The sequence below is a fragment of the Caenimonas sp. SL110 genome, from assembly GCF_001044395.1.
Classification (GTDB): Bacteria; Pseudomonadota; Gammaproteobacteria; order Burkholderiales; family Burkholderiaceae_C; genus Ramlibacter.
The window spans coordinates 112,783-170,453 of sequence record NZ_JANU01000013.1 but is presented as its reverse complement, the minus strand read 5'-3'; the positions used below and the strand labels follow the sequence as shown (position 1 = coordinate 170,453).

At 61.3% G+C, this 57,671-nt stretch carries 46 protein-coding genes, 2 tRNA genes, 3 rRNA genes and 2 pseudogenes (2 of these 53 only partly in view); 22 read left to right on the top strand and 31 right to left on the bottom strand.

Annotation, left to right across the window (positions count from 1 at the left end; genetic code table 11):
- The 7 genes from AQ12_RS09075 to AQ12_RS09045 all read right to left on the bottom strand — a co-directional run.
- Positions 1–796: the 5' portion of an acetyl-CoA C-acyltransferase gene (locus AQ12_RS09075; protein WP_048439555.1), read on the bottom strand. Its footprint begins 386 nt before the window's first position; the window shows 796 of its 1,182 coding nt (coding positions 1–796); the start codon lies at positions 794–796; the stop codon falls past the left edge of the window.
- A gap of 39 nt (positions 797–835) precedes the next feature.
- Positions 836–1,324: a hypothetical protein gene (locus AQ12_RS09070; protein ID WP_048439554.1), complete on the bottom strand. Its 489-nt coding sequence runs from the start codon at positions 1,322–1,324 to the stop codon at positions 836–838.
- Complete coding sequence (gene aceK, locus AQ12_RS09065) at positions 1,321–3,150, bottom strand: bifunctional isocitrate dehydrogenase kinase/phosphatase (RefSeq protein ID WP_048439553.1); 1,830 nt, start codon at positions 3,148–3,150, stop codon at positions 1,321–1,323. The genes AQ12_RS09070 and aceK overlap by 4 nt, the downstream gene beginning before the upstream one ends.
- A 16-nt stretch (positions 3,151–3,166) precedes the next feature.
- Entirely contained in the window at positions 3,167–3,826 is a 660-nt protein-coding gene (gene can, locus AQ12_RS09060) for a carbonate dehydratase (protein ID WP_048439552.1), read from the bottom strand.
- 25 nt (positions 3,827–3,851) lie between these two features.
- Positions 3,852–5,030, bottom strand: coding sequence for an isovaleryl-CoA dehydrogenase (locus AQ12_RS09055; RefSeq protein WP_048439551.1), 1,179 nt, complete (start codon positions 5,028–5,030; stop codon positions 3,852–3,854).
- Positions 5,031–5,056: 26 nt separating this feature from the next.
- Positions 5,057–5,518, bottom strand: coding sequence for a PaaI family thioesterase (locus AQ12_RS09050; RefSeq protein WP_048439550.1), 462 nt, complete (start codon positions 5,516–5,518; stop codon positions 5,057–5,059).
- 111 nt (positions 5,519–5,629) lie between these two features.
- Positions 5,630–6,037 carry a MerR family DNA-binding transcriptional regulator gene (locus AQ12_RS09045; protein ID WP_048439549.1) on the bottom strand — a complete coding sequence of 136 codons (408 nt, stop codon included), beginning with the start codon at positions 6,035–6,037 and terminating at the stop codon, positions 5,630–5,632.
- A 101-nt stretch (positions 6,038–6,138) separates the two neighbouring features.
- Here AQ12_RS09045 and AQ12_RS09040 point away from each other — a divergent pair, with 101 nt between their 5' ends.
- Positions 6,139–7,218, top strand: a complete 1,080-nt coding sequence (locus tag AQ12_RS09040) for an MBL fold metallo-hydrolase (RefSeq protein WP_048439548.1) — start codon at positions 6,139–6,141, stop codon at positions 7,216–7,218.
- A gap of 3 nt (positions 7,219–7,221) precedes the next feature.
- Here AQ12_RS09040 and AQ12_RS22055 read toward each other — a convergent pair whose 3' ends face one another.
- The 6 genes from AQ12_RS22055 to glyQ all read right to left on the bottom strand — a co-directional run bounded on the left by AQ12_RS22055 (position 7,222) and on the right by glyQ (position 15,723).
- On the bottom strand, positions 7,222–10,263 hold the full coding sequence (locus AQ12_RS22055) for a PAS domain-containing protein (protein WP_161799001.1): 3,042 nt from the start codon (positions 10,261–10,263) through the stop codon (positions 7,222–7,224).
- Between the two features lie 79 nt (positions 10,264–10,342).
- On the bottom strand, positions 10,343–11,323 hold the full coding sequence (locus tag AQ12_RS09030; RefSeq protein WP_048439547.1) for a M48 family metallopeptidase: 981 nt from the start codon (positions 11,321–11,323) through the stop codon (positions 10,343–10,345).
- Positions 11,324–11,364: 41 nt separating this feature from the next.
- A complete protein-coding gene (locus AQ12_RS09025; protein WP_048439546.1) occupies positions 11,365–12,102 on the bottom strand; it encodes a 1-acyl-sn-glycerol-3-phosphate acyltransferase in 738 nt (245 codons plus the stop codon).
- A 10-nt stretch (positions 12,103–12,112) separates the two neighbouring features.
- Positions 12,113–12,679, bottom strand: a complete 567-nt coding sequence (gmhB, locus tag AQ12_RS09020) for a D-glycero-beta-D-manno-heptose 1,7-bisphosphate 7-phosphatase (RefSeq protein WP_048439545.1) — start codon at positions 12,677–12,679, stop codon at positions 12,113–12,115.
- An 11-nt stretch (positions 12,680–12,690) separates the two neighbouring features.
- Positions 12,691–14,796 carry a glycine--tRNA ligase subunit beta gene (gene glyS, locus AQ12_RS09015; protein ID WP_048439544.1) on the bottom strand — a complete coding sequence of 702 codons (2,106 nt, stop codon included), beginning with the start codon at positions 14,794–14,796 and terminating at the stop codon, positions 12,691–12,693.
- A 3-nt stretch (positions 14,797–14,799) separates the two neighbouring features.
- Positions 14,800–15,723 (bottom strand): glycine--tRNA ligase subunit alpha, encoded by a 924-nt coding sequence (gene glyQ / locus AQ12_RS09010; RefSeq protein ID WP_048439543.1) that lies wholly within the window; start codon positions 15,721–15,723, stop codon positions 14,800–14,802.
- A gap of 118 nt (positions 15,724–15,841) precedes the next feature.
- On the opposite strand from glyQ, the pseudogene AQ12_RS09005 reads away from it, so the two are divergent.
- A pseudogene (locus tag AQ12_RS09005) lies at positions 15,842–16,753 on the top strand (bile acid:sodium symporter family protein); the annotation flags it as partial.
- The gene (locus AQ12_RS09000; protein WP_048439541.1) at positions 16,746–18,497 is read left to right on the top strand and encodes an amidohydrolase family protein; all 1,752 of its coding nucleotides are present in this window, start codon (positions 16,746–16,748) and stop codon (positions 18,495–18,497) included. The pseudogene AQ12_RS09005 and the gene AQ12_RS09000, both read left to right, overlap by 8 nt.
- Here AQ12_RS09000 and lnt read toward each other — a convergent pair.
- The 4 genes from lnt to AQ12_RS08980 form a co-directional block, all read right to left on the bottom strand.
- Positions 18,458–20,050, bottom strand: coding sequence for an apolipoprotein N-acyltransferase (lnt, locus tag AQ12_RS08995; RefSeq protein ID WP_082151491.1), 1,593 nt, complete (start codon positions 20,048–20,050; stop codon positions 18,458–18,460). The two genes, AQ12_RS09000 and lnt, sit on opposite strands and share 40 nt — an antisense overlap.
- Positions 20,005–20,883 (bottom strand): HlyC/CorC family transporter, encoded by an 879-nt coding sequence (locus AQ12_RS08990; protein ID WP_048439539.1) that lies wholly within the window; start codon positions 20,881–20,883, stop codon positions 20,005–20,007. The genes lnt and AQ12_RS08990 overlap by 46 nt, the downstream gene beginning before the upstream one ends.
- Positions 20,884–20,971: 88 nt before the next feature.
- Positions 20,972–21,631 carry a GNAT family N-acetyltransferase gene (locus AQ12_RS08985; RefSeq protein WP_048439538.1) on the bottom strand — a complete coding sequence of 220 codons (660 nt, stop codon included), beginning with the start codon at positions 21,629–21,631 and terminating at the stop codon, positions 20,972–20,974.
- A 94-nt stretch (positions 21,632–21,725) separates the two neighbouring features.
- Positions 21,726–22,208: an Lrp/AsnC family transcriptional regulator gene (locus AQ12_RS08980; protein WP_048439537.1), complete on the bottom strand. Its 483-nt coding sequence runs from the start codon at positions 22,206–22,208 to the stop codon at positions 21,726–21,728.
- Positions 22,209–22,317: 109 nt separating this feature from the next.
- On the opposite strand from AQ12_RS08980, the gene hppD reads away from it, so the two are divergent.
- The 4 genes from hppD to AQ12_RS08960 all read left to right on the top strand — a co-directional run bounded on the left by hppD (position 22,318) and on the right by AQ12_RS08960 (position 25,697).
- On the top strand, positions 22,318–23,442 hold the full coding sequence (hppD, locus tag AQ12_RS08975) for a 4-hydroxyphenylpyruvate dioxygenase (protein ID WP_048439536.1): 1,125 nt from the start codon (positions 22,318–22,320) through the stop codon (positions 23,440–23,442).
- Entirely contained in the window at positions 23,439–24,293 is an 855-nt protein-coding gene (gene phhA / locus AQ12_RS08970; protein WP_048439535.1) for a phenylalanine 4-monooxygenase, read from the top strand. The genes hppD and phhA overlap by 4 nt, the downstream gene beginning before the upstream one ends.
- A 138-nt stretch (positions 24,294–24,431) precedes the next feature.
- Positions 24,432–25,019, top strand: a complete 588-nt coding sequence (locus AQ12_RS08965; protein ID WP_048439534.1) for a hypothetical protein — start codon at positions 24,432–24,434, stop codon at positions 25,017–25,019.
- 15 nt (positions 25,020–25,034) lie between these two features.
- Entirely contained in the window at positions 25,035–25,697 is a 663-nt protein-coding gene (locus tag AQ12_RS08960) for a class I SAM-dependent methyltransferase (RefSeq protein ID WP_048439533.1), read from the top strand.
- Here AQ12_RS08960 and AQ12_RS08955 read toward each other — a convergent pair.
- The 8 genes and pseudogenes from AQ12_RS08955 to AQ12_RS08925 form a co-directional block, all read right to left on the bottom strand.
- Positions 25,666–28,671 (bottom strand): AAA family ATPase, encoded by a 3,006-nt coding sequence (locus AQ12_RS08955; protein WP_053076634.1) that lies wholly within the window; start codon positions 28,669–28,671, stop codon positions 25,666–25,668. The genes AQ12_RS08960 and AQ12_RS08955 overlap by 32 nt on opposite strands.
- 141 nt (positions 28,672–28,812) lie before the next feature.
- Positions 28,813–28,890: pseudogene (locus AQ12_RS23525) on the bottom strand (4-Cys prefix domain-containing protein); the annotation flags it as partial.
- A 25-nt stretch (positions 28,891–28,915) separates the two neighbouring features.
- Complete coding sequence (locus AQ12_RS08950; protein ID WP_048439532.1) at positions 28,916–29,983, bottom strand: M4 family metallopeptidase; 1,068 nt, start codon at positions 29,981–29,983, stop codon at positions 28,916–28,918.
- A gap of 4 nt (positions 29,984–29,987) precedes the next feature.
- Positions 29,988–30,647 (bottom strand): Crp/Fnr family transcriptional regulator, encoded by a 660-nt coding sequence (locus tag AQ12_RS08945; RefSeq protein WP_053076633.1) that lies wholly within the window; start codon positions 30,645–30,647, stop codon positions 29,988–29,990.
- Positions 30,648–30,710: 63 nt separating this feature from the next.
- Positions 30,711–31,364: a helix-turn-helix transcriptional regulator gene (locus tag AQ12_RS08940; protein WP_048439531.1), complete on the bottom strand. Its 654-nt coding sequence runs from the start codon at positions 31,362–31,364 to the stop codon at positions 30,711–30,713.
- 95 nt (positions 31,365–31,459) lie between these two features.
- Positions 31,460–32,281 carry an esterase/lipase family protein gene (locus AQ12_RS08935; RefSeq protein ID WP_369799006.1) on the bottom strand — a complete coding sequence of 274 codons (822 nt, stop codon included), beginning with the start codon at positions 32,279–32,281 and terminating at the stop codon, positions 31,460–31,462.
- 101 nt (positions 32,282–32,382) lie between these two features.
- Positions 32,383–34,002 carry a GMC family oxidoreductase gene (locus tag AQ12_RS08930; protein ID WP_048439529.1) on the bottom strand — a complete coding sequence of 540 codons (1,620 nt, stop codon included), beginning with the start codon at positions 34,000–34,002 and terminating at the stop codon, positions 32,383–32,385.
- A gap of 10 nt (positions 34,003–34,012) precedes the next feature.
- Positions 34,013–34,519, bottom strand: a complete 507-nt coding sequence (locus tag AQ12_RS08925) for a hypothetical protein (RefSeq protein WP_048439528.1) — start codon at positions 34,517–34,519, stop codon at positions 34,013–34,015.
- Between the two features lie 68 nt (positions 34,520–34,587).
- Between AQ12_RS08925 and AQ12_RS08920 the strand changes: the two genes are divergently transcribed.
- The 4 genes from AQ12_RS08920 to AQ12_RS08905 are packed head-to-tail and all read left to right on the top strand — an operon-like array spanning position 34,588 to position 39,627.
- Positions 34,588–35,334, top strand: a complete 747-nt coding sequence (locus AQ12_RS08920; RefSeq protein WP_048439527.1) for a hypothetical protein — start codon at positions 34,588–34,590, stop codon at positions 35,332–35,334.
- A 51-nt stretch (positions 35,335–35,385) separates the two neighbouring features.
- On the top strand, positions 35,386–37,071 hold the full coding sequence (locus AQ12_RS08915; protein ID WP_048439526.1) for an AMP-binding protein: 1,686 nt from the start codon (positions 35,386–35,388) through the stop codon (positions 37,069–37,071).
- Between the two features lie 34 nt (positions 37,072–37,105).
- On the top strand, positions 37,106–38,029 hold the full coding sequence (locus tag AQ12_RS08910; protein WP_048439525.1) for an MBL fold metallo-hydrolase: 924 nt from the start codon (positions 37,106–37,108) through the stop codon (positions 38,027–38,029).
- 20 nt (positions 38,030–38,049) lie between these two features.
- On the top strand, positions 38,050–39,627 hold the full coding sequence (locus AQ12_RS08905; protein ID WP_048439524.1) for a thioredoxin family protein: 1,578 nt from the start codon (positions 38,050–38,052) through the stop codon (positions 39,625–39,627).
- Between the two features lie 106 nt (positions 39,628–39,733).
- Here AQ12_RS08905 and rrf read toward each other — a convergent pair.
- The 5 genes from rrf to AQ12_RS08880 all read right to left on the bottom strand — a co-directional run bounded on the left by rrf (position 39,734) and on the right by AQ12_RS08880 (position 44,967).
- A 5S ribosomal RNA gene (gene rrf / locus AQ12_RS08900) occupies positions 39,734–39,846 on the bottom strand.
- Positions 39,847–39,963: 117 nt separating this feature from the next.
- Positions 39,964–42,843: ribosomal RNA gene (locus AQ12_RS08895) — 23S ribosomal RNA — on the bottom strand.
- Between the two features lie 315 nt (positions 42,844–43,158).
- Positions 43,159–43,234, bottom strand: a tRNA-Ala gene (locus tag AQ12_RS08890).
- Between the two features lie 21 nt (positions 43,235–43,255).
- Positions 43,256–43,332 (bottom strand) — tRNA-Ile (locus AQ12_RS08885).
- 100 nt (positions 43,333–43,432) lie between these two features.
- Positions 43,433–44,967, bottom strand: a 16S ribosomal RNA gene (locus tag AQ12_RS08880).
- Together the 16S, 23S and 5S rRNA genes with 2 tRNA genes alongside form the textbook arrangement of a ribosomal RNA operon.
- A gap of 617 nt (positions 44,968–45,584) precedes the next feature.
- On the opposite strand from AQ12_RS08880, the gene AQ12_RS08875 reads away from it, so the two are divergent.
- Positions 45,585–47,459, top strand: coding sequence for an ATP-binding cassette domain-containing protein (locus AQ12_RS08875; protein ID WP_048439523.1), 1,875 nt, complete (start codon positions 45,585–45,587; stop codon positions 47,457–47,459).
- A gap of 85 nt (positions 47,460–47,544) precedes the next feature.
- Complete coding sequence (locus tag AQ12_RS08870; protein ID WP_048439522.1) at positions 47,545–49,257, top strand: phospholipase D family protein; 1,713 nt, start codon at positions 47,545–47,547, stop codon at positions 49,255–49,257.
- A 13-nt stretch (positions 49,258–49,270) separates the two neighbouring features.
- Here the strand turns inward: AQ12_RS08870 and AQ12_RS08865 are convergent, their stop codons facing one another.
- Complete coding sequence (locus tag AQ12_RS08865; RefSeq protein WP_048439521.1) at positions 49,271–50,716, bottom strand: PLP-dependent aminotransferase family protein; 1,446 nt, start codon at positions 50,714–50,716, stop codon at positions 49,271–49,273.
- A gap of 103 nt (positions 50,717–50,819) precedes the next feature.
- On the opposite strand from AQ12_RS08865, the gene AQ12_RS08860 reads away from it, so the two are divergent.
- The 9 genes from AQ12_RS08860 to AQ12_RS08820 form a co-directional block, all read left to right on the top strand.
- Positions 50,820–51,749, top strand: a complete 930-nt coding sequence (locus tag AQ12_RS08860) for a DMT family transporter (RefSeq protein WP_048439769.1) — start codon at positions 50,820–50,822, stop codon at positions 51,747–51,749.
- Positions 51,746–52,936: a PLP-dependent aminotransferase family protein gene (locus AQ12_RS08855; protein ID WP_048439520.1), complete on the top strand. Its 1,191-nt coding sequence runs from the start codon at positions 51,746–51,748 to the stop codon at positions 52,934–52,936. The genes AQ12_RS08860 and AQ12_RS08855 overlap by 4 nt, the downstream gene beginning before the upstream one ends.
- A 5-nt stretch (positions 52,937–52,941) precedes the next feature.
- Positions 52,942–53,562, top strand: a complete 621-nt coding sequence (locus AQ12_RS08850; RefSeq protein ID WP_048439519.1) for a glutathione S-transferase family protein — start codon at positions 52,942–52,944, stop codon at positions 53,560–53,562.
- 12 nt (positions 53,563–53,574) lie between these two features.
- Positions 53,575–54,441 carry a PhzF family phenazine biosynthesis protein gene (locus AQ12_RS08845; protein ID WP_048439518.1) on the top strand — a complete coding sequence of 289 codons (867 nt, stop codon included), beginning with the start codon at positions 53,575–53,577 and terminating at the stop codon, positions 54,439–54,441.
- A complete protein-coding gene (locus tag AQ12_RS08840; RefSeq protein ID WP_048439517.1) occupies positions 54,438–55,118 on the top strand; it encodes a VOC family protein in 681 nt (226 codons plus the stop codon). Before AQ12_RS08845 ends, AQ12_RS08840 begins: the two co-directional genes overlap by 4 nt.
- Before the next feature lie 5 nt (positions 55,119–55,123).
- Positions 55,124–56,092, top strand: coding sequence for a threonine dehydratase (locus AQ12_RS08835; RefSeq protein ID WP_048439516.1), 969 nt, complete (start codon positions 55,124–55,126; stop codon positions 56,090–56,092).
- 54 nt (positions 56,093–56,146) lie between these two features.
- Entirely contained in the window at positions 56,147–56,818 is a 672-nt protein-coding gene (locus AQ12_RS08830; protein ID WP_048439515.1) for a histidine phosphatase family protein, read from the top strand.
- Between the two features lie 9 nt (positions 56,819–56,827).
- On the top strand, positions 56,828–57,199 hold the full coding sequence (locus AQ12_RS08825; RefSeq protein ID WP_048439514.1) for a co-chaperone YbbN: 372 nt from the start codon (positions 56,828–56,830) through the stop codon (positions 57,197–57,199).
- Between the two features lie 142 nt (positions 57,200–57,341).
- Positions 57,342–57,671, top strand: partial view of a KGG domain-containing protein gene (locus tag AQ12_RS08820; protein WP_369799004.1) — the 5' portion only. 3 nt of this gene lie beyond the right edge of the window; the window shows 330 of its 333 coding nt (coding positions 1–330); it begins with the start codon at positions 57,342–57,344; its stop codon lies off the right edge, out of view.

Sequence of the window (57,671 nt, the reverse complement as noted above, 5' to 3'; positions counted from 1 at the left end):
TCGCGGTCGATTCCTTCATCATCACCAGCGCAGCAGCGCCGTCATTGATGCTGGAGCTCGATGCGGCGGTAATCGTGCCGTCTTTCTTGAACGCGGGCTTGAGCGTGGCGATCTTGTCGAGCTTGACCTTGCCGGGGCCTTCGTCGATGGACACGATGACCTCGCCGCTTCTCGTCTTCACGCTGACAGGCGTGATCTCGGTGGCGAATGCACCCGACTCGGTCGCAGCCTTTGCGCGCTGCACGCTCGCAATCGCGAAGGCATCCTGCGCCTCGCGCGTGAAGTTGTACTTGGCAGCGCAGTCCTCGCCAAACGTACCCATGGCACGGCCCGGCTCATAAGCATCTTCGAGTCCGTCCAGCATCATGTGGTCATAGATGCGGTCGTGGCCGATGCGGATGCCGCTGCGGCCCTTGAGCAGCAGGTGCGGTGCATTGGTCATGCTCTCCATGCCGCCCGCCACGATGACTTCATGCGTGCCGGCCAGCAGCATGTCGTGCGCGAACATGGCGGCCTTCATGCCCGAGCCGCACATCTTCGACAGCGTGACCGCGCCTGCGCTCTTGGGCAGCCCGCCCTTGAACGCCGCCTGGCGCGCGGGCGCCTGGCCCTGGCCCGCCATCAGGCAGTTGCCGAACAGCACTTCGCCCACGGCGTCGCCGGAGACGCCTGCGCGCTCGACAGCGGCGCGGATCGCAGCGCCCCCCAGGTCATGCGCGGCCAGGGACGAGAAGTCGCCCTGGAAACCGCCCATGGGCGTGCGGGCAGCACCGGTGATAACGATGGAATCAGACATTGGATAGCTCCTTTCAGATGGGATGAGATGAAATGAAGGTCAGGCCAGCGCAATCACGCCGCCACGTTCCTCGTCGGCAATGCGCCGCAGGTAGGTCTGGAACTCGGGGTCTTCGCCGCGCAGCAACAACGGCAATGCATTGTGAAAATCTTCGCGGTGGCACCACTCGCGCATGTAGTCATCCCAGCTGTTCCAGCGGCGCGATTCGGTCTCGGTCATTCGCGGCTTGTAGGCCACCAGATAAGCCCGCTCGAACAGCGACATCAGCATGTCGAAAATCACCAGCATGCGCTCGTTCTGCTCGCTCGTCGGGCTTTGAAGCGGCTCGTTGGTGCGCAGGTGCAGGTCGGGGTTGGCGAGCACGACTTTCAGGAAATCGTTGTACGCATCCGAGAGCAGCTGATAGGCCTCTTCCTCTTCGTTGTCGCGTTCCTTGCGTTGCTCCAGCGCGAAGAAAATAATCGCGAACGGCAAGGCCACCACGGTGACGACAAAGCTCGCCAGCTCCCATGCATCACGGGCGTTCATGCTGCAGCCTCTTCGGCCTGCGCAGCGGGGGGCACATGCATGCGCTTGAACCGCTTGTCATGGTCATAGGGGAACACATCGTGCACGTAACCGGCCTGTATGCGTTCCTTGTACTTTTGCCAGAACGCGGCGTCGAGCAGGTCAGCGTGGTGCTTCATGAAGACTTCGCGCACCGCCGGATTGCCCAGCAGGAAAGGGCCGAAGGTTTCAGGAAAGACGTCCTTGGGACCAACGTTGTAGAAGACCTCGCCCGACATTTCTTCTTCTTCGTTGCGCGCCTGCGGCACCTTGCGAAAATTCACGTCGGTGATGTATTCGATCTCGTCGTAGTCGTAGAACACCACCTTGCCGTTGCGAGTGACGCCGAAGTTCTTCCACAGCATGTCACCCGGAAAGATGTTGGCGGCCACCAGGTCCTTGATCGCATTGCCGTATTCGATGACGGCGCGCTCGATCTGGTCCTGCGCCTGCGCGGTGCCGCGCGCATCGAAGGCTTCCTGCAGATAGATGTTGAGCGGAATCATCCGGCGCTCGATGTAGAGATGCTTGATGACCACCTCTTCGCGGCCATCGCCATCACGGTCGCTGATTTCCAGCTGGCTGGGCGCGAACTTGCGGATCTCTTCGATCAGCTCTTCTTCGAACCGGTCGCGCGCGAAAGCAACCTCGCTGTACTCCAGCGTGTCGGCCATGCGGCCCACGCGGTCGTGCTGTTTCACCAGCAGGTACTTACCCTTGATCTGCTCGCGCGTCGTGTCTTTCTGCGGCGGGTAGTAGTCCTTGATCAGCTTGAAGACATACGGAAAGGACGGCAGGTCGAACACCAGCATGACCATGCCCTTGATGCCGGGTGCGATACGAAACTTGTCGCTGGAATGCTTCAGGTGATAGAGAAAGTCGCGATAGAACAGCGTCTTGCCCTGCTTGGCCAGGCCGAGCGCGTTGTAGATCTCATTGCGCGGCTTGCGCGGCATGAGCGAGCGCAGAAACTGCACATACGCCGACGGAATCTCCATGTCGACCATGAAATAAGCTCGCGCGAACGAGAACAGGGCCTGCAACTCATCTTCGCCGAACAGGCATGCGTCGATCACCAGCACCCCCTCCTTGCTGTGCAGGATGGGCAGCGCAAACGGAACTTCGTTGAAGCCGTTGATGATCTTGCCGACGACGTAAGCGCCCTTGTTGCGAAAGAACAGCGACGCCAATACCTGGATCTGGAAATTGGCGCGCAAGGTGACGCCGTGCAGCCGCGCACTCATCGCCTCCAGCACGTAGTTCGAGTCGCGTGCGAGGTCTTCGAACGGCCGCTGGAGGCGGAAGTTGTCGACGATGCGCGTGATGGTCTCGCCCAGCGTCTCGCGCGTGGGGTAGTACGCGCGATAGGTCGGCAAGGCCGCTGGTTCATCGTTCTCGATGTATTCGGTGCTCACGGCCGGCCGCACAAAGATGAAGTCGTTGTGAAAGTGCGTGCGATGCAGGATCTTGGTCGTGACCGAATTGAAAAAGGTCTCTGCCAGCTCGGGCTGGTGATGGTCCACCAGCAAGCCGATGTAGTGCAGCTTGACCTGTTGCCACACATCCATCGGCTGCTCGCCGGCCTTGAATTCCTTTTCGAGCCGCGTCGTTGCCTCTTTCACGCGCAGGTCATAGAACTCGATGCGCTCTCGCTGCGCGCGCTGCTGGCCGTGCCAGTCGGCGGTTTCAAAACGATGCTTGGCGCGCGCCGACTCGGTGCGGAACAGACGGTAGTGCCGGTTGAAGCCATCCATCATCGCCTTGGCGATGTCATAGGCAAGCGGCGAATCCAGGCGCTGGGGGAACATGCGGGCCAGACGTTTGCTACTGGGTGCGAGCCGCGATGACACCCTCGACCGCAGCGCGATACAGCGGCTCGATCGAGTCGGTGCTGGTCACCGACATGTGCAGGTCCTGCAGCAGTCCGTCGTGCACGCCGAAGGCCCAGCCGTGGATCGTCACCTTCTGGCCTTTGGCCCAGGCGTCGACCATCACGGTGCTCACGCACACATTCACCACCTGCTCGATCACGTTGAGGTCCACCAGCGCATCGGCGCGCTTGTTCTCGGGCAGCGATTCGAGCAGGCCGCGATGGCGATCCCGCACGTCCTGGATGTGGCGAATCCAGTTATCGGCCAGGCCGATGCGCCCACCCGCCAGCGCGGTGAGAACACCGCCGCAGCCGTAGTGCCCGACCACCATGATGTGCTCGACCTTGAGCATATCCACCGCGAACTGTATGGCCGACAGCGCATTCAGGTCGGAGTGAACCACGATGTTCGCGACGTTGCGGTGAACAAAAACCTCGCCGGGCTCCAGTCCCGTGATCTGGTTGGCCGGCACGCGGGAGTCGCTGCAGCCGATCCACATAAACTTGGGTGTCTGCTGCTTGATAAGGCTGGTGAAAAAGCCCGGCCGCGTGCGCTCCATTTCGGCAGCCCAGACGCGGTTGTGGGTGAACAGGTCCTGGATCGATGTAGTCATGTCGCTATTTTGGCCTCATCGGCAATCACATCGTTTCGGCAAACAGTTCGCGGCCGATCAGCATGCGGCGAATCTCGCTGGTGCCTGCGCCGATCTCGTACAGCTTGGCGTCGCGCCACAGGCGGCCAAGCGGGTACTCGTTGATGTAGCCATTGCCGCCGAAGATCTGTATGCCCTCACCGGCCATCCAGGTCGCCTTCTCGGCGCACCACAAGATGACCGAGGCGCAGTCCTTGCGCACCTGCCGCACATGTTCGGAGCCCAGCATGTCGAGGTTCTTGCCCACCGTGTAGCAAAAGGCGCGACCGGCTTGCAGCACGGTGTACATGTCCGCGACCTTGCCCTGGATCAGCTGGAATTCACCGATGCTCTGGCCGAACTGCTTTCGGTCGTGGGTGTAGGGCACCACGTTGTCCATCACTGCCTGCATGATGCCGATGGGGCCGGCAGCCAGCACCGCGCGTTCGTAGTCGAGCCCCGACATCAGCACCTTCGCGCCACCATTGAGTGTGCCCAGCACGTTGGACAGCGGCACTTCGACATTGTTGAACACCATCTCACCGGTGTGGCTGCCGCGCATGCCCAGCTTGTCGAGCTTTTGCGCGGTGGAGAAACCCTTCATGCCCTTTTCGACGATGAAGGCAGTGACACCACGCGCGCCGAGCTCCGGCTCAGTCTTGGCATAGACAACCATGGTGTCGGCGTCGGGGCCGTTGGTGATCCACATCTTGGTGCCGTCGAGCACGTAGTAACCACCCTTGTCCTGGGCTTTGAGCTTCATCGAGATGACATCGCTGCCCGCACCCGGCTCGCTCATCGCCAGGGCGCCGACGTGCTCGCCGGAAATCAGCTTGGGCAGGAATTTTTTGCGCTGCTCGTCGGTGCCGTTGCGCTTGAGCTGGTTCACGCACAGGTTGCTGTGCGCGCCATAAGACAGGCCCACCGATGCAGACGCGCGCGAGATTTCTTCCATCGCGATCATGTGGGCGAGGTAGCCCATGTTCGCACCGCCGAATTCCTCGGGCACCGTGATGCCCAGCACGCCCAGGTCACCCATCTTGCGCCAGAGGTCCATCGGGAACTGGTCGCTGCGATCGATCTCTGCGGCGCGCGGCGCGATCTCGGCATCGCAAAACGCGCGCACAGCCTCACGCAATGCATCGATGTCTTCGCCCAGCTGGAAGTTCAGGCCCGGAAGGTTCATGTCGTGTCTCCTTTGATGGTGGCTTGTCAGTGCTGGATGCCTTCGCGCCCGACAACAGCCATGAGTGTGCACCCCATGGTGGCGATCAGCTTTTCGCGGCCGTCCTCGATCGCCCAGGCCCGGCCTTCGGCCACTGTCACGGTACGGCCCGGCTTGATGACCTGGCCTTCCATGCGAAAGCGCTCGCCTTTTGCAGGAGCGAGCAGGTTGATCTTGTATTCGATGGTGAGCACCGCCGCGTCGACCGGCATCAAGGTGAAGGCGCAATAGCCGCACGCCGAATCGAGCGCGGTGGCAACCATGCCGGCATGCAGGAAGCCATGCTGCTGGGTGAGCGGCAGCGCCCACGGCATCTCGATCCAGACCAGGCCGGGCTCAACCCTGGCCAGCGTCGCTCCAATCGTCTTCATCGCGGCCTGGCGCTCGAAACTCGCGCGCACGCGTGCTTCGAAATCGGCGTCCTTGGGATCGAATCGCAGCTCGGCCATAGCGGCTCCTTGGAGTGGCGTACAGGTTGGCGTCTGGTTGACGTTTACGTAAACGTCAATTATGCATGGACGATCGATTGGGAGCGATTGCGGGCGATTGGCCGCGATGGCTCAGGCTGCCAGCCGGGCCTTTTCGGATCGGGCCAGCAAGGCGCGCGCTTCCTTTTCGTGGACCTTCACTTCTTCCAGGTTGGCCTGCAGGTCGGCCATCTGCTCTTCGAGCTGCTTGCGATGCAGCGCAAGCACGGCGAGAAATTTCTTAAGCTGCGGCCCGGTGTCGCGCGGGCTGTCGTACATGTCGATGATCTCTCGCGCCTCCGAGAGCGACAGGCCCAGGCGCTTCGCGCGCAGCGTGAGCTTCAGGCGCGTCCGGTCGCGCGAACTATAGATTCGGTTTCGACCGCCGGGCCCCGATCGTTCGGGCTGCAGCAGGCCCATGTCTTCGTAGAAACGCATGGCCCGCGTGGTGAGGTCGAATTCCTTCGCCAGGTCGCTGATCGTGTAAGTCGTGGTGGCCATCAATTCAAACCGTGTATGCAAGGGGACAGCAGGGCCATCGCCCCGTCCCTACAATGCGATTACATATGACGTTTACGTCAACGTCAATCTTCCAGGACCCCATGAATTCCCTTGAAGCGCTGCTCGACTATCCCTTTGGTGAAGCCTTGCCCGCAGGCGGCGGATCGCTTGTTGTCTGCGAGGGCGAAGGCAGCGGTCTCGCCCCGGCCGTCAAGTGGATCCGCATGGCCTTGCCGTTCCAGCTGAACCATATCAACCTGTGGCTGCTGCGCGATGAGATCGACGGCCGGCAAGGCTGGAGCGTTGTCGATTGCTGCATCAGCCGCGACGAGTCCAGGGCGCAATGGGAGCAGATCTTCGACACCCAGCTCGACGGCCTGCCGATCCTGCGCGTGATCGTGACCCACATGCACCCCGACCACATCGGGCTCGCATCATGGCTGTGCAGCCGCTGGGACGCGCCGCTGTGGATCAGCGCCACAGACTTCAACGCAGCGCGGCTCGCCTCCATCAGCACGACCGGATTCGGTGGGGACCATACCGCTGATTTCTTCGCGGCGCATGGCCTTGTCGATGAAGACTCGATTGCGAAGATTCGCGCGCGTGCAAGCTACTACCCGACCATGGTGCCGGGTGTGCCGCAGTCTTTCCATCGCATGCAGGACGGCGACACGGTGCGCATCGGCGGGCGCGGCTGGCGCTGCATCAGCGGATACGGCCATGCGCCCGAACACATCGCGCTTTACTGCGACGAGCTGCATGTGCTGATCTCCGGCGACATGATGCTGCCGCGCATCTCGACCAACGTCAGCGTGTATGACGTCGAGCCGGAATCCGACCCGCTGCGGGCTTTCCTCGCCTCGATCGACCGGTTCGAGGATCTGCCGGCCGACACGCTCACCCTGCCGTCCCACGGCAAGCCGTTTCGCGGGCTGCACGAGCGCATCAAGCAGCTGCACGACCACCATCGCGACCGCCTGGCCGAGGTGATGGATGCTTGCGCGCAGTCCCCGCACTGCGCAGCCGACATCCTGCCGATCATGTTCAAGCGCGAGCTTGATTTGCACCAGACCACTTTTGCGATGGGCGAGGCGCTGGCCCACCTGCACCTGCTCTGGTATCAGGGCCAATTGCAGCGGCACAGGGACGGTGCCGGCGTGTGGCGATTCGCGACCGCCTGAGCGTCACGAAATCCGGTCGATGTCGGTCGCCAGCCACGCGGGCGGCGCCACCTGCGACAACGTGAAATAAAAGACCGTGGATTGCCCGGGGCTGGACTCGGCCCACACCTTGCCATGGTGGCGCAGCACGATGCGGCGCACGGTGGCCAGGCCGATGCCGGTTCCGGGAAACTCCGCCTCGGAGTGCAGCCGCTGAAACGCAACGAAGAGCTTGGTGGCGTACGACATATCGAAGCCGACACCGTTGTCCCGAACGTAGAAAGGCCCGCCGGACTTGAGGCGACCCAACTCGATGCGGGCGTGTTGCTGGTGAGTCGTGAACTTCCAGGCGTTGCCCAGCAGGTTCTGCAGCAGCACACGAAGCATTGGCGCATCGCCCTGTGCGACGAGTCCTTGCTCGATCGCGACATCGACCTGCCGATCGGGCTGCTGCGCTTTCAGGTCGTCCATGATCTCCTGCGCTATCGCGCCCAGGTCCACCATCGTCCATTCGAAACTCGCCCTCGCCACCTTCGAAAGCGATAGCAAGGCGTCGATGAGTTGCTCCATCTTGCCAACGCCTGCCTGGATACGCGCCAGGTAGTGCAGCGATCGTTCGTCGGCCTGGCCTTCGATCTTCGCGGCCAGCGCCTTGCTGAAACCCGAGATCGCGCCCAGCGGCGCGCGCAGGTCGTGCGAGACCGAATACGAGAACGCCTCCAGCTCCTGGTTGGAACTGCGCAGCGCAAGCTCGATCGCCTTGAGCCCGGTGATGTCGGTTTCGATGCCGACCCAGAACGCGACCTCGCCATCGGCATCCAGCACCGGGCTGGCCTTGTACGACATCGTGTGGAAGGTGCCGTCGCTCGCTCGAATGCGCCGCTCGCCGGTGAAGATGTCCAGGGTCCTTGCGCTGTGGCGCCATTTCTCCGAGACAGCGTCCACGTCGTCCGGGTGGATCGTCGATCGGTCATTGCCGCCGATCCAGTCTTGCGGCGTGCCCCCCACCAGCTCACACCAGGCGCGGTTGACGAAGGTGAGGTGAGTGCCCGCTGCGTCGGTGTTCCAGACCACTTCGGGCGCCTGCTCCGCGAGTGTTCGAAACAGCTGCTCCTGCCGCGCGAGTTCGGCGGTGCGCTGGGTGATGCGGGCTTCCAGGCTGGCATTGAGTTCCGTCAGCTCGGCCTGCGCGAGCTTGCGCACGGTGATGTCCTGCACGAGGCCGCCAATCCATGCCACGCGGCCATCGGGTCCAGCACGCGTCGCCGCGACGTCGTGAAGCCAGATCACCTGCCCGTCGGACCGGATGAGGCGGTAGTCCACCTCCAGCGAGCCGGCTGTGTCGATGGCGCGCTGCCTTGCCGCTGCATGCACGGCCTTGTCATGCGGGTGAATCAGGCTGTCGAAGTTCGCGACCGTGACTTCGAAACTGTCCCGGCGCAGGCCCAGCAGGTCGAACACCTGGTCAGACCACCACAGGCGCCCTTCCACCAGGTCGAGCTCCCAGTTGCCAATGCGCCCGGCCTGCTGCGCTTCATTGAGCTTGCGCTGGGTGGCGACAAGTTGCCGCAGCTGCCCGGCTTGTGCATCCTGCAACTGCTGCAGCTGCGTGATGTCCGAGAAAACCACGATCCCTCCGGCGATGGCGCCGCCGGCGAAAGGCTGCCAGCTGCACATCAGCATGCGGCCCTCGGGCACGTTCGCATTTCGCACATACATCCGTGCGCCGCCGCCTGCCTGCCCTGCGGCGGCGCGCGCGACCGGATGCTTGTGCGGCAGGTATGGCGTCGTGCGATCGGGGTAATAGCACCCGAACTGGGCCGGCCATCGAGACAGCGTCAGCGGCGGCGCCGAGAGATCGAAGAGCTGCAGGGCGGCGCGGTTATGAAGCAGCAACCGCCCTTGCGGACTGACCGCAATCAGCGCGTCCTGCATACCGTTGAGCACCTGGTCGAGCAGCTCATAGGCGCTGCGGCTGCGCTCCAGTTCACTTTCCAGGTCGAGCTGCCTGCGCTGAAGCGAGTCGGCCATCAGGTTGAAGGCCGCGCCCATGCGTTCGAATTCACCACGCACACCCGGGCCTCGCAGGGGTACCCGCGCGTCGAGATCGCCCTTTTCGAGCCGCCTGACTGCGCCCATGACCTGCTGGGCCGGCGCAACGATGGCGCGACCGCCCAGGAACCACGTGCCCACCAGCGCGGCAAGCATGGCCAGGCCCAGAACGAGAAATACATGGAGCATGTTGGCGTTGCCGTCGGCCAGGATGACCGACCTGGGCATCGCGACACGGACCATCAGGCCCTCCTCGCCGACCCGGCGGCTGGGCGCGTAGGCGAAGACATGGTCCACCCCTTGCGAGTCGCGCGCCTCGCCGGAATCGGCCGTCATGCCTTGCGCTGCCGCCTTCAACTGCTCGTCAGCGATGGTGCGTGCCGCATCGGGGTAAGCGGGAGCCGGATGTTCGATGAGCACGGTACCGCGCCGGTCGGCCACGACCACGCGCGCACCTTCAGGGATCTGCGCCCGGGTCAGCAGGGAGGCCGCATAGGCCAGGTCGAGTGTGGCGAAGGCGACGACCGTGACCACGCCGTCGCGCACGACGGGAAGCGCCATTGGCAGGGCGCGGCGACCTGACACGCGTCCGTTGATCGGCGCGCCCAGCACGAACGTGCGCTTGTCGATCGCGGCATTGAGGTAGTCGCGGCCCGCGGCGCTGGTGTACCCCTTCGCGCCGAGTCCGTGGCAAAGCACGGTCCCATCCGCCTGCGCGAATCCAAAGTTGGAATACATCGGATAGCGCCGCAGCAGGTCTTCAAGGTACGCCTGGCAGCGCTCGCGTGATCCGTTTCGCAGCTCTTCGATGCCCGCGATCGCGGTGAGCAATTGTTCAGCGGTGTCGATGGCGCGGCTCTGGTTGGACGCGAGCAAGGATGCGGAAAAGCGCAGTTGCGACTGCGCCAGCGCAATGGTCGAGTTTGTCTCACGGGCTGTCACCCAGAACGCAAGCACCGCCATCGGGAGCACTGCGACCGCCGTCAGGGTCAGCAGCCTCTGGCGCAAGCTCATCCCGCCCAGCATCGTGCCTCCATCACATCCCTCCCCAGCGCCGCTCTCCGCGTGCGCAGGGCCAGTGTAAGCGCAGGCTTCACCAGGGCGGCAGTGCCTCGTCCTTGAGCTGACCACGCAGCTGCGCGTAATCGGGCACCACGGTGCGCACCGTGTCCCAAAAGCGCGGGCTGTGGTCCATCACCCGCAGGTGACTCAGCTCGTGCGCGACGACGTAGTCGATCACGGGCAACCGGAAATGGATCAACCGCCAGTTCAGGCGGATCAGGCCGTCGGAGTGCGCTGTGCCCCAGCGCGTGCCAGCGTTGCTGAGCACCAGCTTTCTCCATTGCACGCCCAGCAGCGGCGCGAAGTGGTCGAGCCGTTCGGTAAAAAGTGATTTGGCCTGCCGCATGAGCCAGGCCTGCACCGAATCGCGAACCTGTTCATGGGTTGCGCTGTGGGGCAGGCCCACATGCAGGGTGAGGCGCGGCATGCCGGGCAACGCCTGTGCATCGGTATTGAGCACCGCACCCACTTCCTTGAATGCGTGGCGCGGATCGAGCACCACGATGACGTCCTCGCCCAGGTAGGGAAAGGTCGCGCCGTCTCTCCATTCGATGCGCGCGGATTCGATTCGGCGATGGCGCTCGTGCGCAGCATCGAGCTTCTTCAGTATCCAGTCGGTCTTGGTCTTGACGGCCGCGTCGATCTCACCGAGCGGCACCCACCTGGGCGCGGTCACGGTGAGCCCCTCGGGACCGACGCTGAAACCGATGCTGCGGCGTTTGCCACGGCGAAGCTCGAACGCAACGACCGAGTCACGCAGCAGCGCCTCGCGGTTGGCGCGGGGATGGCGAAACGATGCGGGCTGGAGCAGCTCGTCGAGCCGTGCCTCTGGCGTTGCACCGGCAGAAGATGAAGCTGGCGTTGCGGACTTGCGCTTGCGGGGCCCGGCGTCCGCTGGAGCTTCGGGAGCCGCAGGGGCCGCAGAAGCTGGATCGGCCGCCCGCTGATCAGGCGCAGCGGGCTCAGGCCGGGTGTCGAAGAGATCGAGGGTGAGCTGCAGCAACCGGTGCATGGGGCCAGAGTTTAGCGGCTGGCCCCTGGGCCGGGCGCGCATTATTTGTAAGCCTCGGGGTCCAGGCGGCGCATCTCGGCTTCGATCCAGGCCTCCACCTCGCGCAGCAGCTCGTCGGGCTCGCGGCCCTGGCTGGGGATGGGCTTGCCAATGGATACATCGACGATGCCGGGGCGCTTGATAAACGCCTTGCGCGGCCACACCTTGGCAGACGTGACGGCGATCGGAATCACCGGCGCGCCGGTCTCCACTGCCAGCCGCGTGCCGCCGTGCTTGTACACACCCTTTTGGCCCCGCGCAATACGCGTGCCTTCGGGAAACATGATGACCCAGACGCCTTCGGCCAACAGCCGCTTGCCCTGATCCACCACCCTGGAAAAAGCCTGCGCCTTCAGGCTGCGGTCGATGTGGATCATGTCCATGCGACCCATCGCCCAGCCGAAGAACGGCACGTAGATCAGCTCGCGCTTGAAGACGAACGCCAGCGGATGCGGCATCAGCGTCGGGATCAGAAAGGTTTCGAGCGTTGACTGGTGCTTGACCAGCAAGATGGCCGGGCTCTTCTCGCCGATGGGCAGGTTCTCGTAGCCCGTGACGCGAACTTCGATGCCCAGGATCGCGCGGCCTATCGGGCCGACCGCCCATGTCAGCCAGCGCTGCGCCTTCCACCACATCTGCGTGCCGGTGCTCCAGATGGATGACGTCACCATCCAGATGCCCCAGGGCACGACGGTCACGAGCATCCAGAGCGCGTGAATGATGGAGCGAACGAGGGGCATCAGGGAGTCTTCAGGTGGCGATCTTGGGAATGCTGCGCGCGATCAGCCAGTCGGCAAACGCAGCCAGGTCTTCATGCACTTGCGTGCCCGATGGGTAGTCCGGCGGCAGTGCCTGGCCCCTCAGGGCCGCACCCTTGCCCGTGAGCACGAGGTGCGGTTCGCAGCCGGCCAGCGATCCGGCCTGCAGGTCGCGCAGCCCATCGCCGACGACCGGCGTGCCCTTGAGGTCCACGCCGAAACGCTCGGCGATCTGCTCGAACAATCCGGGGAGCGGCTTGCGGCACTGGCATCCCTCGTCGGGGCTGTGCGGGCAATAGAACACCGCATCGATCCGACCGCCCTGCGCCGACAGCATCTTGTGCATCTTGGCGTGCATCGCGTTGAGCGATGCCACATCGAACAGGCCGCGGCCCAGTCCCGACTGGTTGGATGCGATCACCGTATGCCAGCCGGCATGATTCAGGCGGGCGATGGCTTCGAGCGCACCCGGCAGCGGCGTCCACTCCTCGGGCGACTTGATGAATTCGTCGCTGTCGGCGTTGATGGTGCCGTCGCGATCGAGGATGACGAGCTTCATGGTGCGCGATGTTACGCCGCAAGCCGCGACAGATCGGCCACCCGGTTCATCGCCTGGTGCAGCGTGGCGAGAAGACCCAGGCGATTCAGGCGCAGGTCCATCTCTTGTGCATTGACCATCACGCCATCGAAGAAGGCATCGACCGTCTCGCGAAGCGCAGCCAGCGTCTGCAGCGATGCGGTGTAGTCACCGGCTTCGAACTGCGCATTCGCCTGCGGCGCCACCTTCTGCGTCATCGCATGAAGCGCTTTCTCGGCGTCTTCTTTCAGCAGCGTTTCGCTCACATGCGCATCGGCCTTTTCGGCCTTCTTGAGGATGTTGCCGATGCGCTTGTTGGCGGCGGCCAGTGCCGGCGCTTCCGGCAGCGCGGCGAAGGCTCGCACGGCTGCAAGGCGCTTGGCGACATCGCCCAGGCGCTGCGGACGCAATGCGAGGACCGCATCGACTTCCTGCGCGCTGTAGCCCTGCTCACGCAAGGTGCCGGCGAGGCGGTCGTAGATGAAATCGAGCAGCAGGCCCGACGTCTTTGCATCGGCCTGCGGGAACAGCGCAACGGCTTGCCCGACGAGATCGCCAAGTTGCAGCTGCAGGTCTTTTTCGCTGAGCATGCGCACGATGCCCAGGGCGTGACGGCGCAGCGCGAAGGGGTCCTTGTCGCCGGTGGGCAACTGGCCGATGGCGAACAGGCCGGCGAGCGTCTCCAGCTTGTCTGCCAGTGCGGCGGTGACGCCCGCGTTGCTGCGCGGCAATTCGTCGCCTGCGAAGCGCGGCTTGTAGTGATCTTCGATCGCGTCCGCGATCTCCTGGCCCAGGCCGTCATTGAGCGCGTAGTAGCGGCCCATGATGCCCTGCAGCTCCGGGAACTCGCCCACCATGTCGGTGAGCAAGTCGGCCTTGGCAAGCTGCGCTGCACGATCGGCCTGCTGCGCGAGTGCATCGCCGCCCAGCTGCATTCCGATGCTTCGCGCCAGTGCGCGCACGCGCTCGATGCGCTCGCCCTGCGTGCCCAGCTTGTTGTGATACACGACCTTGCCAAGCCCTGCGACGCGCGACTCCAGCGTCTTCTTGCGGTCCTGGTCGAAGAAGAACTTTGCGTCGGCCAGGCGCGGGCGCACAACGCGTTCATTGCCGCCGATCACCGCACTCGCATCGGCGGGACGGATATTGCTGACCACCAGAAACCGGTTGGTGAGCTTGCCGCTGGCGTCGAGCAGGGGAAAGTATTTCTGGTTGGCCTTCATGGTCAGGATGAGGCACTCCTGCGGCACTTCGAGGAACTCTGTTTCGAATTCACAGGTGAGTACATTGGGCCGCTCGACCAGCGCAGTCACTTCGTCGAGCAGCGCTTCGTCTTCGATCGCGCGTGCACCGCCGCCGACCTTCGCTGCGGCGTCTGCAAGCTGGCGCACGATCTGGGCGCGACGTGCGTCGAAACTCGCGATGACAGAGCCGTCTTTCTCCAGCGTTGCGGCATAGCTGTCGGCATCGCTGACAAGAACCGGGTTCACGGCCGCTTCGAACCGATGGCCGCCTGTCGAGTTACCGGCCTTCAGGCCCAGCGCTTCGATGGGCACCACGGTGCTGCCGTGCAGGGCGATCAGCGAATGCGCGGGGCGCACGAACTTGACGTCGCTCCAGCCATCGGCCAGCTGGTAGGTCATGACCTTGGGGATGGGTAGCCTGGCGATGCTTTCAAGCAATGCCTTTTGCAGGCCCCCGGCCAGTGTCGCGCCCTTCACATTGCTTTCGTAGAAAAGCGCTTCGGCCTTGCCATCCATCACGCGCTTGAGCCCCGCGACGGCCGATGCATCAGCGCCCAGGGACTGCAGCTTCTTGAGCAGCGCTGGGGTGGCGTTACCGGAGGCGTCCAGACCCACGCTGACAGGCATCAGCTTTTGCGAGACGGCCTTGTCGGCGGCTTCACTCGCAACGGCCGTCACATGGGCGGCCAGGCGGCGCGGAGACGCAAACGAAGTCAGCGCCGATTGCGCGCCAGCAAGTTCCTGCGACTTGAGTTGCTCGAACAGCACGCCGGCAAAAGCATCGCCCAGTTTCCTGAGTGCCTTGGGGGGCAGCTCTTCGACGAAGAGTTCAACCAGAAGGTTTTGCGTTGCCATGATTTAAACCCCCACTGCCGCAGCGGGCGATTTCTTTGGCATCTGGTCCACCCATTCGCGCGGCGCCATCGGAAAACCCAGGCGTTCACGGCTGTCGTAATAACTCTGGGCCACCGCACGCGCCAGATTGCGAATGCGGCCGATGTAGGCGGCACGCTCGGTGACGCTGATCGCGCCACGCGCATCCAGCAGGTTGAAACTGTGCGCGGCCTTCAGCACCTGTTCGTACGCGGGCAATGCCAGTTGCTGCTCCATCAGGTATTTGGCCTGCTTCTCGTGCGCCCCGAAAGCAGTGAACAGGAACTCGGCGTCGCTGTGCTCGAAGTTGTAGGTCGATTGCTCAACTTCGTTTTGCTTGTAGACGTCGCCGTAGCTCAAGCCCTCGGTCCACTTGAGGTTGTAGACGTTGTCCACGCCCTGCAGGTACATCGCCAAACGCTCCAGGCCATAGGTAATCTCGCCGGTGATCGGCTTGCAGTCGATGCCGCCGACCTGCTGGAAATAGGTGAACTGCGTGACTTCCATGCCGTTGAGCCAGACTTCCCATCCCAGGCCCCAGGCGCCCAGCGTGGGGTTCTCCCAGTCGTCTTCGACAAACCGGATGTCGTTCTTTTTCAGATCGAAACCGAGCGCTTCGAGCGAGCCGAGATACAGCTCCAGGATGTTCGAGGGCGCGGGTTTCAGGACGACCTGGTACTGGTAGTAGTGCTGCAGCCGGTTGGGGTTTTCGCCGTAGCGTCCGTCCTTGGGGCGGCGGCTGGGCTGCACGTAAGCGGCTTTCCACGGCTCGGGGCCGAGGGCGCGCAGGAAGGTGGCCGTGTGCGAGGTGCCCGCACCCACTTCCATGTCATAGGGCTGGAGCAGTGCACAACCCTGCTTGTCCCAATAGGACTGCAGGGACAGGATGATTTGCTGGAAGGTCAACATGGGCTGTGGTTCTCAAGCTCCGTGCGGCGGGCCGGGCCCGGCCGGGGAGCGCGATGGAATTCGCGTATGACACGCGAAAACCCTTGATTTTACGGGCCTTCAGCCGGTTTACCCTCGCAGGCAGGAGCAAAGGGACATGTCAACAACACAACTGGTCTTGAGCCTCGTGCTGCTCACGATGGTTTTCTCGGTGGCGCTGGAACTGAGGGTCGATGATTTCCGGAGGGTCGCGAAATCGCCGCGCGCGGTCATCTGCGGTCTGATCCCGCAGTTCATCCTGCTACCCGTGGGGACCTGGGCCGCGACCATGGTGCTGGACCTGCCGCCCAATGTAGAGGCCGCCATGATCCTGGTGGCAGCGTGTCCCGGTGGAAGCCTGTCCAATGTGATCACGCATTTCGGCCGCGGCAACACGGCCCTGTCGATGAGTGTGTCGGCGGTGGCCGCGATCCTGGCGCTCGTGCTGACGCCGTTCAACTTCGCCTGGATGGTGGCGGCGAACCCGGCCACCGCGTCCTGGCTTCGGACACTGGAGATCGACGCTTCGGGTATCTGGGTCAGCCTGCTCGTGCTGCTGGCCATTCCGATGGCGCTGGGCCTCGCGTTCGCGCATCGGCTGCCCGCGCTGACTGCGCGAATTCAAAAGCCGCTCGCGAACTTCTCGCTGGTGGCCCTGTTTGCTTTCATTGTGTTCGGGCTGGTCCGCCAGCAGCAACTGCTGACGATGGGCCTCTTGCCGATGCTGCTGATCGTGGTGCTGCACAACGCGTTCGGCCTGTTTGCCGGTTGGGTCACATCGGTCGCCATGCATGTGAGCGAGCGAGACCGCCGCGCCGTGATGATCGAAGGCGGCATGCAGAATTCCGGCCTGGCGCTGGGCATCATTGCCGTGCAGTTCAACTCCGATACCGGCATGGTGATCATTGCCGGGCTGTGGGGCATCTGGCACATCGTCAGCGGGCTTTCATGCGCGTACTACTGGCGCGCCAAGGACAAACGGATGATTCATACGGAGCCGCAGCATGCTTGACCTGGTAATTCGCGCAGGCACAGTCGTCGATGGCAATGGCGGCGAGCCGTTCACCGCCGATGTCGGCGTGAAGGAAGGCAAGATCACGCAAATCGGCAAGATCACCGAGGCGGCACGCGAAGAGGTGGATGCGCAGGGCGCATGGGTCATGCCCGGCTTCGTGGATATCCACACGCACTACGACGGCCAGGCGACCTGGGACCCGACCTTCAGCCCCAGCATCCACCACGGCGTGACCACGCTGGTCATGGGCAATTGCGGCGTGGGATTCGCTCCCGTGCGACCAGGCCGCGAAGACGACCTGATCAAGCTCATGGAAGGCGTCGAGGACATTCCGGGCGCCGCCTTGCACGAAGGCATCCGCTGGAACTGGGAAAGTTTTCCGCAGTACATGGATGCGCTGGAGGCCCAGCCGCGCAGCCTCGACTACCTGGTACAGGTTCCGCACGATCCGCTTCGCATGTACGTGATGCGCGAGCGGGCGCTTGCCAACGAGGCGGCGACGGCCAGCGACATCGCACAGATGCGCGCACTGCTGCACGAGGCCCTGCGCGCAGGCGCTGCGGGATTCAGCACCGGCCGCAGCGACAACCACCGCACCGCCGAGGGCAAGGAGACACCGGGGGCTGAAGCCAGTGCAGCGGAATTGACCGGGTTGGCACGCGCCTTCGAAGGGCTCACTCACGGCGTCGTTCAGGTCGTGAGCGACTTCGACCTGCTGCGAGGCGCCGATCGCTTCGATGCGGAATTCGACCTGGTCGAAGACCTGGCGCGCGCCTCGGGGCGTCCGGTGTCCATGACCTGGCTGCAACGCGACCCGGGAGGCGAGCAGTACAAGGCGATCCAGCGGCGTGTCGAAGCAGCCGTGGAACAAGGCCTGCCGCTCTACCTGCAGACGGCAGCGCGCGGTATCGGCGTCATCAATGGACTCGATGCGAGCTTTCATCCGTTCATGGGGTTTCCGGGCTACAAGGAAGTGGCGACGCTGCCGCTCGCGCAACGCGCTGCCGCCCTGCGGGAACCAGCTCGCAAGGCACGAATCCTTGGGGAGAAGTCCGATCGCCTGGCCGGTGACGGCACGCCGATTCCGCCGCTGGTCGATCTGCTGCTCGCGCGCATCGAAATGATTTCGGGACGCATGTTTCCGCTCGATGAAAAGCTCGACTACGAGCCGGGCGTGATGCAGAGCTTTCTGGTGCGCGCGAAACAGCGCGGCGTGTCGGCGCTGGAGGCGCTTTACGACTGGTTCAGCGCGGACGACGGCGGCAACCTCGTGTACTTCCCGATCTTCAACTACAACGACGGCACGCTCAATCCGCTGCGCGCCATGCTGGATCATCCGCGCGCGCTACTGGGCCTGAGCGATGCGGGAGCGCATGTGGGAACGGTGTGCGACGCGAGCTTCTCGACCTTCATGCTCACCCACTGGGTGCAGGGCCGCGAGAAAGACAAGCTCGCCTTGGGCCGTGCGGTTGAAATGCTCTCGGCCAGAAACGCGCGCTACCTGCGGCTGGTCGATCGCGGCGTGCTGGCGCCCGGCCTGCGCGCCGACATCAATGTGATCGATCCGCAGCGGCTCCATATCGGCACGCCCCAACTGGTTCGGGACCTGCCAGCGGGCGGGCGTCGTTTCCTGCAGAAAGCCCAGGGCTACGTGGGCACCTGGGTCAACGGGGTCGCCGTGACACGCGAAGGTGAGATCACTCAGTCACGACCCGGGCGGCTGGTGCGGATGCGCAGCTGAAAAGCTATTGCGATCACGATCAGCCCCAACGCATACAACGGCCACAGGCCCCATTGCGAGACCCACGCGGCGTACGGCGTGATCGACGTGCGGCCTTCTGCTTCGCCGAGCAGCACGCCCCGGGTGTGCCGCTCGAGCGAATGCGTGACGCGCCCGCGCGGATCAATGATCACCGTCGCGCCGGTATTGGTCGCCCGGATCATGGCACGGTCGAATTCGAGTGATCGCATGCGGCTGATGTGCAGGTGCTGGTCGATGGCCACCGTGTTGCCGAACCAGCCGATGTTGCTGACGTTCACGAACAGGGTGGGTGCAGTTGCGGGGTCGGAAAACCGCTCGCCGAGCTCTTCGCCGAAAAGATCTTCGTAGCAGATGTTGGGTGCGATGCGCTGGCCCTGCCACTCGAAATTGGGCTGCGTGAGCGATCCGCGGTTGAAGTCACCCAACGGAATATTCATCATCTGGGTGAACCACTTGAACAGCGGCGGAATGAATTCACCGAACGGCACGAGGTGGTGCTTGTCGTAACGGTAGGGCTGCGCGCCCGGCTTGAAACCCATCACCGAGTTGGTGTAGCCCTCGCTGAAGCCCCCCAGTGGAATGCCGACAAGAGCAGCCTGCTGGCCCTGCGCGAACCGGTTGAAGACGGCCTCGAAGTAGCCATCGGGCAGCTGCCTGCGCAGCAGCGGGATCGCAGTTTCCGGTGCGACGACCAGGCTCGCCGTGCTGTCCACCAGTTGCCGCCCGTACCAGGCCAGGGCCGTCGGGATACCGGTTCCGCCCTGGAATTTTTCGTCCTGGGGAATGTTGCCTTGCAGCAGCGCGACCGACAGACGTGGGCCGTCTGCGGGCTCGACCCTGGACGATGCAACCACATTGCCGGCGGCGATCAGGCCTGTTGCGCCTGCAACGGCCGCCCAGGACCTCCACGATTTCACGGCGTCACGAGCTGCCAGCGTGGCGATGAGCGCAGCCAACAGCGCGGCGACAAGACCGATGCCGTGCACGCCGACGTAGGGCGCCAGAAACGCCAGCGGCCCGTCGACGTGCGCATAACCGCCGGCGCCCCACGGAAAGCCGGTGAAAAATTTGACGCGCATGAACTCTGCCAGCATCCATGCGGCTGCGAACAGCAGCGCGTTGAGCCATCGCCGGGCTCCCGCGAAGGCAGCCGAAATCGCACCCGCGAGCGCGTAGTACGACGAGAGAAACGCGGCCAGGCCCACCACGGCGATCACAGCCAGCGGCGACGCGAGGCCTCCGTACACATGCAGGGAAATGAAGAGCCACCAGTGGACGCAGGTCAGCCACGCCGTACCGAAGGCCCAGCCGAGCAGCGCGGCGCGCTTCCACGAAGGTGCGTTGAAACAGAGCCAGGCGAATGCAGCGAGCGACAGCAGCTGCAGCCACCACAGGGGCTGGCCGCTCCAGGGCGCAGCGATGGAGATCGCGTGCGCAAGACCTGCGCCGATCGCAATTGCGAATGCAGGTAGCGCGCGCAACGCGCTTAACCCGCGCCGTTTTCGATAGAAACCGGCGAGACCTTGAACCATCGGACCGCGCCGCCCTTGGTGTGCAGCACGACAAAGTTCAGGCCCCCGAGCACGTGATGCTCACCGCGCTTGGGAACGTGCCCCATCTCGTGCGCGATCAGGCCGCCTATCGTGTCGAAGTCCTGTTCGGCATCGGTGGGCACGACCGCAACGCCAAATGCTTCGGACACGCGTGCGATCGACGTGTCGCCGCTCACCCGGTAGGTGCGGTCGGCCAGGCCGAAGATGTCGCCCTCGTCGTCCTCGATGTCGAACTCGTCTTCGATCTCGCCGACGATCTGTTCGAGCACGTCCTCGATGGTGATCAACCCTGCGATGCGGCCAAACTCATCGACGACGATCGCCAGGTGGTTGCGATTGCCGCGAAATTCGCGCAGCAGGTCGTTAAGCCCCTTGCTCTCGGGTATGAAGACCGCTGGGCGCAGCAACGCCCGAATGTTCAGTTCAGGCGCCCGCTGCAGCTTGAGCAGGTCCTTGGCCATCAGGATGCCGATGATGTTTTCGCGGTCGCGTTCAAAGACCGGGAAGCGCGAGTGTGCGGTGTCGATCACGACCCCCAGCAGGTCGTCATGCTCCGCATCGATGTTGAGCATGTCCATTCGGGGTGCTGCAACCATCACATCGCCGGCGGTGAGGTCCGCCATGCGAATCACGCCTTCGAGCATCACACGCGACTCGGCGCCGATGATGTCGTTGTCTTCTGCGTCGGCCAGCGTCTCGATCAGCTCGGCCCGGGAGTCAGGTCCGGGATGGATGAACTCCTGGATTTTCTGCAGGAACGTGCGCTTGTCTTCCTTTTCGACGGAATGTCGCGCGGGGTGCGGGTCGGACACAGCCTTGGGGTGCAGGACGTGCGGTAGTGGGGGGATCGATAGGATAGCTGAAATGACGCGGCCGGACGGGGGTTCGCCGGGGGCGAACTCAGCCGCCGGACTTGTGCCGGCCGTGCTGCACGCCGCGGCGCACTTCCTGCACGCCGGCCAGAAAGTCCCAGAAATTCTTGGCCTGCACCTTGAGGCGGTAATCGGTCAGGGCGATCTGCTCTTCGACCATCTCGCTCATCCGGCTGTCCAGCGTTGCCGGTGGAAGCCTGAGGTAAGCATCGGTCTCGGAGCCGGCGCGCTCCAGCGTGGCGCCCGAATTGCGGGCAATCTTGATCATGGCCGTGTTTTCGCTGAGCGCATGGATGAAGAGCATGTCCACCCCTTCGTTGCGGGCGTGCATGACGGCACGCTCGAACAGGCGGGCGCCCAGTCCGCGTCCGCGTGCCTTCTTCAACACCGACACGCCGAACTCCGCGCAGGAGACGTGCTTGGGGTCGTTGGAGAAAGCGAGGTGGGCCACCGCGATGAGTTCGAGCTTGCGGTTGTAAACACCAAAGATATCGTCGCGGTCAAAGTCGAGCCCCTGCGCGTAGCGCTGGATTTGCTCGTCACTCGCGGCATAGCCGAAACGCAGGTAGCGGTCGTGTTCGTCGAGCGCCACCAGGTGGGCGGCGATTCGGTCACGGTGGCTGGGTCCTAACGACCGGATGGGGATGACCACCGGCGTCGACCTGCTGACCAGTTGGGTATCAGTCATGGCTCCAATCTAAGGGTTTTTACTAGGGAGACAAGCCAAAAAGGTCTGCGCGAGTGAGGAAAAGGTCCGCAAATGGCTGAGTCAAGCCATCGTCCTACACGGGAACCGCCGTCGTGGCCTTCACCCGGTCCAGCACGAAGCTCGTTTTGCAGTCCTGGACCGAGGGATGCTGGAGCAAGGTGTCCATGATGAAGCGACTGTAGTGCGCCATGTCCTGGACCACCACACGCAGCAGATAGTCCATCTCCCCGGTGAGGGATGCGCACTCGACAACCTCCGGCCAGGTCTGGACGCTGGCGCGAAACAGATCCATCGGGTTGCGTTTGCTGGTGCCGGAGTGCTTTTCGAGGCGGACATTCAGGTACGCCGTCAGGCCGAGCCCAACGGTTTCGGGCTTGACCAAGGCAACGTAGCGATCGATCACGCCAGCGTCTTCCAGTCGCTTGACCCGACGCAACACGGCGCTGGCCGACAGACCGACCCGTTCGCCAATCAGGTCATACGTTTCGCGGCCATTGGCCTGAAGTCGGCGCAGGATCGCCTTGTCCAGCTTGTCGAGTGCTTGATCTTCATTCATCACGCAATATTACTGCGCATTACCCCGCACTTCCGCAGATAGACGCCTAAAAACTCAAGGGGTGGGAGATTACAGTTCGGTCAACATTACCTATCCCCAGGAACAGCCCATGAACAAGGCACTGCACGCCGTCGCCACCCCGCAACCAACCACTTGGGACAACCCCATGGGAACCGACGGTTTCGAGTTCATCGAATACGCCGCCCCCGACCCCAAAGCGATGGCCGAACTCTTCGAACGCATGGGCTTCAAGCCGATCGCCAAACACCGCCACAAGGCGGTGACGCTCTATCGCCAGGGCGGCATCAACTTCATCATCAACGCCGAACCCGATTCGTTTGCGCAGCGCTTTGCACGCCTGCATGGCCCCAGTGTTTGCGCCATCGCGTTCAGGGTAAAAGATGCCAAGGCCGCCTACGAGCGCGCCATCGGCCTGGGGGCGTGGGGCTACGCCGGGCAAGCGGGCCCGGGCGAGCTGAATATCCCGGCGATCAAAGGCATCGGCGATTCGATCATCTATTTCATTGACCGCTGGCGTGGCAAGAACGGCGCCAAGGAAGGCGACATCGGCAATATCGGCTTCTTCGACGTGGACTTCGAAGCCCTTGCGGGTGCCGAACTCAACCCCGCGGGCCACGGACTGACCTACATCGACCACCTCACCCACAACGTGCATCGCGGCCGCATGGACCACTGGTCGGGGTTCTATGAGCGACTGTTCAATTTCCGCGAGGTGCGTTACTTCGACATCGAGGGACAGGCAACGGGGGTCAAGAGCAAGGCGATGACCAGCCCGTGCGGCAAGATCCGTATCCCGATCAACGAGGAAGGCAACGAGAAGGCCGGACAGATCCAGGAGTACCTGGATCGCTATCGGGGTGAGGGTATCCAGCACATCGCCATGGGCTCGACCAACCTGTACGAGACCGTCGATGCACTCCAGATGAGCGGAGTCAAGCTGCTGGAGACAAGCGACACCTACTACGAACTGCTTCCCAAGCGCATCCCGAACCACGGCGAAGACCTGGGGGCATTGCAGTCGCGCAATATCCTCGTGGACGGCAAGCCGGGCGAGCTCCTGCTACAGATCTTCAGCGAGAACCAGCTCGGCCCGATCTTCTTCGAGTTCATCCAGCGCAAGGGCAATGAAGGTTTTGGCGAAGGCAACTTCAAGGCGCTTTTCGAGACGATGGAACTGGACCAGATGCGCCGCGGCGTGCTGGAGAAGAAATGACAGGCGCTGTTCAAGACAAGGCGACAGGCGCCACCCCTGTCGTTTACGGGGCAAGCGACCGCCCGCCGCGCGGCGACTACTCGCGTGCAGCGCTCGACTACACCTGCCCGCAAAACTACGCGGCCTACACATCCGCCGATCACGAGACTTACCGGCGCCTGTATGAGCGCCAGGAGACGCTGGTTCCGGGCCACGCGTGCGATGAGTTCATCGCCGCGCTACCGCTGCTGGGCGCGAAGGACCGCATTCCGCACTTCGACGAAATCAACGAGCGGCTTCACAAGGCAACCGGCTGGGAGATCGTTGCCGTTCCCGGCCTGATTCCGGAGGTTCCGTTCTTCACGCTGCTGGCCAACCGCAAGTTCCCGTGCACCGACTGGATCAGGAAACCCGAGGAGTTCGACTACATCGTCGAGCCCGACGTGTTCCACGACCTTTTCGGTCATGTCCCCTTGCTGTTCAACCCGGTTTTCGCAGACCACATGCAGGAATATGGCAAAGGCGGCTTGAAGGCGCACGGCCTGGATTCATGCGAACTCCTGAGCCGCCTCTACTGGTACACGATTGAGTTCGGGCTCATTCGCCAGGCCGACGGGTTGCGTGCGTACGGCGCCGGCATCCTGAGTTCGCCGGGTGAACTGCGGCACGCCACCGAAAGCGCCGAGCCAAACCGGCTTCCACTGGACGTCGAGCGTGTCATGCGCACGCGCTACAAAATCGATAGCTACCAGCAGACCTACTTTGTCATCGACAGCTTCCAGGAATTGTTCGACAAGACGGCGCCAGACTTCACGCCGATCTACGAACGGGTGCGCCAGCTACCAGAGCTTGCCGCCGACGCTGCTGACTGAAAAATCCCCCGCGCGCCTCCTCCATGTGGAGGAGAACGCGATGTCAGGGTTGCGCTTGTTGTGTTTAAACTGAGACTTGGTTGCAAACAGTTGCGTTTGAAACCTAAAAGAAGTTCAACAAGTTAGGAGAGCGCACCCATGGGATATTTCCTGCAAGAGCACGACATCTATGTCGGCAGCCTGTTCGATGAGCTGAATGTTCGATTCGCACCGTCGCAAGGCAAGGAATCGCACTACGGCGGCATTGAAGAAATGGTTGCCTTGCAAAAGGAATTCAAGATCTTCAAGCGCGGACGCTCGTTCAAGACCAGCGTCTCCGTACTGAACGTGGGCGCGTTCAACAACGACGTGAAGAACCGCTGGCACCGCTATCTGGAAAAGCTGGACACCTACGAGTCGAACAAGAAGGGCCAGAACGGCGACGTCGCTATCGTGGCCGCCCTCATCAAGAACCTGGCCGCAAAGAATCCCCTTCCGGTGTACTTCACCTCGCATGACATGCGAGGTGCACCTGAAAACCGCCAGGTTCGGGTGTTGGAGAACAGCCGCCCGGTTTTCTATCTTGAAGTCGACTACCTCACGATCTCGGTGCCGATGCAGCCCGAGCGCGTAGGCGCCGCTGAAGCGGCCAAGGCAGCCAAGTCCAGGTCCGGCAAGGCAGGCAAGACGGCCAAATCAGCGAAACCCGCGAAATCGGCCAAGCCAACCAAGGGCAGCAAGAAGTAGTTCGGGGACCACGTGATGGCTGCGCCCGGTCGCAAGGCGACTTCCGCCCAGGAAGCGACCAGCGCAGTCCATTCGAGCATTCGCGACTATTACTCGGCCCGGGCGCTGCGCCACGGCGCGACGCCGCTGGGCGTCGACTGGACGTGCGTGCCCACCCAGGAGTTGCGCTTCGTCCAGCTCCTGAAGGTCATCACCCCTGCCGCGTCCGTGTCGGTCAACGACATCGGATGCGGGTACGGAGCAATGGCTGGATTCATTCACCGGCGCTTGCGCGCCACGGCCATCGACTATCTGGGGATCGACCTGGCACCGGAGATGATTGCGCTGGCACGCAAGAAAAACCGGCGGCCTTCGGTCTGCTTTGAGTTGGGCACTGCCGCACCACGGCAGGCCGACTACTCGGTAGCCAGCGGCATTTTCAACGTACGGCTGTACCACTCGCAGGAGGTCTGGGAAGCTGCTGTGGCGCACTCCCTGGCTGATATGGCGCGTACGAGCCGCCTGGGTTTCGCGGTGAATTTCCTGGCGCCCTGCCCGGACGGGCCCCTGGAGTTGTACCGGCCTTCACCAGCGTTCTGGATCAACTACTGCCGCAACGAGCTGGGCCTGCAGGCGCAATTGCTCGATAACTACGGGATGCGGGAGTTCACGCTGCTGGTGCGAACGAGCCTGCGTTGACGCGGCCGCCCGCAGAAACGCCCAGAAAACCGTGCTCATGACCGCGAGATCCGGTGGCGCGCAATAACGCCTGCGCCTTCAGGCGCAACGTATCTGCCTCACCTGCGGCGCCCAGGCGCGGTTCGTCGGCCACGATTGCGGCCCACGTCATGAGCGCGCGGCATTCGGGCAGCCGGTTGCCTCGCTCTGATGACAGGCGCGCCGCTTCCTTGCTCAGGGCCAGCGCGAGCTCGGTGCTCTGAGCCCGCCGGTGGCTCTCGGCAAGGCTTGCCAGGATTTCTGTCTCGAACTCCATCGCGACTTTCAAGTTGCGCACGAGCACCAGCGTCTCTCCAAGAACCCGGGCCGCTTCGTCGAACTGCATCCGCATCGTGTGAACCAGTGCCTGCCCGTAAAGCGAGAACACGCGCAGATAGGGCGTCTGGTTCCGCTCGGCAATCTCGGTGGCAAGGGCGAGATGGTCCTGGGCCAGCTGGACATTGCCGGTGTGCGCGGCCAGTTCCACATAGCCAAAGTGCGGCATCTGCACGATCACCGGATCTATGGACGCGCCGGTCATTTTCAGCAGCTGGTCAAGGCATGCGCCTGCATCGTCGAACCGGCCCAGACGGGTGAGCAATCGCCCGCGAAGTGCGAGCACCCACTGCTCCAGGCTGAACCCCAGGAAATCGAGGTCGAACTTGTCGATGTGGGCAATCTGCTCCAGCGCCGCATCGTTGGCCGCCAGTGCTTCCTGCAGCATGCCCGCCCAGCCGTACGCCTGGCTGAGCGCTGCATGCAGGGTGACGGCGCGCCCCGGGCTCTTGTCCCGGTCCAGCAGGGCGATGGCCCTTTCCATCCGATCAACATAAAGATCGGCAGAGGCACCACCGGCCTGCAGGATGCGCCCCTCCACCATGAGCAGTAGCTGGGTCCAGGCGGGATCGAACCGGTTGGCCAGCATCACGGCTTCGTCGATGAATGGCTTGACCTCGGTGAATGTCAGGCCCTCGCGCCATCCGAGCCAGCAGATCTTGCTGTTGGCCATGACTTTGAGCCGGTCGGCTTCGTCGCTGGAGCTGGCACCCTCCAGCAGCGAGCGGACGCGATGCCAGTGCTTGATGGCCTGGGCAGGATCCACGCCTCCCAGCCACTGGGCCGCCCTGCTTTCGTAGCCTGCCGCACGTGTGCTGTTGCCGGCCGCAGCAAAGTGATACGCAATGAGCGCAGCGAACTCCTCGATCCGCTCCGCGTAGTGGCCCACCATTGCGCCGGCCACCGCCGCATGGATTGCGCTGCGCCGCGTTTTCAACTGGGTCGTGTAGGCAACCTCCTGGATGAGAGGATGACGGAAAGAAAAGTGCCGCGCCCCGTCCGCAGGCTGGATGAGATGCGCGTGATGCAGCCGGTCAAGCACGCCGCGCAGGACTTCCAGCGGCATGGACGTGACCTGTTCCAGCACGCCCAGGGGAATCTCCTTGCCGACAATTGCGCAGGTCTGGAGGACTGACTTTTCGGCTTCTGCCAAACGATCGATACGGGCGCCGATGACAGCCTGCACCGTCGATGGCAATGCCGCGTCGATGGACGCCGCATTGCCAGATGCGCCCGCCTGGGCAAGCACGCCGCTCTCGGCCAGCGACTGCACCAGCTCTTCCGCGAAAAATGGATTGCCGCCGCTGCGCCTGGCGATGAGTTCATAGAGATCGGTGAACCCGCTGCTGCCGCTCACGAGCTCGCTGACAAGTGCGGCGGTGTCGCTGGCGCTCAACTCGCCCAGCGCCAACTGCTGGTAATGCGTCAGGTCAAGCCAGGGGGATGCGTACGAGTCGCGGTAGTTCAACACGAGCAGCAGGTGGGTGCCGGCTACAGCATGGATCAGGACCGACACGAATTCTTCGCTGGCCTCGTCGAGCCAGTGCAAGTCTTCGATCACCAGGATGGCATGCGATCCGGAAATCTCGGCAAACAGCTTGCGCACGATCGCAAGCAGTCTGGCCCGACGGGCGCGAGGATTGAGCTGGGCGGCGTCCGGTGCGTGGCTTACACCGAGAAATTCATGCACGAGCGCGGCGTCGGCTTCGTCATTGAGCCCTGCCGAGACCAGCCGGTGCGTGACGATCTGGCGGGCAGCGGATGCATCGGCGTCGGCCGGAATACGGAACAGGAAAACACGCAGCAGCTCGAGCGCGGGTTGCAAGGGAGTCGCGTGGCCGTAGAGCTGGGCCTGGATCTCGAACACGGGAATCTCCCGCTCGCGGCAACGGCGGGCAAATTCGAAACAGACCCGGCTCTTGCCTGAACCCGGCGCGCCCGTGACACCGATCACATTGCCCTGCCCCTGCTCGGCCCGGCCCTGCGCTTGCTCAAGCGCGGCCATCTCGCGGTCCCGCCCGCGCAGCGCACTGAGCTTGCCTTCGTCGAACTGGCGATGACGCGATTGCGGGCTGAGGCTGTCCAGCACAAAGAGTTCGATGGGTTGGGGGATGCCTTTGAGGACCGGAAAGCCGAGCGACCGCAGCCGCGCACCCGGGCGAAGGAGCGCGTGGCAATCGAACGTCAGCGCGATCTCACCGGGAGGTGCTTCGGCAACGACGCGGCTGCCCAGATGGATCGTGAGGCCATGTGCACCGCCGCCCCTGGAGCTGTCGGCCGCATGCGGATCAGACGCGACGCGCCCCGAATGCAGCCCGATGCGGATGTTGAAACCGTCTTTTGCACCGAATGCAACCTGCATCTGCAGCGCCGCTTCGCAGGCCAGTGTTGCGTGACCTTCAAGGGCCTTGGGCACGCCAAACAGGGCCATCACGCCATCACCTGTCGTGCGAATGACCGTTCCACCAAAGCGCTCCACCGCCTCACACATGGTGAGGATCGCGGGCTGGATGCGCTCCATTGCGGCTTCGGGATCCAGCTGGGCGATGTGCTCGGTCGAGCTCACGATGTCCGCAAAAAGTACCGTCGCCTGTTTGAGCTCTGCACGTCCCGTTGTCATGGCAGGCTCGTCTGCACGCACATGCCTGGGCAGAGATGTGGGGACCGCAATTGCCGGCGCGGAGAACGGCTTGAGTGCGATCCCGCAGCCACCGCAAAACCTGCTGGTCACGCTGCAATCGAATCCGCAGTCGGCGCACTTGTACGTGAGCGGCACACCGCAGCTCTCACAGTAGCGGTTCGCATCGGGATTGGCAGTGTGACAGGCCTGGCATTCCATCCGCCGATGGTACGCGCGCCGCGCTTCAGGCCAGCACGTTGACCCGCTTCCAGCCATCCTTGACTGCCCGATGTGCGTCGGATTGCTTGCCATGTAGTGTGGCGGCAACGTCTATCGTGGCATGTGCGGCGTCCAGGAATGTTGCGCGTGGGCGCAGCCGGTCGAATCCCTTGAACCACACACTCGCGAGTTTCTCCCACGAGTTACCGCCGAGCGTGCTCGCTGCAATATAGAAGGCGTGATTGGCGATGCCCGATCCCGTGTGCGCATCGGACGTTGCCTTGTAGTGCCGATAGTCGCTCACCTGGTCGTCGCCCTTGCAGGTGAGTTTGTCGTTGCCCGGCTCCTTGAGCGAGCGGATGGCGTTGCCGTTGCCTGGTGTGAGGATATCTTCGCCGACCAGCCAATCGGCGGCCGCCACATCCTGACCGGCATGCCACTGTTTGATCATGCTTGCGAAGACATCGCAGAACGACTCGTTGAGCGCGCCTGCCTCACCCTTGAGTGCAGGCGGCTTTCCCGTGACCTGCACAACACCCAGTCCGCCAGGCACCATGTGCTGCATGACGCCGTGCGAAAACTCGTGCGCAATGATTCCGAGCGATTGGGCGAACCCCTTGAAGTGCCGGCCGTCTCCATCTCCGACGATGACCTGGCGCCCGGTCCACATGGCATTGGGAAACCGGTCGTCGTAGTGCACCGATACCTGGATCCGCTCGCCTTTGCCATCGACCGAAGCCCGCGCGAGCACGGTCTTGTAAAACTGCAAGGCGATGCCCACGTTGTCATAGGCCTGGTTGGCGACCTTGTCGCGCGCGGGCGGGCCGCCCTCATCGCGCAGCAGGTTTCCCGGCAACAAGGTACTGCGATTCGCATCGAACACCTGCCTGTGCAACGCTTGCCGGCCCGGATGCGCTTCGGGCTTGTGCTGATGCAGCACGGCCCGATGACCGCGAAGCATCGACGACTGCGCGGCGTGTTTGCCCAGGTGCCGGCGATCCTCGTCGTCGTCGGTGTCGTTGGCCATCTGCGCCAGGATCTTGCGCGGCACTGCGAAGCAGACGCATCCGTACCTGGCGGGGCTGATGTTCATCGCACTACCAGCGGGCAGGCAGTTTCTTGAGCAGCGTGATGCGCTTGACGCCCAGTTCGATGTAGCCGCCTTTTTCGAGGTCTTTCAAGAGGCGACTGACCATCTCGCGCGAAGCGCCCACACGGCTGGCGATGTTCTGGTGAGTGATCTGGGTCAGTGTGATGGGCGCGTCGGCCCTGGCCGGACCCTGATGGCTTTCGAGCGCAACGACAACCCGGCCGTAAACGTCCAGCAGGGCCATGTTGCGAGCCGTCTCCGTTGCCGCGCGAGCACGGCGGATGACCTGGGCCACCAGGTCAAGCGCGAATTCAGGCTCGTCCGCGAGATGTTCACGCAAGGCTGCGCGCCCGACCACGGAACAGATGCACGGCTCGATCGTCATGACCGAAGCAGATCGCGGCCCACCATCGAGCCACATTTCGCCAAAGTAATCGCCCGCTTCGACCACGTTGTAAGTGATCTCGCGGCCGTCCTGGTCGTTCGAGAAGACCTTGACGCGCCCCTCCAGAAGGATGAAGAGCGACTCTCCGACTTCGCCCTCGTTGACGATGACTGTATTTTTTCTGTAGCTGCGGCTGGTTCCGCGCAACGCGAGTGCTCTCAGGCTTGGATTCAAACCAGTCAGCAGTTTCTCGTTCGCCGCCAGCGGGCTAGGCATGTTCATTCACGGCTCCCCCAAAAAGCTCGCGAACTCTAGCATGAGCTTCGCGCGCAGAGGCCGCGACTTTCAGTGCAGGGGCTCGTGCCAGAAAGGCGGCGCAACCGGCGGCAAGACAGCGACACGGCTCACCAGCTCACGAACGCCGCCCGACCGGGTCTTTGCGCAAAGGCTGCGGATGTGGGTGCGTACGGTGGAGACGGCAATCTTCATCTGGAGCGCAACCTGTGGTGCGGAATAGCCCTGGCAAAGGACGCCGAGAACCTGCTCCTCGGTCGCGGTGAGGCCGTGCGTGCGCGAGTAGAAAGTCAGCATGAGTGAGTCGCAAACCATGGAGCGGGCGAAGAACAGCGCAGCGACGGCTGGTTTGCCGGCGCCGCCGCGCAGGGGAACGGCAGCGACAGAAAGACCGGGGCCTTCTGTCGCAGCAAGCTCTATCAGGCTGCGCTTGCCCTCGGCAGCCCGTGAGAGGGCATCCTGGAGCACGCGCATATTTTCTGCGGATGTGGTTTGCAGTTTGTCCTGCACCCCGACTATCACCCGCTGCCGCGCGAGCTCATGACGCGCCGCCTGGTTGGCATGCAGGATGCGGCCATCAATGGTCGTGACCATCACGCCGTGCGCCAGTTCGTCCATCAGCAGGGCAAGGCCGTAGGCAGCCGATCCTTCATCCTCCCCCCGGAGACTGCCACCCTGGACCCAGGCATTTGCGACCACATCCATTTGATTCCCCCACCACTTGTCTTATTGAATAAGCCAAAGGATAGGCAGGATCACTTCCGGGAACTGAGAACTATGGACGCCGATGCTGTGAGAAATTAACCTCGGGGCTCGGCTATCAGTGCAAGCGTGGCATCAACAACTTCCGGGCGAAATGCCAGCTGCACATGCGCCACACCTGGCACAAGGCGGTTATCGGCGCCAGCAAGCGTGGCCGTTTCCACGGGGAACACGATGTTGTCGCAATTCGAATACCAGCAGACAAACCGCGAGTTGACGGACGATTCCAGTCGCGGCTCCAACGCCCGTATCCACTCTCCATCCAGCCGCATCTCACGGCCGTTCGCGGTGCGGCTGAACCGCCCCAACCACGTGCCCCGATGGGGCGTGCCGATCGTCACGATACGGTGTACCCGCTCTGATCCAGCCCTGGAAGCCAGCCATGCGCGCGCAGCCAAGCCCCCCATGCTGTGACAGACCAGAACGGGTGCCATTCCTGTCGCGCGGGTTATCCGATCGACGGCATCTTCGATGATCGGGGTGTAATCCTCGATCGAGCCAAAAACCGGTTCGAGATTGACCGCAATGAACGGATGGCCGGCTGCGCGAAGACGCTTCAGCCATGGCGTCCAGAAGCCTCGATTACAGACAAACCCATGGATCAGAACGACGCCTCGGGCAGACAAACCACCGGCGAACGGTTCTACGTGATCGGGCTCTGCGCGCCAGCCGAAAGGCTGGCGCCAGCAGAACACTTGCGGGGCGACAAGCGTCTCACCAAGCCATGCGCGCGCAAGCTGCGTGACCGTCGGCCGCAAGGAGCCGTGCGATCCGCCCAGCCATCGAAGCAGCGCAAACTCGACGGCAAGAACAATCGCATAGCCGAACGCGACAAGAAAAAATCCCGCCGTGGCCAGCATCGGCGAGCGATTCCAATGCCACGCCAGCCAGCCAAGACCCGCAGACAGCAGGCCGAGTGTGATGGCCTGCTGCAGCCGTGCAAGAGACGAGTACTGTGGCATCAGGCCAGTATCACATCCTTGCCGCCCAGCCTTCGCGCAAGGCCTTGGGCGAGGCGGTTGGTAATGCCATAGATCGACAATTGCGGATTGGCACCGATGCTGGTGGGAAAGATCGACCCGTCGTGCACCGACAAATTGCCGAGCTGCCAGTGTGTTCCATCGGGTTTCGTGACGCCGCGCCGTTCATCACCCGCAGCAGCGCAGCCCCCCATGACATGCGCGCTCACGATTTTCGTCAGTAGCGGCTTCATTGGCAGCGCTTCGATAGCTTGCCGGGCTTGAGTCCAGGTCGAATAGAGCTGCGAAAGTTCGTGCACGGGCAACACCTGCGTTGCGCCGGCAGCAAACTGGATTTCGGCCATCGCCAGAAGCGCGCGGCGCGCACCCTCCATGACGAAGTCGTTGAGCGGGTAGTCCAGCACCGGCGAGCCATCGCTGCGCAAGCTGACCTTTCCCCCTCGCGACTGCGGATGGAACCCGTCACGCAACAGCGCGAGCAGCACGTGGGTCTGCGGAAACTGCTCGAGCAATTGCGCGTGGCTGCGGCCAAAGCCCGAGACGCTCGAAGCGAAGATCACCGGGTGCAGCGGGGGCGCCTCGAGCTTGAAGCCGATAGGGCCGTCAATAGCTTGCGTCTCCAGGAAATGATCGGTGTAGATGGTCTGCGGCGCGCCCTGCCAGCCTTCCACCTTCTGCGGCATGACACCGGCGGACATCACAACCGGGTGCAGAAATGTTCGCGCTCCAAGATGCCCATGCGGATCGGGCGCCTCTGACCGGAGCATCAGCGCGGGCGAGTTGATCGCGCCTGCGGCGAGCACGAAGTGCCGCGCGACGATGACTGTCGAAGCAGAGCCGGACGACGCAGATGCTCCATTGGCGCGGACCGGTCCGCAGTGCAGCGCTTGCACCTTGCCGTTGGCAATGACGAATCGCTCGGCACGCGTCTCGACAAGCAGCGTTGCGCCAAGATCGAGCGCCGCAGGAATCGTCGTGACCAGCATCGACTGCTTCGCGTTTGTCGGGCAACCCATGCCGCAAGAGCCGAGGTTCCAGCAACCCTTGACATTGCGCGATATCGAAGCGGCGGCGATACCGATTCGTGCGGCGCCGCGCCTGAGGAGATCATTGTTCTCGTTGGGAGGCGTGAGCCATGGGCCGATCGACAGGCGTCGCTCGGCCTGCGAGAAGTAGGGGGCCAACGCGTCGTTGGTGAAATCGGCAAGGCCGAAATGTTCTCGCCAATAATCCAGTGTGGGGACGGGGGTGCGAAATGAGCTTGTCCAGTTGACGGTCGTCGAGCCCCCCACGCAACGCCCCTGCAGGATGTTGATGGCCTTGTCCGCAGTTTTGCGGGCGGCGCTCTCCTGGTAAAGCGATGGGTACGCCACCGCCTCTTGCTGCGTGAAGTCGGAACTGCTGCGCAGTGGGCCTTCTTCCACCACGACGACGCTCAACCCTGCCCTGGTGAGCAGTTCGGCGGTGATTCCTCCCCCCGCACCAGAGCCGACGATGGCCACGTCGCAAGTGATGCGCGCAGGTACCTCGCCGAGCTGTGCGCCCAGCACTTTCCAGCCCCGCCTCAAGCCTTCCCGGATGGGATCCGGCACTGTACTCATGGAAATGCTTTCAGATTTTTACGGGGCCCGGGTAGCCGATGCGGCCCCAGGTCTGCGCGTCGGAGAAATAGGCACCGCCGACGATGTCATGCAGGGCGTGATATGCCTGCTGCCGCAGGCTGATGCCTGACGTGCGCATCGACTGCAACGCGTCCTGGATTTCAGCCACCGTGGCCTGAGGCCATGGCGTGGAAAGACCGGCAAGCGCGTGTCGTCCTGGTGAGCTTGCGAGTAATGAGAGCAGCTGGGAGAGTTCCGCCTGGGCATGCGGAGGCAGAGCCGCCTGAAGCGCGTCGATTCGCTCGATCAAGCCTGCGAGTGCAGCGGTGCTGCCGCGCACATCCGAAGGCAGGCTGCCCTCCAGCATGGCCCGGCCAATCGCCACAAACAGCTCGCGCGCACCCGCAGAAAGCCGGCCGCCGTCCAGCCCGGGACTAAGCAGGGACAGTGTCCCACCGCCAATCGCGAGGACCGCAGCAGAGACCGCGCCCAGTGCCAACAACCTTCTTCTTTGCATCGAACGACTATGTCACGCGAGGCTCCCCGCGACCTAGAGCACCGCGCCTAGATAGACTCGGGGTTTGCATGGAAGCCGCTCGATCCATTCGTGAAGCCGTCAGCCGCGTTTCGCTGCTGCGCCAGGCTGCGCATGCGCGGCCGGAAGTTCTGCACGCGCTTGCAGAAGTCAAACGTGTGCAAGCTCGGCGATTTTCTGGAACCTATGCGGATCTTCTATCGCAAGGCCCTTACGTCGCTGCTTCAAGTTTTTTTCTGCAGGAGCTCTACAGCGACAAGGACTATGCCGAACGCGATGAGCAATTCGCCCGGATTGCAGGAGCGATTGAACGCTTCTTCCCTTCTGCCGTCGTCGAGACAGCTGTTGCCCTGGCCAATCTGCATGCGCTAACCGAGGATCTCGATCAGGCGATGGGTGAAGCGTGGACTCGGCGCGGACCGGAGTTGCCGATAGGAGATGCATCGCGCTATGTGGATGCATGGCGCGACGTCGGGCGCCGGACTGACCGGGAGAGCCAACTCTCGGTGGTGTTGGACATCGGTGCTCGAATGGCGCGACTGACGAGAACCCCGGGTTTGCGGACACTGCTCAGGATGATGCGCGGCCCGGCGACTGCCGCCGGGCTGTCGTCGCTCCAGCGATTCCTGGAAACCGGGTTCGACACGTTTGCTGCGATGGCCAAACAGCCAGGCGGGGCCGAGGAATTTCTGCAGACCATCCATCGCCGTGAAGCAGCGTTGATTCAGATGCTGTTTGACGGGCCGGTTGTCGCCTGCGAGACGGAGCTTGGCGCCACCCTAGGACAAGCCCGCTAGCCGGCCAATCCGACAGCTTCGACAATTCTGTCTCCAAGGAGATCGAACGGAATGGACAAGCATTGGCTCAAAAGCTACCCCGAGGGCGTGCCTCACGACGTCAGGCCTGAACAGTACAGTTCGCTCACGCAACTGCTGGAGGAGTCTTTCAGGAAGAACGCATCGCGACCGTTCTCGGTGTGCATGGAACGCTGGATGTCGTACGGGCAGCTCGACAACTTGTCCGCGGCTCTAGGCGCATGGCTTCAGTCGCAGGGACTGGAGCCGGGCGCACGCGTTGCAATCATGTTGCCCAACATTCCGCAGTTTGCCGTCACGATGTCCGCAGTTCTTCGCGCGGGCTACACATGCGTCAACGTCAATCCGCTCTACACGGCGCGTGAGCTTGAACATCAGCTAAAGGATTCCGGCGCGACCACGATCGTTATCCTTGAGAACTTCGCAAAGACGCTAGAGGAGGTAATAGACAGGACGGCAGTCAAGAATGTTGTCATGGCTTCGATGGGAGACCTGCTCGGGTTCATGTACGGGACCTGGATTACGTTTGCCGTTCGGCATCTGGCAAAGATGGTGCCGGCATTCAAGATTCCCCTGACAAACGGCAGGAAAGTGACGCCCTTCAACCGGGCTGTGGCTGAGGGAACAGCGATGCAATTGCGCCCGTCCCCGCAGACTCTGGACTCCATTGCGTTCCTGCAATACACAGGTGGCACAACCGGTTTGTCCAAGGGCGCCGTACTGACTCATCGCAACATCGTCTCGGCGATTTTGCAGGCGGAAGCGTGGTTCTCACCGGCGCTCAAACGCTTGGGCGACGTGAGTAAGACCAACAGCATTGCCGCACTTCCGCTGTATCACATCTTCGCACTGACGCTCTGCCTTCTTGCCATTCGGTGGGGATCGCATCTGACGCTCATTCCCAATCCACGTGACTTCGGAAAATTCATTGAAGTGCTTAAGAAGCGCCCGTTTCATCTGCTACCTGCGGTGAATACGTTGTTCAATGCGCTCATGCAGCACCCACAATTCAAGTCGATAGACTTCTCTCAGCTGTGCCTTTCGCAGGCTGGCGGGATGGCTGCTTCAGAAGGTACCGCCAGACAGTGGCAACACTTGACCGGCTGTCCGATGGTGGAAGGCTGGGGCATGAGCGAAACGTGCGCCATTGGAACGAACAACATCGTGACAAGCAAGGATTTCACCGGGACCATCGGGTTGCCATTGCCTGGGATCGAAATTGCCATCAAGGACGATGAAGGCCTCGACGTGGCGATAGGGCAGCCGGGTGAAATTTGTATCAAAGGGCCGAACGTGATGCTCGGCTATTACAACCAGCCTGCCGAGAATGAGAGCGCGTTCACCCCGGATCGCTTCATGCGTACGGGCGACATCGGCATCATGGACTTTCAAGGCTACACAAAGATCGTGGATCGCAAAAAGGACATGATTTTGGTGAGCGGATTCAATGTGTTCCCGAATGAACTCGAGAATGTGATCTCGTTGTGTCCTGGCGTTGTCGAGTGTGCCGCCATTGGTATTCCAGATGAAAAACAGGGCGAAGCGATCAAGGTTTTTGTTGTCAAGAATGATCCGACATTGTCCGAAGACGACGTTGCAAAGTACTGTCGCCAGAACCTTACTGGATACAAGGTTCCGAAATACATCGAATTTAGGGATGATTTGCCCAAGACAAATGTCGGCAAGATACTCAGGCGCGAGTTGCGCTCTGGAAAGTGAATGAAGTCAGGCAAGTTGGCGGTGCCGTCCTGACATGAATGAAATCGCCAGGCTGCCTGCGGGTGTGCGAGTTTTTGAGCGGGGCTGGCTTTCGGCGAACAATATTCTGCTGACGGGCCTTCATGGCACAGCATTGGTGGACAGCGGTTATTGCACGCATGCGGCACAGACTGTTGGGTTGGTTGAGAAGGCGTTGGGAGGCCGTCCACTGGATGTGCTGATCAACACCCATTTGCACAGCGATCATTGCGGCGGGAATTCGGGCCTCCAAGCCAGTTATCCAGAGCTCAAAACTTTCATCCCGCCGGGGCAGGCCTCTTTGGTCGCCGACTGGAATCCGATGGCGTTGACATACGAGCCTACCGGGCAAAGTTGTCCTCAGTTTCGTTTCGACGGCACTTTGATCCCGGGCTCCACGATTTGTCTAGGTGATCAGGGTTGGCAAGTTCTTGCGGCGCCTGGGCACGATGCCCACTCTGTCATACTTTTTGAAGAGGGGAGCCGAACGCTCATTTCCGCCGACGCGCTTTGGGAAGTGGGATTCGGCGTGGTTTTTCAGGAACTTGAGGGCATTGATGCATTCCATGAGGTGGCTGCCACACTTGATTTGATCGAGTCTCTCCGTCCAAACCTGGTCATTCCGGGTCATGGCAGAGTCTTCTCTGGCACGCATGAGGCGCTCGCGCACGCCCGGCGTCGACTCGTCGCGTACAGAAACGATCCGGCGCGGCACGCCACCCATGCCGCTAAAGTTCTTCTGAAGTTCAGACTGCTTGAAGTTCAGCGTATCCCTCTCCCGGATTTGATCGGCTGGGCGCAGGACACCATCTACCTTCAGATTGTGTTTACGCGATACTTCGGAAACCTGCGATTCGAGTCTTGGATTGAGTCGTTGGTTGCAGACTTGCAACGTTCCGGCGCTGCACGGGTGGCGAATGGCGTCGCTGAAAATACCTAGAATTCTTGTGGAGCAGCTCAATGAGCAGTCGTACTCAATTTTCTTTGTCTAGAGTTGCGCTGGCCGCAGTCCTCACGTGCTTCGCGGCTCCTACTTTTGCCGCGGGATTCGCGAGCTCAAAAATCGCATGGCAGCAAGCTTCCTCTGATGTTGAGGTGGACAGAGCGTTCGCGCTCGGCAAAAAAACTGGCAAGCCAGTCTTCCTTTACTGGGGTGCAGTGTGGTGCCCGCCCTGCAATCAAGTGAAGGCTACTCTTTTTTCGCGCGCCGATTTTGTGGAACGTTCCCGCGCTTTCATTCCAGTGTACGTGGACGGCGACAAGCCTGGTGCACAGAAGGTAGCAGCCAGATTTAAAGTCACCGGCTATCCGACCATGGTTCTTTTTAAGCCGGACGGGACCGAGATCACGCGTCTTCCGGGTGAAGTTGATCCTCAGCGCTATCTTCTAACCCTCACTGCGGGACTCGAGGCCGAGCTACCCGTCAAGGACCTGTTAAAGAAGGCATTTCTCAATGAGCCACTCACCCCCGAACAGTGGCGCTTACTTGCTTTTTATTCTTGGGATACGGATGAGCAACAAGTCGTATCGACTAAAGACTTGCCGCAAAAGCTGCTCAAATTGTCCGCAGGCGTCCCAAAAGAACTAAGAGAAGTCAGTGAGCGACTGGGATTGAAGGCGCTAGTTGCTCTTGCACGGAGCAAAACCGAATCGCCAACTGGGGGCACCGCTAGGGAATCGGGGGTTGCTATGGTGCACACCATTCTTTCGGATCCCATTAGCTCCAGACGCAATTCGGACATCCTTGTGTCCTACGCCGATGAGCTTGTTCAATTTTTGGAGCCAGCTGGCGATAGCAGGAAATTATTGGCAAGACGGATTGACTCGGCTCTGGCGCGAATTTATCAGGATCCAATGCTTTCCCGTTCAGATCAGGTGGATCTTCTTCATGCCAGAGTGGGATTGTGGAAGATAACCGATGGTTCTGACAGGCTGTCAGAGGCGCATCAACATGATGTGTTGCGTGAGACTGCAAAAATTGTCTTGGCCACGACCGACCGGTATGAGCGACAGGCTGTGATTCCAGGCGCAGCTCACACTTTGGGCTCTGCAGGCCTCTCTCGCGAATCGGATGAGCTTCTCAAGCAGGAACTCGGGAGAGCGATCGCCCCGTATTACCACATGCTTGGGCTAGCTGGGAATGCGAAGAAGCGGGATGACCACAAAGATGCACTTTACTGGTACGAGCGGGCTTGGAAGAAATCGGAGGGGTCGGCGACGCGGATTCAATGGGGTGCCGGATTTGTTGGCCATGTTGTCGAGCTCGCCCCGACCGAGTTGGGACGGATTGAAGCGGCTGCGTCAGCTGTGATTTCAGAGCTGCAGCCATTGAGTGAAACCTTTTATGAGCGCAATCAACGGTCTCTGATTCGAATGGCGAGTCGCCTTGTCAAGTGGCAAGGAACTGATCCAGCGCGCGTTCGTGTGGTGGAGAAGATTAAGGTGCAACTGTCAAAGACATGTCTCAAGCTCAAGGCAGGAGACATTGGGGGCAGTAATTGCAGAGCGGTGTTTACTCCCCCATCTCCTAACGCTTAAGATCCAGAAATAGAAAAGCCCCGTGAGTGATCACGGGGCTTTTTTAATTGTTTCGCGTACAAAGCAAAACGCCCAGCATTTCTGCTGGGCGTTTTCCACGGTAAGAGCCTGACGATGTCCTACTTTCACACGGGAACCCGCACTATCATCGGCGCAGAGGCGTTTCACTGTCCTGTTCGGGATGGGAAGGAGTGGGACCACCTCGCTATGGTCATCAGGCATAACTTTTTGCCACCCAAGCTTCGCTTGGACGACCAATTCATAGAGCAAATCAGCTTTTCATTTTTTGAATGCGTCAACTTGGCATAACAACCCTGATCTGAAGATCAAAGTTATAGGGTCAAGCCGCACGAGCAATTAGTATCAGTTAGCTTAACGCATTACTGCGCTTCCACACCTGACCTATCAACGTCCTGGTCTTGAACGACTCTTCAGGGGGCTCAAGGCCCCGGCAGATCTCATCTTGAAACGAGTTTCCCGCTTAGATGCTTTCAGCGGTTATCTCTTCCGCACTTAGCTACTCGGCAATGCCACTGGCGTGACAACCGATACACCAGAGGTGCGTCCACTCCGGTCCTCTCGTACTAGGAGCAGGCTTTCTCAAATCTGCAGCGCCCACGGAAGATAGGGACCAAACTGTCTCACGACGTTTTAAACCCAGCTCACGTACCTCTTTAAATGGCGAACAGCCATACCCTTGGGACCGGCTACAGCCCCAGGATGAGATGAGCCGACATCGAGGTGCCAAACACCGCCGTCGATATGAACTCTTGGGCGGTATCAGCCTGTTATCCCCAGAGTACCTTTTATCCGTTGAGCGATGGCCCTTCCATACAGAACCACCGGATCACTATGTCCTGCTTTCGCATCTGCTCGACTTGTCAGTCTCGCAGTTAAGCACGCTTATGCCATTGCACTATCGTCACGATGTCCGACCGTAACTAGCGTACCTTCGAACTCCTCCGTTACGCTTTGGGAGGAGACCGCCCCAGTCAAACTGCCTACCATGCACTGTCCCCGATCCAGATAATGGACCTAGGTTAGAACCTCAAACGCACCAGGGTGGTATTTCAACGTTGGCTCCACAAGATCTAGCGACCCTGCTTCAAAGCCTCCCACCTATCCTACACAGATCCGTTCAAAGTCCAATACAAAGCTACAGTAAAGGTTCATGGGGTCTTTCCGTCTTTCCGCGGGGAGATTGCATCATCACAAACATTTCAACTTCGCTGAGTCTCAGGAGGAGACAGTGTGGCCATCGTTACGCCATTCGTGCAGGTCGGAACTTACCCGACAAGGAATTTCGCTACCTTAGGACCGTTATAGTTACGGCCGCCGTTTACTGGGACTTCAATCAAGAGCTTGCACCCCATCATTTAATCTTCCAGCACCGGGCAGGCGTCACACCCTATACGTCCACTTTCGTGTTTGCAGAGTGCTGTGTTTTTATTAAACAGTCGCAGCCACCGATTTTTTGCAACCTCATTCGGCTCCGAGAGTAAATCTCATCACCTACTAAAGGCACACCTTCTTCCGAAGTTACGGTGTCAATTTGCCGAGTTCCTTCTCCTGAGTTCTCTCAAGCGCCTTAGAATACTCATCTCGCGCACCAGTGTCGGTTTGCGGTACGGTCGTGTGTAGCTGAAGCTTAGTGGCTTTTCCTGGAAGCAGGGTATCACTCACTTCGGCGGCAAGCCGCCTCGTTATCACCCCTCATCTAAGCCCGGCGGATTTACCTACCAGGCACGACTACAGGCTTGAACCAACATATCCAACAGTTGGCTGAGCTAACCTTCTCCGTCCCCACATCGCACTACACATCGGTACAGGAATATTGACCTGTTTCCCATCAGCTACGCATCTCTGCCTCGCCTTAGGGGCCGACTCACTCTACGCCGATGAACGTTGCGTAGAAAACCTTGCGCTTACGGCGAGGGGGCTTTTCACCCCCTTTAACGCTACTCATGTCAGCATTCGCACTTCTGATACCTCCAGCACGCTTTACAACGCACCTTCACAGGCTTACAGAACGCTCTCCTACCACTTGCAATAAATTGCAAATCCGCAGCTTCGGTAACTGGCTTAGCCCCGTTACATCTTCCGCGCAGGACGACTCGATCAGTGAGCTATTACGCTTTCTTTAAATGATGGCTGCTTCTAAGCCAACATCCTGACTGTTTTAGCCTTCCCACTTCGTTTCCCACTTAGCCAATTTTAGGGACCTTAGCTGGCGGTCTGGGTTGTTTCCCTCTTGAGTCCGGACGTTAGCACCCGGTGCTCTGTCTCCCAAGCTGTACTCATCGGTATTCGGAGTTTGCATTGGTTTGGTAAGTCGCCATGACCCCCTAGCCAAAACAGTGCTCTACCCCCGATGGTAATACTTGAGGCACTACCTAAATAGTTTTCGGAGAGAACCAGCTATTTCCAAGTTTGTTTAGCCTTTCACCCCTATCCACAGCTCATCCGCTAGTTTTGCAACACTAGTCGGTTCGGACCTCCAGTACCTGTTACGGCACCTTCATCCTGGCCATGGATAGATCACTTGGTTTCGGGTCTACACCCAGCGACTAGACGCCCTATTCGGACTCGGTTTCCCTGCGGCTACCCTATTCGGTTAACCTTGCCACTGAATGTAAGTCGCTGACCCATTATACAAAAGGTACGCAGTCACCCTTGCGGGCTCCTACTTTTTGTAAGCATACGGTTTCAGGATCTATTTCACTCCCCTCCCGGGGTTCTTTTCGCCTTTCCCTCACGGTACTAGTTCACTATCGGTCGATTACGAGTATTTAGCCTTGGAGGATGGTCCCCCCATGTTCAGACAGGATTACACGTGTCCCGCCCTACTTGTCGCAAGCTTAGTATCACACAGGTCTTTTCACGTACGGGGCTATCACCCGCTATGGCCAGCCTTTCCAAGCTGTTCCGTTAAGTCTTGTGCTATCACTTGCAGGCTGTTCCGATTTCGCTCGCCACTACTTTCGGAATCTCGGTTGATGTCTTTTCCTCGAGCTACTGAGATGTTTCAGTTCACCCGGTTCGCCTCGCATGACTATGTATTCATCATGCGATACCTCTTGCGAGGTGGGTTTCCCCATTCGGAAATCTCCGGATCAAAGCTTATTTGCCAGCTCCCCGAAGCTTATCGCAGGCTATCACGTCCTTCGTCGCCTGTAATCGCCAAGGCATCCACCATATGCTCTTATTCACTTGACCCTATAACTTTGACTCCTCTTTCGAAGCGCCTCAGTCAATCAAGGAATTGCCAGGTCTTTCACCTGACGCGTTATGCCGTACTTCAAAAATCGAATTGACTCGAAATTGAAGTTCATTTTGACGCAATCAAAAATTCATGTTGCTCGCGGCACGGTCCGCCATGAAGCGGTTTCCGCGAGCAACGCTGATTTGACTCTATGAATTGTTAAAGAACAGCCGATTGATCCGGTAGTTACCGGATCAACAACAAAGAAGCCTCATAAACTCTTAACGAGCAAACGAAGCCGCTTTGGTGTTGATTAATTTGTTGTTGTTTGGTGGAGGATGACGGGATCGAACCGACGACCCCCTGCTTGCAAAGCAGGTGCTCTCCCAGCTGAGCTAATCCCCCAGGAATTATCAAATGAAGGAATGGTGGGTCTGGGTGGTCTCGAACCACCGACCCCCGCCTTATCAAGACGGTGCTCTAACCAACTGAGCTACAGACCCGAGCCGGTCGCTTATTAGACCAGGCGCGAGCCCAAGTCGTTGGCGACATCCTTCCAACAACCGATAAGTGTGAGCGTTTAAATTTGATTGCGGTTTCCAGAAAGGAGGTGATCCAGCCGCACCTTCCGATACGGCTACCTTGTTACGACTTCACCCCAGTCACGAACCCTGCCGTGGTAATCGCCCTCCTTGCGGTTAGGCTAACTACTTCTGGCAGAACCCGCTCCCATGGTGTGACGGGCGGTGTGTACAAGACCCGGGAACGTATTCACCGTGACATTCTGATCCACGATTACTAGCGATTCCGACTTCACGCAGTCGAGTTGCAGACTGCGATCCGGACTACGACCGGTTTTATGGGATTAGCTCCCCCTCGCGGGTTGGCAGCCCTTTGTACCGGCCATTGTATGACGTGTGTAGCCCCACCTATAAGGGCCATGAGGACTTGACGTCATCCCCACCTTCCTCCGGTTTGTCACCGGCAGTCTCATTAGAGTGCCCAACTAAATGTAGCAACTAATGACAAGGGTTGCGCTCGTTGCGGGACTTAACCCAACATCTCACGACACGAGCTGACGACAGCCATGCAGCACCTGTGTTACGGTTCTCTTTCGAGCACTAAGCCATCTCTGGCAAATTCCGTACATGTCAAAGGTGGGTAAGGTTTTTCGCGTTGCATCGAATTAAACCACATCATCCACCGCTTGTGCGGGTCCCCGTCAATTCCTTTGAGTTTCAACCTTGCGGCCGTACTCCCCAGGCGGTCAACTTCACGCGTTAGCTTCGTTACTGAGTCAGTGAAGACCCAACAACCAGTTGACATCGTTTAGGGCGTGGACTACCAGGGTATCTAATCCTGTTTGCTCCCCACGCTTTCGTGCATGAGCGTCAGTACAGGTCCAGGGGATTGCCTTCGCCATCGGTGTTCCTCCGCATATCTACGCATTTCACTGCTACACGCGGAATTCCATCCCCCTCTACCGTACTCTAGCTATGCAGTCACAAATGCAGTTCCAAGGTTGAGCCCTGGGATTTCACATCTGTCTTACATAACCGCCTGCGCACGCTTTACGCCCAGTAATTCCGATTAACGCTTGCACCCTACGTATTACCGCGGCTGCTGGCACGTAGTTAGCCGGTGCTTATTCTTACGGTACCGTCATTACGCCGAGGTATTAGCTCAGCGCGTTTCGTTCCGTACAAAAGCAGTTTACAACCCGAGGGCCTTCATCCTGCACGCGGAATGGCTGGATCAGGCTTTCGCCCATTGTCCAAAATTCCCCACTGCTGCCTCCCGTAGGAGTCTGGGCCGTGTCTCAGTCCCAGTGTGGCTGGTCGTCCTCTCAGACCAGCTACAGATCGTCGGCTTGGTGAGCCTTTACCCCACCAACTACCTAATCTGCCATCGGCCGCTCCAATCGCGCGAGGTCTTGCGATCCCCCGCTTTCATCCGTAGATCGTATGCGGTATTAGCGTAGCTTTCGCTACGTTATCCCCCACGACTGGGCACGTTCCGATGTATTACTCACCCGTTCGCCACTCGCCACCAGGGTTTCCCCCGTGCTGCCGTTCGACTTGCATGTGTAAAGCATTCCGCCAGCGTTCAATCTGAGCCAGGATCAAACTCTACAGTTCGATCTTGATTTTTTTGCCCCTTTCGGGGCCACTCATTTGGAATTGACAAGATTTTGATTTCTCAATTTCCTGTCTCTTACTTATGAGCGTTTAAAGGTCTTGCGACCTAGTTCCGAAGAACTTGGCAATCACCTTCAAACGCTCACGCTTATCGGCTGTATATTTTTAACGAACTTCGTTTGCATTTGCTCGACTTATCGTCTTTGCTTTTGCTTGCTTTGCTGCGATCAGCAGAGCCTCGAATTATCGCAGGTTTTGTTAAGTCCTGTCAACTTTAAGGTCTTTCTACTTTCTTCGCGTCTTGCTTTGTTTCGGTTGGAAACTTAGCTTGATTTGTTTTCAGCAGAGCCTCGAATTATATACCAGCTTTTAACTTCCGGTCAACTCAAGGCATCTTTTTTTTACCTTCTCTGCTTTTCACTTCGTTTGCCGTTAGAGGCATTCGCTGTGTTCAGCCGAGCCATCGACTATAGCACGCCATTTCTCCCGATTGCAATACCGCATCAAATTTTCTTTGAGCGGCGAGTCAAAGCAGAAGCTGCACAGACGAACGACCATAACACTCTAGGACAGCGCGCCGGCTTAACCTCCAACGCCCACTGATAATTGCACGCTAAATGGCACTACTCACTCTTCTGAACGCTCAACTTGCCTTTGGCCACGTTGCGCTACTGGATCACACAGACTTCTCGCTTGAAGCGGGCGAGCGCGTGGGTCTCATCGGGCGCAATGGCGCCGGCAAATCATCGCTCCTCAAGATCCTCACCGGCGTTGAACGCGCAGACGACGGCATCCTCCAGTTGCAGAAGGGGTTGCGCATCGCCTATGTTGCACAGGAGCCGATTCTGGACAGCGCAGGTACAGTGTTTGACGCCGCCGTTGAGGGTCTTGCCGACGTTATAAGTTTCATTGATCAATACACGCATGGACAAGGCGATCTTGACCGCCTGCAAGGCGAGATCGAGGCGCAGGATGGCTGGAACTGGGAGCAGCGGGTGAACGAAACCCTGCAACGGCTGCACCTGGAACCCACCGCAATCATCGGCTCGCTGTCGGGGGGCACCAAGAAGCGAGTCGCACTCGCGCAAGCTCTTGTACGGAAGCCGGATGTGCTATTGCTTGACGAGCCAACGAACCATCTCGATTTGGACTCCATTGAATGGCTCGAGAATTTGCTGATTGAGTTCCGCGGCAGTATCGTTTTCATCACCCACGACAGAACCTTTCTCGACAAGGTTTCTACGCGCATCGTCGAGTTAGACCGGGGACAGCTGCGTTCATATCCGGGGAATTTCACCCAATACGGGCTACAGAAGGAAGAGCAGCTCCTACAGGAATCCATCATCTCCGCGAAGGCCGACAAGCTGCTTGCTCAGGAAGAAGTCTGGATCCGCAAAGGCGTCGAAGCGCGCCGCACGCGCGCCCAGGGCCGCATCACCCGTCTGGCCCGGCTTCGCGAAAACCGCGCTGCCCGGCGAGACGCGCTGGGCAGCGTGCGTCTCGATGTTGCGTCAGGGGCTCCGAGCGGAAAGATCGTCGCCGAACTCACCAAGGTCAGCAAGTCTTATGGAAGCAAAGCGATCGTCAAAGACTTCACCGCTACGATTTTGCGAGGAGACAAGGTCGGGCTGGTTGGCCCCAATGGAGCGGGCAAGACCACGCTGTTGCGCATGATCCTTGGCGAGCTCGCACCCGATAGCGGAAAAATCCGGCAAGGCTCGAATCTGCAGATTGCCTACTTTGACCAGATGCGCGAGGCGCTTGACCTTGATGCCACGCTTGAAGACTTCATCAGCCCCGGTAGTGAGTGGATCGAAATCGGCAACCAGCGCAAGCATGTGAAGAGTTATCTGGGCGACTTTCTCTTCTCGCCTGCCAGATCGAACTCGCCCGTGCGATCTCTTTCCGGTGGGGAAAGAAATCGCCTGCTCTTGGCTCGACTGTTTGCGCGGCCCGCCAATGTGCTCGTGCTGGACGAACCCACGAACGACCTGGACATTGACACACTTGAGCTGCTTGAGGATCTCCTGCAAGACTATCCGGGCACGGTGTTTCTGGTCAGTCACGACCGGACGTTCCTGGACAACGTAGTCACCAGCACCATCGTCTTCGAGGGCGATGGCATGTGGCGCGAGTACGAGGGCGGCGTGCAGGACTGGCTGACTCAATCCCGCAGGGCAATGGCAATGGCAGAAGCCGCAAAGCCACGAGCCCCGATTCCAGCAGCCGACCCTACCCCTCCACTTATCGCCCGCCCAGCGCTCGCACAGAAGCGCAAACTCAGCTTCAAGGAGCAGCGTGAACTGGATGGACTCCCTGCGCTGATCGAGGCGCTTGAAAAGGAGCAGGCCAGCATCAATGGTGAACTTGCCGATGCAGGCATCTACGCGTCTGACCCCGGCCGCGCGGTGCTCTTGACGGAGCGCTCCTCGAAAATAGACGATGAGCTACTTGAAGCATTGGGCCGCTGGGAGGCGCTCTCCCCGGTGTAGCTCTTGTCTGGCAACCTTGCGGCGTCGACGCTGACTTCTGTGGCTACCGCTGAGACGCGCTTGGGCGTAGAGTCGCTGCACAACCATGCCCACTCCAATCGCGTCCGACGTCTTCCTACCCATCGCTTGGACTCGCGTCTGGCGCCTGGTCCTTGTCCTTGCCACCGCACTGGTTGCAGGCTGCGCGACGACCTTGCCTCCCAACACGGGGCGTACGCCGTCCAGGGCAATCGAGAGTTACGGCGATACCGCGTTAGGCCGGCTCACTGAGCAGCGCAGGGCGGCGAGCGCCAGCCGAAGCGATTCCGCATTCATGCTCTTGCCGGGCGCCGACGATGCCATGTCCAGCCGACTTGCACTCATCGATGCAGCCCAGCGTTCGCTCGACCTTCAGTACTACGCGATCCATGCCGACAACAGTACCGAGCTGCTTCTTCAGAAGATCCGAGACGCTGCGCGCCGGGGCGTTCGTGTGCGGGTCCTTATCGATGACTTCAACCTCGTCGGCAAGGACGCTCAAGTCCTGCGGCTGGCCTTTGAGTCCAACGTCGAGATCCGCCTGTTCAACCCCATAGCCGGCTCCCGCAACTCACTGATGGGTCGCGCTTTCACGGCACTTGCGGACCTTGAGCGCTTGCAAAAGCGCATGCACAACAAGCTCTTCATCGCCGACAACGCGATGGGGATCACCGGCGGGCGCAATCTTGGCGACGCCTACTTCGGCTCTGGCGATGTCAGCAACTTCCTGGACCTCGACGTCCTGGCCGCAGGCCGTGTGGTGCGAGACATGTCCGCCAGTTTCGACCACTACTGGAACGACGAGCTGGCTTACCCGATGCAAAGGCTCGTATCTGCGCAAGATCTGGAGGACCTGCGCAAGTTACCCTCAGCCTCTACTGCGGCCCCAGCTAATCCACCGCAATCGCCAACGGCCACCGCACCCATCACCCCAAGGCCGACTCCAGCGTCCACAGCCTCTCAGGTCATGCCCGATGCGTCGCCCTCAGCCGTTGTCGATGCCGACACGGGACGGTTGAACCTGCGCACGATTCCACTGGTGTGGGCTCCTTCCGTGCTGCTTGCCGATCAACCCGGCAAGATCGGCCCTGGCGACGATGAGGTCGACGCCGGCGAGACGCTCATCGACGGCCTGCTGAGCCTCATGGAGCAGGCACGCCAGGAAGTGCTGATCGTGTCGCCGTATTTCGTTCCCGGCAAGCCCATGATGGAAGTGTTTGCTCGCATGCGCGCCAAGGGCGTAAGCGTGCGGGTGCTAACGAACTCCCTCGCTTCGAACGATGCCCCGGCGGCGCACGCGGGATATGCACGTTATAGGCATGACTTGCTGGGCCTGGGGATCGACCTTTACGAGATGCGAGCAGACCAGGAAGGCACCGCCGCCGGCGCCGGTCTGGCGGGAAGCGGTGGAGGAAGGAGAGTTGCGGCGGGCTCAAAAACCGCCAATTCACACTCCAGCCTGCACGCCAAGGCAGTAACGATCGATGGCCGCCTTGCCGTGATTGGCTCGATGAACCTGGACCTGCGGTCGCAACGCCAAAACAGCGAAGTCGCACTTGCAATTCGCAGCCCGGTGCTCAGTCAGCAACTGCGCAGGCAGTTCGAGACCACGGTCACGCAAGGTGCCTACCGGCTCGGACTCGATGGCGACCGGCAGCTGGTCTGGCGCGCACCCCAGGGCGCACGGTTCACGGACGCTCGCAGCGAGCCCGACGCCACCGCACGCCAGAAGGCGCTGGTGTTCATGATCGGCCCCTTTGCGCCCGACGAAATGCTCTAGATCAGCGCACCTCTCAACGAATCGTCCTGACAATTTCAGAGAAAACATTCCAGAACACAGCATCCTGTGCGGTGGCAAAGTTGATTCGCATCAACGTCGACGGCTTGCGCTGTGCATGAAATAAGGCGCCCGGCGCCAGCAGGTAGCCCTCATCGAGCATTCGCTGGGCCAGCGCATCTGTATCAACGCCTGTGTCTACCCATCCGAACAAGCCCGCCGGCTCTGCCGCAAATGTGCAACCAGCACTGAGGGCGAGCTTGACCGTCCGGCTGCGGGCCGCATCCAGGCGCGTCTTGATGCGCTCCGCATGACGGCGCAGCTGGCCCTGCTCCATGCATAACGCCAATGCCTTTTCAAGCAATGCGGGCGTGGTCAGCGTTCCCAACAGCTTCGTATCGAGAAATCGCTCCACCAGATGGGCCGGCGCGGCCACGAATCCCACACGCCAGTTCGGGGCCAGGATCTTGGCAAATCCACTCACATAGATCGTCCGTTGCAGACCGTCTAGCGCACACAGGCGCGTGGCATGTTCCGGCGCGATGTGACTGTACGTGTCATCTTCGACGATGTGGAACTGATGCTGCGTGGCAAGCTGCAGCAAACGATGCGCGCTGCCGGGCGTAAGGCTGTATCCCGTGGGGTTGTGAAGCACGCTCACGCTGACGTACAGCTTGGGCTGGTGCGCTTCGCAATAGCGTGCCATGACCTCCAGATCGGGCCCGTCGGGCCGCCGCGGCACTGGCAAGAGCCGCATGCCCATCGCATTGAGACGGGCAAACTCAACCGCCCACCCCGGATCCTCGACCATCACGTGATCGCCGGCACGCAGCAATGTTCGACTCACGATATCCAGGGCGTGGGTGGCTCCAACGGTCGTGATGATGTTGTCGGGCGACGCCGGCACATTGAGGCCGGATAGCTTGTTCGCCAGCATCCTGCGCAGGCCGCTATCGCCCATCGGCTCGCCGTATTGCAGCGAAAACTCCTGAAGCGCCCGCGACCCCGTCACCTTGCGCACCGCGGCAGGCATGAACGTGGATTCCAGCCAGTCCGCAGGAAAAACGCCCATTCCCGGTTGCGGCTTGTTGCTCACCTTGTGGAACATGCCGCGAATAAGCGCTGTCGCGTCGATCGGCGCGGGGCTGCGAGGTGCAATGCCGGTCGCGGTCTGCCATGCCGCAGACGCGCCGGGGCCATCGAGAACGGGTGCGGCCCGAGGCGCCTCGGCCCTCAACTCACGCACGAAAAACCCTCGGTTCTTGCGCGCTTCGACCAATCCCTGTGCGAGCAGCTGATCGTAGGCGGCTACCACCGTAGAAGGGCTGACTCCATGCTGCGCCGCGCACTGCCGCACCGAGGGCAATCGCGCACCGGGCGCCAGCAATCGGTCGCGTATGCGCTGGCCAAAGCGAGCCGACAACTGCTCGGTCAGTGAGTGGGCTGATGTCTTCATCAACATCTGGAGTCCTTGCGTGTGTTGCCCCAGGCAGCAGTACAGTACGAAAACTGCGCTGGAATTCTGTACTGATAGTGTATGGCTTCGCCACATTACAGTGAACGCCATGCGCTCGCAAGCCCTCCCCCAATTCACACCGAGCGCGAACGAAACTCGTGGCCTTTGGCTCGGCCTCGCAGGCGTGACCATTTTCGCGCTCACATTGCCAATGACGCGCCTGGCGGTCGGCACTGCGCAGGCCCCGCAGATGTCGGGCGTCTTCATAGCCCTGGGACGGGCAGTCGTGGCCGCCATGCTGTCCGTCGCATTCCTCGTCGCAACACGCGCCCCCATTCCACGCCGCGCTGACTGGCTGCCGCTAGCCATCACCTCGGCAGGCGTCGTCTTCGGATTCCCCCTTCTCACCTCGATCGCGATGCGCCATGTCGAAGCCGTCCACGCCAGTGTGATCGTCGGGGTCCTTCCACTGGCAACGGCCGCCGTCGGCGCCTGGCTTCAACGGCAGCGCCCCTCGGCAGGATTCTGGTTGTGCGCGGTGCTGGGAAGCGCCCTGGTCGTCACCTTCGCGATGCTGCGCTCGGGCAGTACCGGTTTGCACCTGCAAATGGCCGATCTTCTCCTGCTTGCCGCCATGGGGTGCGCCGCTGTCGGCTATGGCTGGGGCGCCAAACTGTCGCAGCGCATGCGTGCGGAGCACGTCATCTGCTGGGCGCTGGTCATCGCCTTGCCATTGACAGCGCCAGTTGCCTTTTTGAGCAGACCGCAGGAGCCCGTGACGCTTGCAGCATGGCTTGGATTCGCCTACGTCGCAGTATTCTCGATGTGGATCGGCTTTTTCGCGTGGTACCGAGGGCTGGCGCTCGGTGGGACCGTGCGGGTGAGCCAGGTACAGCTTGTCCAGCCGTTCCTGGGCATGCTGTTCGCGGTACCACTTCTGGGCGAAAAGCTTGATGCGCTGACAGTCGGCTTCGCGCTTGCCGTCATCGCCACTGTATTCATCGGCAAGAAAATGCCAGCTTCCGGAGCAAAGACATGAAACTGAACGACCTTCCCCCCACCCAGTGGGCCATGGCGCGCCGCGCTGAAAAAATGAACCCGTCTGTCATTCGGGAAATCCTCAAGGTCACCGAGCGCCCCGGCATCATCAGCTTTGCAGGGGGCCTGCCTTCACCCAGGACATTTCCCGTCAGCGAGTTCCGCGCCGCATGCGAAGCAGTACTTCTGCACGACGGCGCAGCAGCCCTGCAATACGCGGCGAGCGAGGGATACGCTCCCCTGCGCGAGGCCGTTGCTGCCATGCTGCCCTGGGCCGTCGATCCGGCGCAAGTCCTGATCACCACGGGCTCCCAGCAAGGACTGGACCTCATCGCCAAAGTCCTCATCGACAGTGACTCGCGCATCCTGGTCGAAACACCCACCTATCTCGGAGCGTTGCAGGCCTTCGCGCCCATGGAGCCCGCCGTGGTCAGCGTCGCGAGCGACGACGACGGAATCGATCTGGGCGACTTTGCGGCAAAGGCGGCAGGCGCGCGATTCCTCTACGTCCTGCCCAATTTCCAGAACCCCACCGGTCGCACCATGACCGAAGCGCGCCGCGCCGCCCTGTCGCAGCGCGCCATGGAACTGGGCGTCCCCATCGTCGAAGACAACCCCTACGGCGACCTGTGGTTCGATGCGCCGCCGCCGGCGCCGCTCACCGCACGCAACCCCGACGGCTGCGTCTACCTCGGTTCGTTCTCCAAGGTTCTGGCACCCGGCCTGCGCCTGGGTTTCATGGTCGCACCCGCCAACCTCTATCCCAAACTGCTGCAAGCCAAGCAGGCGGCCGACCTCCACAGCCCCAGCTTCAACCAGCGGATGGTGGCCGAAGTGCTCAAGGACGGCTTCCTGGATCGCCATGTGCCGACCATCCGCGCGCTGTACAAGTCGCAACGCAACGCCATGCTGGCCGCACTCCAGCGCGAGATGAAGGATCTTGACGTGCAATGGAACACACCCGCCGGGGGCATGTTCCTGTGGGCACGCCTGCCGCAAGGCATCGATTCGGTGAAGCTGCTGCCCGAGGCTGTGGACAAGGGCGTGGCGTTTGTCCCCGGCTCGGCCTTCTACGCCGAAGGCGGCGATCCGCGCACGATCCGGCTGTCGTTCGTGACAGCGACAGCCGAGCAGATCGATACCGGCATCGCCGCGCTTGCAGCAGCAATCCGCGAACACAGGCAGTAACCGACATGCTCAGAATCTGGGGTCGCCTGTCGTCCATCAATGTCCGAAAGGTGGTGCTCGCCGCCCAATGGCTGCAGGTGCCCTTCGAACGGATCGATGCCGGACACGAATTCGGCATCGTGAAAACGCCCGAATACCTCGCGAAGAATCCCAACGCGATGGTGCCCCTGATCGAAGACGGCGAGTTCAGCCTCTGGGAATCCAACGTCATCGTGCGCTACCTGTGCGCAAAGCACTCTGCTGGCGGGCTTTATCCGCTATCGCTGCAGGAGCGCTTCGACGCCGAGCGCTGGATGGACTGGCAGCAAACCACGCTCAATCCCGCAGGCCGCAATGCGTTCGTGCAACTGATGCGCACCCCGGCAGAAAGACGCAAGCCGGAACTCGTTGCGCAATCCGTCGCCGACACCGAACCATTGATGGCGATGCTCGACGAACACCTTGCAATTGAGCCATTCATGGGCGGTGACGCCTTCGGCATGGCCGACATCCCGATCGCCTGCGAGATCCATCGCTGGCAAGGACTCCCGCTGGAGCGCCCAACGCGCCCTGCGCTTGATCGCTGGTACCGGGGCATCCTCTCGCAGCCCGCGTCCCGCGGCGTACTCGACCTTTCACTGTCCTAGGCAAACCTGTCCATGCAAACACGCAATTTCAAGCAGGTGGACGTCTTCACGCCGACGCCCTACCTGGGCAATCCGCTGGCGGTTGTGCTGGATGGCGCGGGGCTCTCCACCCAGGAGATGCAGCACTTCACCAACTGGACAAACCTGTCAGAGGCGACGTTCCTGCTGCCGCCCACAGTCTCCGGCGCAGACTATCGCGTCCGCATCTTTTGCCCGGGACGTGAACTTCCCTTTGCCGGTCATCCGACGCTCGGCACATGCCACGCATGGCTGGAAGCCGGGGGGCGCCCGCACGGCGACGAGGTTGTGCAGGAATGCGGCGTGGGCCTTGTCAGGATCAGGCGTGACGGAAAGCGGCTTGCATTTGCAGCGCCACCGCTGATCCGCGGCGGCCCTCTCGATGACGCCGATGTCGCACTGATTGCGCGCGGTCTGGGCGTGCAGCGCGATGACATCGTCGCCCACGCCTGGTGCGACAACGGCCCCAAGTGGCGAGGCGTCATGTTGCGCTCTGCCCAACAGGTCCTTTCTCTCAAACCCGATAGCGCCATCCTTGCGGGGCTCGACATCGGCGTTGTGGGACCGCGGGGCAAGGTGGGTGTGGTTGGCGCTCGCGAAGGCGATGCGGACATCGCGTTCGAGGTCAGGGCCTTCTTTCCCGGCAACAACGGCATGGCCGAAGACCCTGTCACAGGCAGCCTCAATGCTGCGCTTGGCCAATGGCTGATCGGCGCAGGCCTGGCTCCCGATCGCTACGTGGCGAGTCAGGGAACAGCGCTCGGCCGAGCCGGCCGCGTGCACATCGAACGCGATGCCACCGGGCAAGTCTGGGTCGGCGGCGAATCGGTCACCTGCATTTCCGGGACCGTCGCGCTATGACCCCGGGCGCACAGGTCGACCATCTGGTCATCGTCGCAGACACGCTCGAACAGGGCGAGCAATGGTGCAAAGCGACCCTGGGCGTGAAGCCTGGTCGCGGCGGCGTCCATCCGCTGATGGGCACGCACAACCGGTTGCTGCGAATCGACAGCCCGGCATGGCCCCGCGCCTACCTGGAAATCATCGCCATCGATCCCTCGGTTGCGCAGCCTGCGCGCCGGCGCTGGTTCGATATGGACGATTCAGTGCTGCAACAGGCCGTGCGTGAGCAACCCCGGCTTGTGCACTTTGTGGCGTCCACCGCCGACGCGCACATCGCCCACCAGGCCCTGAAAACCCTGGGCATCGACCGCGGCCCCCTGCTCCAGGCCGAGCGGCCCATCCCCGATGGCATGCTGCGATGGAAGATCAGCGTGCGCGACGACGGCCAGCGACTTTTCTACGGCGGCCTGCCCACCTTGATCGAATGGGACGGTCCGCACCCCACAGACACGATGCCCGCCAGCGGCCTCACGCTGCAAGGCTTGCGCATGAACCACCCACGCCCGGGTGACCTGACCGCTGCCCACACGGCCATTGGTTTGACCGGCGTCGCTGTGCAAGAGGGTCCGCCCAACCTGTCGGCAACGCTGATGACCCCCAAGGGTGCCGTCACGATCGAGTCATCCGGCACCTGACCCCCATGAACTTCAGCCCTGAACAAGTACAAGCCGCGCGCGACACCGTCTACGCCGTCATGCCGCCGACGCCGCAATACGCGTGGCCCATGCTGTGCGAACGGCTCGGCGCCAAGGTGTGGGTCAAGCACGAAAACCACACGCCAGCCGGTGCGTTCAAGGTGCGCGGCGGCCTGACCTACTTTGCCAATCTCGCGGCATCGGGTGCCGGCCAGCGCGGCGTGATCACCGCGACACGCGGCAATCACGGGCAATCAGTGGGATTCGCTTCCCGCAAGTACGACCTGGAAGCCACCATCGTCGTCCCGCATGGCAACTCGATCGAAAAGAACGCGGCGATGCGCACGCTCGGTGCAACGCTGATCGAACACGGCGACGACTTCCAGGCCGCACGCGAATACGCCATTGCCTTGTCGCAAGAGCGAAACCTGCACATGGTCCCTTCGTTTCACCATGACCTCATTCGAGGCGTGATGACGTACTGGCTGGAGTTCTTTGAAAGCTTCCCGCGCGGTGAAGAACCCGAGGTCGTGTTCGTTCCGATCGGCCAGGGGTCCGGGTTTTGCGCGGCGGTGGCAGCGCGTGCATTCACAGGCGCGCGGTCCGCTCTGGTGGGCGTGGTGTCGGCACATGCAACCACCTACCTCGACTCCTTTCGTGCGGGACACATTGTCCAGGCACCCGTCAGCACCCAGCTGGCTGACGGCATGGCCTGCCGAATTGCCGACCAGGAAGCGCTCGAAGTGGTCCTGGCCAGCGCCCACGATGTAGTCGCTGTCACTGACGATGAAGTCGCCAATGCCATGCGCGTGCTGTTCTCGGACACACACAACGTCGCCGAGGGCGCAGGCGCAGCGGGCCTTGCAGCGGCTATCGCGCAGCAGGACCGCTGGCGCGGCAAGACCATCGGATTCGCCCTGACCGGCGGCAATGTTGACAGCGCGGTTTTCGCACGGGTGCTGTCGCCTGCGTAGCACCCGGTCGCGCCTGCGACTGGGCAACCACGGCCACAGCACCAAAATGCACCTATGGGCACCCTCTACCTGGTCCGGCACGGACAAGCCTCGTTCGGCGCGCAAGACTACGACCAGCTCAGCGACCTGGGTCGCCGGCAAAGCGTGCGCCTGGGCGAATACTTCGCGAACAAGGGCCTCCATTTCGACGCCCTGATCGCCGGCACGCTCAAGCGCCACAAGCAGACCCTCGCCGGAATTCTCGAAGGCATGAACCACGAGGGCGAACATCTGTCGTGGGAAGGCCTGAACGAATACGACAGCGAAGCAGTGATCGCCACCGTTCATCCGCACAAGCTGGAAAAGCCGACTTCGCCCGAGATGTACCGTCACCACTTCCGCCTGCTGCGCGACGGCCTTGCGCAGTGGATGGCGGGTGTCGTTTCACCGCGCGGCATGCCCAGTTATCCGCAATTCGTGACCGGCGTTTCCAGCGCACTGGATCATGTTCGCGCCAACCACCACGGCAAGAACGTGCTGATCGTCTCCAGCGGCGGCCCGATCTCCACCGCCGTGGGCCAGGTGCTGGGTACCAGCGCCGAAACAACGATCGACCTGAACATGCGCATCCGCAATACGTCGGTCACCGAGTTCGCATTCACGCCCAAGCGCCACATGCTGGTCAGCTACAACGCCGTCGCGCACCTCGATGGCCCCGAACATGCGGGCTGGGTGACTTACTCCTAAACTGGCGGGATGAATCCCGAGTCCGATGCAGCGCCACGCTGGCGCGTGATCTGCCTGTGCGCGCAGTGGTGCGGTGTATGCCGCGAGTGGCAGGTCATCTTCCAGGCCGAATCTGCCTTGCACCCGCAACTGGAATTCGCATGGATCGACGTTGAAGACGAAGCCGATGCGATGGGCGATGTCGATATCGAAACCTTCCCCACGCTGATGATTGCCCGAGATGACGAGCCGCTCTTTTTCGGCCCCGTGCAGCCGTCGGGCGCGCAGTTTTCAAGGCTGCTCTCCAGCCTGCTGGAAACCGGGTCGGCATCGGGTCCGGTATCGCCCGAGGCGGGTCCGTTGATGCAGTGCCTTGGCGCCGTCCTGCTAGCAAAACGCTAGCAACAACACGTAACGGCGCAAGGTCAAGTCCTACAGTTAGCGGCATGGCTTTGCTGACGGGTGCGATGGCTGAGTGCCGCGCTAATAAAGGCATGGCAGCGCCAATGCCGCCATGCATTAACCCCAGCATCAGGAGCCAAGCATGCAATCCAACGACATCAGCACCCAGGAGTCCAGCAACCCGGCCATGTCCGAGTCGGGCTCCAACCTGTCTTCCAGCGAAGTCTCGACCAACCAGAGCAACCAGCCCAGCCGCACAGGACGTTCCAATCGAGGTTTTGCCTCGATGGACCCCAAGCGCCAGCGCGAAATTGCCAGCGAAGGTGGCCGTGCAGCCCACGAAAAGGGCACGGCCCACGAGTTCACATCGGAAGAAGCCCGAGCCGCCGGCCGCAAGGGCGGCCAGGCACGCAGCCGCAGCGCGCGTTCACGCAGCGAGGCCAGCAATTCGGGGAGTTCAGAGAGCGGTCGA

Bases quoted from the DNA above. Each gene is read 5' to 3' on its own strand.
- AQ12_RS09070 (WP_048439554.1), bottom strand. From the start codon at position 1,324: ATGAACGCCCGTGATGCATGGGAGCTGGCGAGCTTTGTCGTCACCGTG.
- aceK (WP_048439553.1), bottom strand. From the start codon at position 3,150: ATGTTCCCCCAGCGCCTGGATTCGCCGCTTGCCTATGACATCGCCAAG.
- can (WP_048439552.1), bottom strand. From the start codon at position 3,826: ATGACTACATCGATCCAGGACCTGTTCACCCACAACCGCGTCTGGGCT.
- AQ12_RS09055 (WP_048439551.1), bottom strand. From the start codon at position 5,030: ATGAACCTTCCGGGCCTGAACTTCCAGCTGGGCGAAGACATCGATGCA.
- AQ12_RS09050 (WP_048439550.1), bottom strand. From the start codon at position 5,518: ATGGCCGAGCTGCGATTCGATCCCAAGGACGCCGATTTCGAAGCACGC.
- AQ12_RS09045 (WP_048439549.1), bottom strand. From the start codon at position 6,037: ATGGCCACCACGACTTACACGATCAGCGACCTGGCGAAGGAATTCGAC.
- AQ12_RS09040 (WP_048439548.1), top strand. From the start codon at position 6,139: ATGAATTCCCTTGAAGCGCTGCTCGACTATCCCTTTGGTGAAGCCTTG.
- AQ12_RS22055 (WP_161799001.1), bottom strand. From the start codon at position 10,263: ATGAGCTTGCGCCAGAGGCTGCTGACCCTGACGGCGGTCGCAGTGCTC.
- AQ12_RS09030 (WP_048439547.1), bottom strand. From the start codon at position 11,323: ATGCACCGGTTGCTGCAGCTCACCCTCGATCTCTTCGACACCCGGCCT.
- AQ12_RS09025 (WP_048439546.1), bottom strand. From the start codon at position 12,102: ATGCCCCTCGTTCGCTCCATCATTCACGCGCTCTGGATGCTCGTGACC.
- gmhB (WP_048439545.1), bottom strand. From the start codon at position 12,679: ATGAAGCTCGTCATCCTCGATCGCGACGGCACCATCAACGCCGACAGC.
- glyS (WP_048439544.1), bottom strand. From the start codon at position 14,796: ATGGCAACGCAAAACCTTCTGGTTGAACTCTTCGTCGAAGAGCTGCCC.
- glyQ (WP_048439543.1), bottom strand. From the start codon at position 15,723: ATGTTGACCTTCCAGCAAATCATCCTGTCCCTGCAGTCCTATTGGGAC.
- AQ12_RS09000 (WP_048439541.1), top strand. From the start codon at position 16,746: ATGCTTGACCTGGTAATTCGCGCAGGCACAGTCGTCGATGGCAATGGC.
- lnt (WP_082151491.1), bottom strand. From the start codon at position 20,050: ATGGTTCAAGGTCTCGCCGGTTTCTATCGAAAACGGCGCGGGTTAAGC.
- AQ12_RS08985 (WP_048439538.1), bottom strand. From the start codon at position 21,631: ATGACTGATACCCAACTGGTCAGCAGGTCGACGCCGGTGGTCATCCCC.
- AQ12_RS08980 (WP_048439537.1), bottom strand. From the start codon at position 22,208: ATGAATGAAGATCAAGCACTCGACAAGCTGGACAAGGCGATCCTGCGC.
- hppD (WP_048439536.1), top strand. From the start codon at position 22,318: ATGAACAAGGCACTGCACGCCGTCGCCACCCCGCAACCAACCACTTGG.
- phhA (WP_048439535.1), top strand. From the start codon at position 23,439: ATGACAGGCGCTGTTCAAGACAAGGCGACAGGCGCCACCCCTGTCGTT.
- AQ12_RS08965 (WP_048439534.1), top strand. From the start codon at position 24,432: ATGGGATATTTCCTGCAAGAGCACGACATCTATGTCGGCAGCCTGTTC.
- AQ12_RS08960 (WP_048439533.1), top strand. From the start codon at position 25,035: ATGGCTGCGCCCGGTCGCAAGGCGACTTCCGCCCAGGAAGCGACCAGC.
- AQ12_RS08955 (WP_053076634.1), bottom strand. From the start codon at position 28,671: ATGACAACGGGACGTGCAGAGCTCAAACAGGCGACGGTACTTTTTGCG.
- AQ12_RS08950 (WP_048439532.1), bottom strand. From the start codon at position 29,983: ATGAACATCAGCCCCGCCAGGTACGGATGCGTCTGCTTCGCAGTGCCG.
- AQ12_RS08945 (WP_053076633.1), bottom strand. From the start codon at position 30,647: ATGAACATGCCTAGCCCGCTGGCGGCGAACGAGAAACTGCTGACTGGT.
- AQ12_RS08940 (WP_048439531.1), bottom strand. From the start codon at position 31,364: ATGGATGTGGTCGCAAATGCCTGGGTCCAGGGTGGCAGTCTCCGGGGG.
- AQ12_RS08935 (WP_369799006.1), bottom strand. From the start codon at position 32,281: ATGCTGGCCACGGCGGGATTTTTTCTTGTCGCGTTCGGCTATGCGATT.
- AQ12_RS08930 (WP_048439529.1), bottom strand. From the start codon at position 34,002: ATGAGTACAGTGCCGGATCCCATCCGGGAAGGCTTGAGGCGGGGCTGG.
- AQ12_RS08925 (WP_048439528.1), bottom strand. From the start codon at position 34,519: ATGCAAAGAAGAAGGTTGTTGGCACTGGGCGCGGTCTCTGCTGCGGTC.
- AQ12_RS08920 (WP_048439527.1), top strand. From the start codon at position 34,588: ATGGAAGCCGCTCGATCCATTCGTGAAGCCGTCAGCCGCGTTTCGCTG.
- AQ12_RS08915 (WP_048439526.1), top strand. From the start codon at position 35,386: ATGGACAAGCATTGGCTCAAAAGCTACCCCGAGGGCGTGCCTCACGAC.
- AQ12_RS08910 (WP_048439525.1), top strand. From the start codon at position 37,106: ATGAATGAAATCGCCAGGCTGCCTGCGGGTGTGCGAGTTTTTGAGCGG.
- AQ12_RS08905 (WP_048439524.1), top strand. From the start codon at position 38,050: ATGAGCAGTCGTACTCAATTTTCTTTGTCTAGAGTTGCGCTGGCCGCA.
- AQ12_RS08875 (WP_048439523.1), top strand. From the start codon at position 45,585: ATGGCACTACTCACTCTTCTGAACGCTCAACTTGCCTTTGGCCACGTT.
- AQ12_RS08870 (WP_048439522.1), top strand. From the start codon at position 47,545: ATGCCCACTCCAATCGCGTCCGACGTCTTCCTACCCATCGCTTGGACT.
- AQ12_RS08865 (WP_048439521.1), bottom strand. From the start codon at position 50,716: ATGTTGATGAAGACATCAGCCCACTCACTGACCGAGCAGTTGTCGGCT.
- AQ12_RS08860 (WP_048439769.1), top strand. From the start codon at position 50,820: ATGCGCTCGCAAGCCCTCCCCCAATTCACACCGAGCGCGAACGAAACT.
- AQ12_RS08855 (WP_048439520.1), top strand. From the start codon at position 51,746: ATGAAACTGAACGACCTTCCCCCCACCCAGTGGGCCATGGCGCGCCGC.
- AQ12_RS08850 (WP_048439519.1), top strand. From the start codon at position 52,942: ATGCTCAGAATCTGGGGTCGCCTGTCGTCCATCAATGTCCGAAAGGTG.
- AQ12_RS08845 (WP_048439518.1), top strand. From the start codon at position 53,575: ATGCAAACACGCAATTTCAAGCAGGTGGACGTCTTCACGCCGACGCCC.
- AQ12_RS08840 (WP_048439517.1), top strand. From the start codon at position 54,438: ATGACCCCGGGCGCACAGGTCGACCATCTGGTCATCGTCGCAGACACG.
- AQ12_RS08835 (WP_048439516.1), top strand. From the start codon at position 55,124: ATGAACTTCAGCCCTGAACAAGTACAAGCCGCGCGCGACACCGTCTAC.
- AQ12_RS08830 (WP_048439515.1), top strand. From the start codon at position 56,147: ATGGGCACCCTCTACCTGGTCCGGCACGGACAAGCCTCGTTCGGCGCG.
- AQ12_RS08825 (WP_048439514.1), top strand. From the start codon at position 56,828: ATGAATCCCGAGTCCGATGCAGCGCCACGCTGGCGCGTGATCTGCCTG.